General features: G+C 71.5%; 37 protein-coding genes and 1 pseudogene (1 of these 38 cut by a window edge). 15 read left to right on the top strand and 23 right to left on the bottom strand.

Going from position 1 to position 43,248, the window contains the following annotated elements; all coding sequences use genetic code 11:
* Positions 1 to 118: 118 nt before the first annotated feature.
* On the bottom strand, positions 119 to 781 hold the full coding sequence (nucS, locus tag AB0E05_RS30760; protein ID WP_361969594.1) for an endonuclease NucS: 663 nt from the start codon (positions 779 to 781) through the stop codon (positions 119 to 121).
* Between the two features lie 307 nt (positions 782 to 1,088).
* On the opposite strand from nucS, the gene AB0E05_RS30755 reads away from it, so the two are divergent.
* Positions 1,089 to 1,481, top strand: a complete 393-nt coding sequence (locus tag AB0E05_RS30755; RefSeq protein WP_361969591.1) for an SCO5389 family protein — start codon at positions 1,089 to 1,091, stop codon at positions 1,479 to 1,481.
* A 212-nt stretch (positions 1,482 to 1,693) separates the two neighbouring features.
* Here AB0E05_RS30755 and AB0E05_RS30750 read toward each other — a convergent pair whose 3' ends face one another.
* On the bottom strand, positions 1,694 to 2,734 hold the full coding sequence (locus AB0E05_RS30750) for an LLM class flavin-dependent oxidoreductase (protein ID WP_361969588.1): 1,041 nt from the start codon (positions 2,732 to 2,734) through the stop codon (positions 1,694 to 1,696).
* A gap of 218 nt (positions 2,735 to 2,952) precedes the next feature.
* On the opposite strand from AB0E05_RS30750, the gene AB0E05_RS30745 reads away from it, so the two are divergent.
* Entirely contained in the window at positions 2,953 to 3,282 is a 330-nt protein-coding gene (locus AB0E05_RS30745) for an ATP/GTP-binding protein (protein ID WP_361969585.1), read from the top strand.
* A gap of 39 nt (positions 3,283 to 3,321) precedes the next feature.
* Here the strand turns inward: AB0E05_RS30745 and AB0E05_RS30740 are convergent, their stop codons facing one another.
* The 7 genes from AB0E05_RS30740 to mce all read right to left on the bottom strand — a co-directional run bounded on the left by AB0E05_RS30740 (position 3,322) and on the right by mce (position 12,977).
* Positions 3,322 to 4,164 carry an ABC transporter permease subunit gene (locus tag AB0E05_RS30740; RefSeq protein WP_361969582.1) on the bottom strand — a complete coding sequence of 281 codons (843 nt, stop codon included), beginning with the start codon at positions 4,162 to 4,164 and terminating at the stop codon, positions 3,322 to 3,324.
* The gene (locus AB0E05_RS30735) at positions 4,161 to 5,300 is read right to left on the bottom strand and encodes an ABC transporter ATP-binding protein (protein ID WP_361969580.1); all 1,140 of its coding nucleotides are present in this window, start codon (positions 5,298 to 5,300) and stop codon (positions 4,161 to 4,163) included. The genes AB0E05_RS30740 and AB0E05_RS30735 overlap by 4 nt, the downstream gene beginning before the upstream one ends.
* Before the next feature lie 180 nt (positions 5,301 to 5,480).
* Positions 5,481 to 6,260 (bottom strand): ABC transporter permease subunit, encoded by a 780-nt coding sequence (locus AB0E05_RS30730; protein WP_361969577.1) that lies wholly within the window; start codon positions 6,258 to 6,260, stop codon positions 5,481 to 5,483.
* Positions 6,261 to 6,263: 3 nt separating this feature from the next.
* Positions 6,264 to 7,259, bottom strand: coding sequence for an ATP-binding cassette domain-containing protein (locus tag AB0E05_RS30725; RefSeq protein WP_361969575.1), 996 nt, complete (start codon positions 7,257 to 7,259; stop codon positions 6,264 to 6,266).
* Positions 7,260 to 7,366: 107 nt separating this feature from the next.
* On the bottom strand, positions 7,367 to 8,305 hold the full coding sequence (locus tag AB0E05_RS30720; protein WP_361969572.1) for a cellulose-binding protein: 939 nt from the start codon (positions 8,303 to 8,305) through the stop codon (positions 7,367 to 7,369).
* A gap of 224 nt (positions 8,306 to 8,529) precedes the next feature.
* On the bottom strand, positions 8,530 to 12,381 hold the full coding sequence (gene scy / locus AB0E05_RS30715; protein WP_361969569.1) for a polarized growth protein Scy: 3,852 nt from the start codon (positions 12,379 to 12,381) through the stop codon (positions 8,530 to 8,532).
* A 167-nt stretch (positions 12,382 to 12,548) separates the two neighbouring features.
* Positions 12,549 to 12,977, bottom strand: a complete 429-nt coding sequence (gene mce / locus AB0E05_RS30710) for a methylmalonyl-CoA epimerase (protein ID WP_361969566.1) — start codon at positions 12,975 to 12,977, stop codon at positions 12,549 to 12,551.
* Between the two features lie 165 nt (positions 12,978 to 13,142).
* On the opposite strand from mce, the gene AB0E05_RS30705 reads away from it, so the two are divergent.
* Positions 13,143 to 14,345 (top strand): acetyl-CoA C-acetyltransferase, encoded by a 1,203-nt coding sequence (locus tag AB0E05_RS30705; protein ID WP_361969563.1) that lies wholly within the window; start codon positions 13,143 to 13,145, stop codon positions 14,343 to 14,345.
* Between the two features lie 56 nt (positions 14,346 to 14,401).
* Positions 14,402 to 15,367: a methylmalonyl Co-A mutase-associated GTPase MeaB gene (gene meaB / locus AB0E05_RS30700; RefSeq protein WP_361969560.1), complete on the top strand. Its 966-nt coding sequence runs from the start codon at positions 14,402 to 14,404 to the stop codon at positions 15,365 to 15,367.
* A gap of 341 nt (positions 15,368 to 15,708) precedes the next feature.
* On the opposite strand, the gene AB0E05_RS30695 is transcribed toward meaB, so the two are convergent.
* The gene (locus tag AB0E05_RS30695; RefSeq protein ID WP_361969557.1) at positions 15,709 to 16,275 is read right to left on the bottom strand and encodes a PepSY domain-containing protein; all 567 of its coding nucleotides are present in this window, start codon (positions 16,273 to 16,275) and stop codon (positions 15,709 to 15,711) included.
* A gap of 126 nt (positions 16,276 to 16,401) precedes the next feature.
* Between AB0E05_RS30695 and AB0E05_RS30690 the strand changes: the two genes are divergently transcribed.
* Positions 16,402 to 17,097, top strand: a complete 696-nt coding sequence (locus AB0E05_RS30690; RefSeq protein WP_361969554.1) for a response regulator transcription factor — start codon at positions 16,402 to 16,404, stop codon at positions 17,095 to 17,097.
* The gene (locus AB0E05_RS30685; RefSeq protein ID WP_361969551.1) at positions 17,094 to 18,524 is read left to right on the top strand and encodes a HAMP domain-containing sensor histidine kinase; all 1,431 of its coding nucleotides are present in this window, start codon (positions 17,094 to 17,096) and stop codon (positions 18,522 to 18,524) included. Before AB0E05_RS30690 ends, AB0E05_RS30685 begins: the two co-directional genes overlap by 4 nt.
* Positions 18,525 to 18,539: 15 nt before the next feature.
* Here AB0E05_RS30685 and AB0E05_RS30680 read toward each other — a convergent pair whose 3' ends face one another.
* The 4 genes from AB0E05_RS30680 to AB0E05_RS30665 form a co-directional block, all read right to left on the bottom strand.
* Entirely contained in the window at positions 18,540 to 19,016 is a 477-nt protein-coding gene (locus AB0E05_RS30680; protein ID WP_361969548.1) for a MarR family transcriptional regulator, read from the bottom strand.
* 208 nt (positions 19,017 to 19,224) lie between these two features.
* The gene (locus tag AB0E05_RS30675) at positions 19,225 to 19,974 is read right to left on the bottom strand and encodes an AIM24 family protein (protein WP_361969545.1); all 750 of its coding nucleotides are present in this window, start codon (positions 19,972 to 19,974) and stop codon (positions 19,225 to 19,227) included.
* A gap of 32 nt (positions 19,975 to 20,006) precedes the next feature.
* Positions 20,007 to 20,657: an AIM24 family protein gene (locus AB0E05_RS30670; RefSeq protein WP_361969541.1), complete on the bottom strand. Its 651-nt coding sequence runs from the start codon at positions 20,655 to 20,657 to the stop codon at positions 20,007 to 20,009.
* Entirely contained in the window at positions 20,658 to 21,296 is a 639-nt protein-coding gene (locus AB0E05_RS30665; protein WP_361969538.1) for an AIM24 family protein, read from the bottom strand.
* Positions 21,297 to 21,460: 164 nt separating this feature from the next.
* On the opposite strand from AB0E05_RS30665, the gene AB0E05_RS30660 reads away from it, so the two are divergent.
* From AB0E05_RS30660 to AB0E05_RS30645, 4 genes are all read left to right on the top strand, one after another.
* Complete coding sequence (locus AB0E05_RS30660; RefSeq protein WP_361969535.1) at positions 21,461 to 21,808, top strand: DUF3817 domain-containing protein; 348 nt, start codon at positions 21,461 to 21,463, stop codon at positions 21,806 to 21,808.
* Positions 21,809 to 21,983: 175 nt separating this feature from the next.
* Positions 21,984 to 22,493, top strand: coding sequence for a MarR family transcriptional regulator (locus tag AB0E05_RS30655; protein WP_361969532.1), 510 nt, complete (start codon positions 21,984 to 21,986; stop codon positions 22,491 to 22,493).
* Between the two features lie 85 nt (positions 22,494 to 22,578).
* Positions 22,579 to 22,905: a DUF3817 domain-containing protein gene (locus AB0E05_RS30650; RefSeq protein ID WP_361969529.1), complete on the top strand. Its 327-nt coding sequence runs from the start codon at positions 22,579 to 22,581 to the stop codon at positions 22,903 to 22,905.
* A 266-nt stretch (positions 22,906 to 23,171) separates the two neighbouring features.
* Complete coding sequence (locus AB0E05_RS30645; RefSeq protein ID WP_361969526.1) at positions 23,172 to 24,872, top strand: methylmalonyl-CoA mutase family protein; 1,701 nt, start codon at positions 23,172 to 23,174, stop codon at positions 24,870 to 24,872.
* Between the two features lie 41 nt (positions 24,873 to 24,913).
* Here AB0E05_RS30645 and AB0E05_RS30640 read toward each other — a convergent pair whose 3' ends face one another.
* On the bottom strand, positions 24,914 to 25,519 hold the full coding sequence (locus AB0E05_RS30640; protein WP_361969523.1) for a TetR/AcrR family transcriptional regulator: 606 nt from the start codon (positions 25,517 to 25,519) through the stop codon (positions 24,914 to 24,916).
* A gap of 218 nt (positions 25,520 to 25,737) precedes the next feature.
* Here AB0E05_RS30640 and AB0E05_RS30635 point away from each other — a divergent pair, with 218 nt between their 5' ends.
* The 4 genes and pseudogenes from AB0E05_RS30635 (at position 25,738) to AB0E05_RS30620 (ending at position 30,039) form a co-directional block, all read left to right on the top strand.
* A complete protein-coding gene (locus AB0E05_RS30635) occupies positions 25,738 to 26,712 on the top strand; it encodes a tetratricopeptide repeat protein (protein WP_361969520.1) in 975 nt (324 codons plus the stop codon).
* A gap of 644 nt (positions 26,713 to 27,356) precedes the next feature.
* A complete protein-coding gene (locus tag AB0E05_RS30630; protein ID WP_361969517.1) occupies positions 27,357 to 28,010 on the top strand; it encodes a DUF6230 family protein in 654 nt (217 codons plus the stop codon).
* 94 nt (positions 28,011 to 28,104) lie between these two features.
* Complete coding sequence (locus AB0E05_RS30625) at positions 28,105 to 28,653, top strand: DUF6114 domain-containing protein (protein WP_361969514.1); 549 nt, start codon at positions 28,105 to 28,107, stop codon at positions 28,651 to 28,653.
* Between the two features lie 10 nt (positions 28,654 to 28,663).
* Positions 28,664 to 30,039: pseudogene (locus AB0E05_RS30620) on the top strand (hypothetical protein).
* A 71-nt stretch (positions 30,040 to 30,110) separates the two neighbouring features.
* On the opposite strand, the gene pyk reads toward AB0E05_RS30620, so the two are convergent.
* The 3 genes from pyk to pta form a co-directional block, all read right to left on the bottom strand.
* Positions 30,111 to 31,535 (bottom strand): pyruvate kinase, encoded by a 1,425-nt coding sequence (gene pyk, locus AB0E05_RS30615; RefSeq protein ID WP_361969511.1) that lies wholly within the window; start codon positions 31,533 to 31,535, stop codon positions 30,111 to 30,113.
* 88 nt (positions 31,536 to 31,623) lie between these two features.
* On the bottom strand, positions 31,624 to 32,850 hold the full coding sequence (locus AB0E05_RS30610; protein ID WP_361969508.1) for an acetate kinase: 1,227 nt from the start codon (positions 32,848 to 32,850) through the stop codon (positions 31,624 to 31,626).
* Between the two features lie 187 nt (positions 32,851 to 33,037).
* Positions 33,038 to 35,137, bottom strand: a complete 2,100-nt coding sequence (gene pta, locus AB0E05_RS30605; RefSeq protein ID WP_361969505.1) for a phosphate acetyltransferase — start codon at positions 35,135 to 35,137, stop codon at positions 33,038 to 33,040.
* 208 nt (positions 35,138 to 35,345) lie between these two features.
* Here pta and AB0E05_RS30600 point away from each other — a divergent pair, with 208 nt between their 5' ends.
* A complete protein-coding gene (locus tag AB0E05_RS30600; protein ID WP_361969502.1) occupies positions 35,346 to 36,371 on the top strand; it encodes a 6-phosphofructokinase in 1,026 nt (341 codons plus the stop codon).
* A gap of 104 nt (positions 36,372 to 36,475) precedes the next feature.
* Here AB0E05_RS30600 and AB0E05_RS30595 read toward each other — a convergent pair whose 3' ends face one another.
* The 5 genes from AB0E05_RS30595 to AB0E05_RS30575 form a co-directional block, all read right to left on the bottom strand.
* Positions 36,476 to 37,555 carry an NlpC/P60 family protein gene (locus AB0E05_RS30595; protein WP_361969499.1) on the bottom strand — a complete coding sequence of 360 codons (1,080 nt, stop codon included), beginning with the start codon at positions 37,553 to 37,555 and terminating at the stop codon, positions 36,476 to 36,478.
* Between the two features lie 23 nt (positions 37,556 to 37,578).
* Positions 37,579 to 38,061: a poly-gamma-glutamate biosynthesis protein PgsC/CapC gene (locus tag AB0E05_RS30590; RefSeq protein WP_361969496.1), complete on the bottom strand. Its 483-nt coding sequence runs from the start codon at positions 38,059 to 38,061 to the stop codon at positions 37,579 to 37,581.
* A gap of 73 nt (positions 38,062 to 38,134) precedes the next feature.
* Positions 38,135 to 39,679 (bottom strand): poly-gamma-glutamate synthase PgsB, encoded by a 1,545-nt coding sequence (gene pgsB / locus AB0E05_RS30585; protein WP_361969493.1) that lies wholly within the window; start codon positions 39,677 to 39,679, stop codon positions 38,135 to 38,137.
* 6 nt (positions 39,680 to 39,685) lie between these two features.
* Entirely contained in the window at positions 39,686 to 41,956 is a 2,271-nt protein-coding gene (locus AB0E05_RS30580) for a HAMP domain-containing protein (RefSeq protein ID WP_361969605.1), read from the bottom strand.
* Positions 41,957 to 42,220: 264 nt separating this feature from the next.
* On the bottom strand, positions 42,221 to 43,248 hold the 3' portion of the coding sequence (locus tag AB0E05_RS30575; RefSeq protein ID WP_361969490.1) for a CapA family protein. 97 nt of this gene lie beyond the right edge of the window; 1,028 of the gene's 1,125 nt are visible here — the last part of the coding sequence; the start codon falls outside the window, past its right edge; its stop codon occupies positions 42,221 to 42,223.

The raw sequence follows: 43,248 nt of genomic DNA, 5'->3' as shown, positions 1-43,248 counted from the left end.
CCCGGGCTGTCGCCCCCTCCGCCGCGTGGCCCCCCGCCCTCACGGGCTTGGGTGTGGGGGGGGGGGGCCGCCCCCCCCCCCCCCCGCCCGCTTCGTCGTACCGCCTTCAGCAGCCCGCTCAGAAGAGCCTGAGCTTGTCGTCCTCGACGCCGCGCAGCGCGTTGTAGTCCAGCACCACGCATCCGATGCCGCGGTCCGTCGCCAGCACCCGGGCCTGCGGCTTGATCTCCTGCGCGGCGAAGACGCCCCGCACGGGCGCAAGGTGCGGATCGCGGTTCAGCAGCTCCAGATAGCGCGTCAGCTGCTCCACGCCGTCGATCTCGCCGCGGCGCTTGATCTCCACCGCCACCGTGGCGCCGTCGGAGTCCCGGCACAGGATGTCCACGGGCCCGATCGCGGTGGGGTACTCACGGCGGACCAGGGTGTAGCCGTCGCCGAGTGTCTCGATCCGGTCGGCCAACAGCTCCTGGAGGTGCGCCTCCACGCCGTCCTTGATCAGACCTGGGTCGACGCCCAGCTCGTGGGAGGAGTCGTGCAGGACTTCCTCCATGGTGATGATCAATTTTTCGCCGGCTTTGTTGATGACCGTCCACACACTGTCGTCGCCCTCCTTGAGTGTGCAGGGCGGGGACATCCAGTTGAGCGGTTTGTACGCCCGGTCGTCCGCATGGATGGAGACGCTGCCGTCGGCCTTCACGAGGATCAGGCGGGGGGCGGAGGGAAGGTGGGCGGTGAGCCTGCCCACGTAGTCCACGGAGCAGCGAGCGATGACAAGGCGCATGGTCGGCAACGCTACTCGACGCCCGGGGTCGCGCGCGATTCCGTCTGCGCTCGGCCGTCCGCACCGGGTACTGAGCCTGGCTGAGGCGCTTCGGGTCGCCCCTCTTGTCCGTGTTCGTTTCTGGCCGGTTGTCTGCCCAATCTCCTGGTGCGCGCGGGACGGCGCACTTACCGTGGATGCAGGAGGTTGCCGGTCGCGCACTCTGCGTCGTCATGCGTCATGCGCATGTCGAGGCATTCCGGTGGTTTCCGGCGTTTCCTGCCCTGCCCGCAAGGCCCCGCGCCCCGGGGCCGCGAGAGGAGAACCCATGTCGCTCGACGTCTCACCGGCGCTGTTGGAACAGGCCGAGCGAGGCGAGGTCGACGAAGCCGCCTTCGTCGACTGCGTCCGGACCTCCCTGCCCTTCGCATGGGAGATGATCAGTTCTCTGGTGGCACAGCTGAAGGTCGACGGCGGCGACTTCGCCGACAACCAGACGCCTCCGCCGGACGAGCAGGCACGCGGCCAACTGCTGCGCGCACTCGCCAGCGATGCGATCCGCGGTGCGCTGGAGCGGCACTTCGGCGTGCGTCTGGCATTCCAGAACTGTCACCGCGTCGCGGTGTTCCCGTTGGACCCCTCGGTGGACGAGCGGCTCGCCCGCTTCACCTCCGCGCGGGCACAGTTGTTGAACCAGTCGCCCGAACTGCGCGACTGCTGAGGTCTTCTTGCGGTCGTCGGAGCGGCTTGGCATCGCGGGAGATGCGGGGGCGTTCGACCGCGCGGAGAGCGGGCTCTCCCACGAGCCCCCCGCGCGAGGGGCGGGTCCTCTCGGCGGGGGGCTCCGTGCGTCCGTGCCGCCCGCCGCGCCGTCTCGGCGGCACGGCGGGCGGGGGAGCGGGGACGCACCTGCGGTGTGCAGCGCACCAGGGGTCAGACCAGCAGGGGGAGCACTTCCTCGCCGAGGCGGCGGATGTTGGACTCGGTGCCCGCGAGGTCCCCGGAGCCCTCGGTCAGCAGCGCGAAGCGGCGGATGCCGGTGCGCTCCGCGGTCGCCGCGAGGCGGTCCGCGACGAGCCGGGGCGGCCCGACGGGGTGGATCGAGCAGAGCAGTTCCGTATAGCCCACGGGGTCGCGCATCACGCGATGGCTGCCGTCGACCGTGACGTGTGCGTCCAGGCCCTGCTTCAGCCAGCCGGGCATGGCCTTCACCAGGGTCTCGCGCGCCTCGTTGGCCCGGTCGGCGATCTGGGCCACGCCGGCGGAGACGTGCCCGGCCTCGGCGACGGCGTCGGGGCAGTGGCCGGCCTCCAGGGCGTGCCGCCGCCACAGGGCGACCATCTCCGCCTTCTCCTCGTCGCCGCAGTGCATGCCGAGGAGCATCGGGAGTCCGTGCTCGGCGGCGAGGCGGACGCTCGTCGGCGAGGTGCAGGCCACGATCACCTCGGGGCCCTGTCCGTCGGCCCGGTCGTCCGCCACCGACTCGTCGGGGCGGGGCACCACGGTCACTTCGCGGAACCGGTACCGATCGCCGCTCGCAGCCACCGAGGGCTCGCGCAGCCACCGCATCAACAGGTCCAACGACTCCGGGAACCCGCGCTCGTACGCCTCGATGCCGCCGCCGAACACCTCCAGGTCGACCCAGGGCCCGCCGCGGCCTACCCCGAGCGAGAACCGGCCGCCGCTGGTGAGGTGCAGCAGCGCGGTCTGCTCGCCGAGCGCCACCGGATGGGCGCTGGGCAGCACGGTCACCGCGGTGCCCACCCGGATGCGGCTGGTGCGGCCCAGCAGCAGCGCGGCGAGCGTCACCGCCGACGGGCAGACCCCGTACGGCACGAAGTGGTGCTCGGCCAGCCAGACGGCGTCCAGCCCGGACTCCTCCGCGACCTCGGCGGAGCGCACCGCCCGGTGCAGCGCCTCCCCCTGTCCCTGGCCCGGGAATTGAGCGGCCAGGACGAACGTACCCAGGCGCATCGCCTTCTGCCTCCTCGCGACCGACGCGTCACTCCCCCTGCCCGCATTAACGTCTGACACGTGCCAAAGGCACGGGCCACGGCGAAGTTCTTGCGATTGTCCGGTAACTGGACCCAAGGGGTGGCCCGGGATCACCCTCCCGTGTACGTGTGCCGCAGCCTCCGGCCCGTAGGCTGGACTCGACAGGAAACGTCCCCACTTGCCCCGCGAGGTGCCGCGTGTCCCCCCGCCGCAACCGCCCCAAGGGCGGCGACAACCCCACCGACCGCTCCGGCGACGCCGGCGACCGGTACGGCGGCTTCGGCCGCGCCGAGACCTGGCAGGGCGAGGAGTGGTCGGTCCGGCACGTCGCCGGTGCGAGCACCGCGGGCAAGACGTACCGCTGCCCCGGCTGCGACCAGGAGATCCCCTCCGGCGTGCCGCACGTGGTCGCCTGGCCCGAGCGCGGCGGGGTGGACGACCGCCGGCACTGGCACAAGGCGTGCTGGAACGCGAAGGACCGCCGCACCTCACGGGTGCAGCGGTCCAGGAACGCCCCCCGGTACTGAACGCACGGCGCGCGCCGGCCCGTTCGAGACCGAAAGGACCTAGACGTCCCGGCTGAACAGGGAGGCGTACGCACCGGCCAGCGCGCCCGCCGTCAGACCGGCCATGATCCACAGCGGGTCCCAGCCCTGCGGGCCGGACTCGATGAGGGCGTCGTCGTACAACACCCCGAGCTGGCTGGGGATGGAGTACTGCAACAGGAACTCCCCGGTGTCCTCCAGGGAGCTGCCCATCATGAACATCCCCACGACCAGCGGCAGCAGGACGACGCCGATCATGATCGTGATGGCGCCCGCGGAGTGGCGGATGACGGCGCCTACCGCCAGCGAGAGCAGTCCGAGCATGCCGAGGTAGAGGCTGACGCCGAGGGTCGCGCGGAACCACTGCTCGCCGTCGGGCTCGCCGCCGAGCATCCCGACCTGCATGGCGCCGACGAGCAGCGTCGTGACGACGGTGACGCCGAAGACGAGCAGGAAGTACACGATCGCCTTGGCGGTGAGCACCCGCGCCCGGTTCGGGCAGGCGGTCAGGGTGGTCCGGATCAGCCCGGTGCCGTACTCGGACGCGATCGTCAGCACCCCGAGGGTGATCACGCAGAGGCTGCCGAGGAGGGTGCCGAAGAAGCCGAGCGTCAGCACCTCGTCCCGGTCGTAGCCGTCGTCGGTGGTGCTGACCACCACGGCGATGAGGAGCGCGATGCCGACGAGCAGGGCGACCATCACGCCCAGCGTCCACATCGTGGAGCGCACGGAACGGATCTTGGTCCACTCGGAGGCCAGCGCGTCCCCGAGGGTGGCCTTGCGGATCGGGATCGGCGAGGTGTACTCGGCCGGCGCGGCGTACTCGGGGACGGGGGCGCCCGGCTGCTGGTAAGGGGGGGTCATCGGGCGTCCTCGGACGGGTCGGGGGAGGTCGGGGGCGCAGGAGCCGGCGGGGCGGCCGGCGGCGGTCCCGCGGGCGCGGGCGGCGGCGGCGCGGCGGCGTACGGGTTCTGCCCGGGCGCCGGCGGTGCGTACCAGCCGTGCTGCGGCCCCTGGGGCCCCGGCGCGGCCTGCGGCGGCGCCCCGTACGGCAGCTGCTCCATCAGCCCCGACTTCTGGTCGCTCGTGGAGCGGAAGTCGACCGCGGCCTGGGTCATCCGCATGTACGCCTCCTCCAGCGACGCCTGGTGCGGCGACAGCTCCCACAGCCGTACGTCCGCCTCGTGCGCGAGGTCGCTGATGCGCGGCAGCGGCAGCCCGGTCACCCGCAGGGCGCCGTCCGTCTCCGGCATCACCTGGCCGCCGGCCTCGGCGAGCGCGGTGGACAGCTTCTCCCGCAGCTCCGGCTCGTCCAGGGGGGTGCGCACCCGGGCGAAGCCCGCGGAGTTCGCCGAGATGAAGTCCCGCACGCTCATGTCGGCGAGGAGCTGGCCCCGGCCGATCACGATGAGGTGGTCGGCGGTGAGGGCCATTTCGCTCATCAGGTGCGAGGAGACGAAGACCGTACGGCCCTCGGCGGCGAGCTGCCTCATCAGGTTGCGCACCCACAGGATGCCCTCGGGGTCGAGACCGTTGACCGGCTCGTCGAAGAGCAGCACCCGGGGGTCGCCGAGCAGCGCCGCGGCGATGCCCAGGCGCTGCCCCATGCCGAGGGAGAAGCCCTTGGAGCGGCGCTTGGCCACGTCCTGGAGCCCCACCACGCCCAGCACCTCGTCGACCCGCCGCGCCGGGATCCCGGAGAGCTGGGCGAGCGACAGCAGGTGGTTGCGGGCGCTGCGTCCGCCGTGCACCGCTTTGGCGTCCAGCAGGGCGCCGACCTCGCGGGGCGCGTTCGGCGCGTGCCGGAAGGCCCGGCCGCCGACCGTCACCGTGCCCGACGTGGGATTGTCCAGCCCCAGGATCATGCGCATGGTGGTGGACTTGCCGGCACCGTTGGGGCCCAGGAATCCGGTCACGGCCCCGGGCCTGACCTGGAACGAAAGGTTGTACACGGCCGTTTGCGCGCCGTAGCGCTTCGTCAGGCCGACTGCCTCGATCATGCTCCTGCCCCATTGACTTCCGGTTGGTCCGGGGCCCGGCAACGCTGCCGTTCGCCCCCCGTAAGTCAATGAGCTTATCGGGCGGCGAACGGTTCCCACCGCGGCGTCACACTGGGCTCACAGTCGGGTGACGCTCCGTCCTCGGGGCTTCCGGGCATCCGGTCTCGGGTGCTCGCGCTCTCAGGCGTCCCGCTTCTTGAGCACCAGGTACGCGCCGACCATCGCCACGACCACCCACAGGCCCATGATGCCGAGGCCCTCCCAGGGGCCGTAGGGCGCCTTGTCGCTGCCCAGGGCGTCCGGGACCACCCGCATGATCTGCGAGCCGGCCTGGTCGGGGAAGTAGCGCGCGACCTCCTTCGCCTTGGGGACCACGGAGAGGATCCCGGAGACGAGGAAGAAGAACGGCATCAGGATGCCGAGCGCCAGCACCGTGCTGCGCAGCATCGTGGCGACGGCCATGGAGAAGAGGGCCATCAGCATCATGTAGATGCCGGCGCCGGTGACCGCGCGCAGGACGTTCTCGGCGCCGAGGTCGGTGCCGTGGTCGCCGAGCAGGGCCTGGCCGACGAAGAAGGTGGTGAAGCTGGTGACCATGCCGACGAGCAGGGCCAGCGCGGTGGCGACCGCCATCTTCCCGAAGAGGAAGGTGGCGCGCTGCGGGACGGCGGCCAGGGAGGTGCGGATCATGCCGGAGCTGTACTCCGTACCGATCACCAGGACGCCGAAGACCACCATCGCCAGCTGGCCGAGCGAGGTGCCGGAGAAGCTGACGAACGTCGGGTCGAAGGTCAGCCGCTCGCTGTCGGAGAGGTCGCTGAAGGTCGCGTTGAAGACCGCGCTGAGCGCCGCGCCGATCACGACCGTCGCCACGAAGGCGGCTACCAGGGTCCACATCGTGGATGACACCGTGCGGACCTTGGTCCACTCGGACTGGAGGACGGCGGGTACCGAGGCCATGCGTCAGGCTCCCTTGTTCTGGTCGTTGCTCTGGCCCCAGCCGGCGCCCCACGGGGGGCCGGGCTGTCCCTGCTGGAGCGCGGCGCCCGGGGTCGGGGTGCCGTGCGCGTGGTACTCCACCGCGCTCGCGGTCATCTGCATGAACGCTTCTTCCAGCGAAGCCTGCTGTGCGCTCAGCTCGTGCAGGACGATCTGGTGCTGGGCCGCGAGTTCGCCCAGGGACTCCGTCGTCGCGCCGTCGACCTCCAGGGCTCCGGCCGACTCCAGCACCGTGAGGCCCTTTGCGTGGATCAGGTCGCGCAACTGCTCCGGCTGCGGGGTCCGCAGTCGTACGTAACTGCGCGAGTTCTGCCGGATGAACTCCGCCATCGAGGTGTCCGCCAGCAGCTTTCCCTGACCGATCACGATCAAGTGCTCGGCGGTCAGGGCCATTTCGCTCATCAGGTGCGACGAGACGAAGATCGTGCGCCCTTCCGCGGCGAGCTGCTTCATCAGATTGCGGATCCAGTGGATGCCTTCGGGGTCGAGGCCGTTCACCGGCTCGTCGAAGAGCAACACCTGCGGATCTCCGAGCAGCGCCGAGGCAATGCCGAGGCGCTGACCCATACCGAGGGAAAATCCTTTCGATTTCTTGCGCGCCACCGGCGTCAGACCCACGACGTCCAGCACTTCGGAGACCCGCGACTGGGGGATCCGATTGGACTGGGCCAGACACAGCAGGTTGTTGTACGCGCTGCGCCCGCCGTGCATCGCCTTGGCGTCCAAGAGCGCGCCGATGTACTTCAGCGGCTCCTGGAGCTCGCGGTAGTGCTTCCCGTCGATCCGCACCGAACCCGACGTCGGGTTGTCGAGATCGAGCATCATTCGCATCGTCGTCGACTTGCCCGCACCGTTCGGGCCCAGAAAACCGGTGATCATCCCCGGTCGGACCTGGAACGAGAGGTTGTCGACGGCGAGCTTCGTACCGAAGCGCTTGGTGAGACCCTCTAGCTCGATCATGGCGCCCACGCTAACGGGCGCGACGAGCCCCCCGCCACTTGAGCGACGGGGGGCCCGACGGTTGGTTTGGAGCTGTGACCTGACGAGAGGTCGACTGCGGCTCCGGCTCAGCGGGACTGCTGGGCCGGGACGCCGCGGGAGATCGGCTCGTCGTCGGCGGGCGCGCCCGCCGCGGCCACCGCGGCACCGGTCAGCGTCGCCAGCATCTCACGGACGTTGGTGAGCTGCGCGTTGATCGAGTCGCGGCGGTTGGTGAGCGCCGCCAGCTCGCGCTCCGATTCGCTGCGGATCCGGTCGGCCTTGGCATTGGCGTCGGCCACGATGTCCTCGGCCTGGCGCTGCGCGGTCTCCACCGTCTGACGGGCCCGGCGCTCCGCGTCCGTCCGCAGCTTCTCCGCCTCCAGGCGCAGCTGCTCCGCCCGGTGCTCGATCTCCGCCAGCCGCTTCTCCGCCTTGGCCTGACGCGACGCCAGGTCGCGCTCGGACTGCTCGCGGCGCTTGGCCAGGTTCGTCTCGAAGTCGGCCGCGGCCTGGGCCGCCTTGGCGCGCGTCTCCTCGAAGAGCGCGTCGGCCTCCTCGCGCTTGGACTGCGCGTCCTTCTGCGCGTCGGCCCGCAGCTGGCTCGCGTCGCCCTTCGCCTTCTCGACGATGCGGACGCCCTCGTCCTCGGCCTTCTGCTTGCGGTCGGCGGCGAACTGCTCGGCGTCGCTGCGCACCTGCTGCGCGGCGGACTCGGCCAGCTCGCGGTGCTGCTCGGCGGCGCGACGCGCCTCCTCGCGCAGGTCCTTCGCCTCCTCCTCGGCGAGGCGGAGGATCTTCTCGACCCGAGCACCGAGGCCGGCGTACGACGGCTCGGCGTCGGTGACCTGCGCCTGGGCGTTCTGCGTTTCGAGGTGCAGCTCCTCAATCCGCTTTTCCAGAGAGGTGATTCGGGTCAGAGCACTGTCACGATCGGCGACGAGCTTGGTAATGCGGTCATCCACCTGACCGCGGTCGTAACCACGCCGCACGAGCTCGAAGCCGAAGGGGGAGGAAGTGTCGCTCATGGGGTTCCTGTCGAATGAGACCGGTGAGGTGATAGGGGGAATCCTAGGGGCCGAAGCGGTGTGTCATCGAGCGGATACGGGTTTGATCTGGAGAATGTGCAGCCTTTTGAGTGGCTGAGCCCTCGACTTGCGCCGTGGAACAGCCCCCGGAGCCCGTCGGGTGACCTCTGTTCGGGCGTGCCGGGGCGCGTCCGCTATCCGATCGAAGGTCACCCGGCAGGCTCTCAGCCACCCGAGGACTTGCCGCCTGAGCGGGTAACTCCCGCTGAGGCGCCCGCTTTGACGCTGCCTGAGGAGCCGCCCGACGACTTGCCGCCCGAGGGCGGACCCTCGAACGACTCCAGGGCCTCCAACACGTCCTGGACCCGGGAGATCTCCGCCTGGATGTCCTGACGCCGACGGGTGAGCACGTCCAACTCCCGCTTGCCGTCGCCGACGAGTCTGCGCGCCTCGACCTCCGCTTCGGCCTTGATCTGCTCGCCCTCGCGGGTCAGCTCGGCCTTCTTCTGCTCGGCCTCCTTGAGCAGGCCCTCGGCCTTCTTCACCGCGGCGATGCGCACCCGGCCCGCCTCCGACGAAGCCTCCGACAGCAGCTCCTTGGCCTTCTCGGCCGACTCGTTGCGCTGCTCGGTGGCCGCCTTCACCAGCTGGTCCACCCGTTCGCCGGCCACCTTCATCTGCTCCGCGGTCTCCCGGCGGGCCCGCTCGTGCAGCTCCTCGACCTCGCCCTCGACGCGCACCCGCAGCTCGTCCGCCCGCTCCCTTATCGCGGTGGAGTCCCGACGTGCGCCCACCAGCAGCTCGTCGGCGTCCGCACGGGCCCGCTCCACCAGGGAGTTGCCCTCCACAGTCGCCTCGGAGACCAACCGCTCCGCCTCCTTGCGGGCCGCACCCACCATCGTGTCGGCCTGCTTCTCCGCCTCCAAAGCCGCCCGCAGCGCCTCCTCCTGGGCCTTGCTGACCAGGTGGTCGGCCTGCTGGGCCGCGTCCCGGCGCCGCTTGGCCGCCGCGTCCCGCGCCTCGTCCACGATGCGGTCGGCCGCCGTACGCGCCTCGCCCCGCACCCGCTCCGCCGCCCGCTCGGCCTCCGTCTTGACCTGCTGAGCCTCGGCCCGCAACCGCTCCGCGACCTGCTGCGCCGCGGCCACGGCCTCCGCGGCCTCCGCCCGCAGTCGCTCCGCGTCCCCGCGCGCCTCGGAGACCAACTGGTCGGCCTGGGACGCCGCGTCCGCGCGCCGCTTGTCCGCGGACTGCCGCGCCTCGTCGAGGACTTCCTGCGCCTCGGCCCTGATGCGCTCGTTCTCGGCCGTCGCCTCCGAGACCAGCCGGTCCGCCTGGCCCGCCGCCTCCGAACGGATCCGGTTGGCGTCGTCCCGGGCCTCCGCCCGGGTCCTGGCGGCGTCCTGCTCGGCGGAGGCCACCGCGTCGGACGCCTCCGTACGCATCCGCTGGGCGTACTCCGCGGAGTCCGCCCGCAGCCGCTCCGACTCGGCGATCGCGTCGGTGACGGTCCGTTCGGCGAGCGCGGTCGCCGCTTCCGTCTCCTCCTGGGCGCGGGCCCGCAGCTGCGTCGCGTCGTCCGTCGCGCGCTCCAGTGCCGCGTGCGCGTCCGCGCGCACCCGGTCCGCCTCTTCCTGAGCCTCCGTACGGGTGCGGTCGGCCGCGTGCTCCGCGGCGGAGCGCAGGCCCGCGATCTCCTGCTCCGCCTGCTCGTGCAGCCCCGACACCGAGTCCCGCACCTGCTTCGCGGTCTGCTCGGCCGCGGCGATCGCCTCCGTGGCGCGCCGGTCGGCGTCCTCGGCCAGCCGCTGCGCTTCGGCCTGGGCCTCCTCGACCCGCTTGCGCGCGGAGCCGAGCAGTTCCTCGCTCTGCTCGCGCGCCCGGTCGCGCTCCTGGTCGGCGTCGTCCCGCGCCGCCTTCAGGATGTCCTCGGCCTCGCGCCTGCGCCGTACGGCCTCCTCCTGCGCAGCCGCCAGCGCCTCCTGCGCCTGGGCGCCGAGCCGGTCGGCCGCCGACGCTGCTTCGGCCCGCAGCCGGTCCGCGGTGTCCTGCGCCTCGTTCTTCAGCTGCTCGGCCTCGGCCGCGGCGTCGCCGCGCAGCCGCACCGCGACGTTCTCCGCCTCCGCGCGGGCCGTCGACGCGTCCGCGGCGGCCTCCGTGCGCAGCCGGTCGGCCTCCTGCCCGGCCTGCTCCTGGAGCGTACGGACGCGCTCGGCGGTCTCCGTGCGCAGCCGGTCGGCCTCCTCCGACGCCTCCCGTCGGATCCGCTCGCCCTCGGAGCGCGCCTCCTGAAGGCCCTGCTCCGCGGACTCCACCCGCGCCTCGGCCTCCGACTGGAGCCGGGCCAGCTCTTCCGCGGCCTCCTCCTGACGGGTCGCCAGCGTCTGCTGGGTCTCCTCGCGCAGGGCGTCCGCGGCCGACTCGGCGGCGGCCCGCATCGAGTCCGCCTGCTCCTCGGCCTCCACGCGCAGCCGCTCGGCCTCCGTGCGGGTGCGCTCCAGGGTCTCCTCGGCCTGCCGGCGCAGCGTCGTCGCCCGCTCGATGGCCTCCGTACGGATCCGCTCGCTGTCGCTGCTCGCGCCCGACCGCAGCTCGTCCGCGTCCGTACGCGCCTTGGTCAGCAGCTCCTCGACGGTGGACGCCGCCTCCTCGATCTGCTGCACCGCCTCGCGACGGGCCTCCGCGCGGATCCGCTCGCCCTCCGAGACCGCCTCGGAGCGCAGCTGCTCCGCCTCGCCGCGCAGCCGCCGCGCCTCCTCCTGGAGCTCGACGGTCCGGGCGCGGTACTCCTTGGTGTCGTCCTTCGCGGCGCCCTTGAGCTGGTCGGCCTGCTCGGCGGCCTCCTCGCGCAGCCGGTCGGCCTCCGCCTCCGCCTCGCGGCGCAGCCGCTCGGCCTCCTCGCCGGCCTTGCGGGTGGTCTCCTGGGCGTCCTCGGACGCCTTGTTCAGGACCTCCTCCGCGTCCCTGGCGGCCTTGGCGATCGCCGCGGCCGAATCCTCGGCCGCGATCTGGCGGGCCTTCTCCCCGGCCTCCGCAAGCTGCTTCTCCGACTGCGAGCGGGCGTCGGTGAGCACCTGCTCGGCCTCCGCCTTCACCGCCTCGGCCTCGGTGGTGGCCTCGGCGACCAGCCGGGCGATCTCGGCCTTGGCGGTGCGGTTGCGCTGCTCGGCCAGGGACTCGGCGCTCGCGACCTGTCGGCCCGCGGCCTCCTTCGCCTCGGCGACCAGCGACTCGGCCTCGGCGCGGGCCTCCCGCAGCCGGTCATCGGCCTCCTGGAGCCGCTGCTCGGCGCTCCGGCTCAGCTCGCTGGCCTGCTGGCGGGCCTGGTCGGACTCGGCGGTCGTGGTCGAGCGCAGCTGCTCGGCGTGGGCGGTGGCCTCCTGGGCCTGGGCCGACGCCGCGTTCAGCATCCGCTCGGCGTCCCGGCGGGCCCGGTGCAGCACGGCCTCCGCCTCGCTGCGGGCGGCGTCCGTCTCCGAGCCGACCCGCGCACGGGTCTCGTCCAGCAGCCGCTTCGAGTCGGCGCGGGCCTGGCCCAGCGCCTGCTCGGCCTCCGCGCGGGACTCGTCGAGCAGCCGTCGGGCCTGCGATTCGGTACGGGCCCGCAGCTGCTCGGCCCAGGCGACGTTCTCGTTGACGTGCGCTTCGACGGTGCGGCGGCGCTCGGCCAGCTCCTGGTCGAGCCGCTGGCGGCGCTGGTTGGCCTCGGTGTGCAGCTCCGCCTGGAGGCGGGCCTGCTGCTCGGCGTGCTCCTGGAGCAGCCGCTGCGCCTGGGCGCGGACCTCGCGCAGCTCGCGTTCGGCGTCCGAACGCATCTGGTCGACCTGGACCTGCGCGTTCCGCAGCATCTGCTCGGCCTGATAGCCGAGGTCCTGGCCGTCGTAGGCGGGGCGGGACGCTAGTGCGCGGCGCGCCTCGTGGAGCTTGGCGCGCAACACCTCGACCTGGTAGCCGAGGTCCTCGGCGTGCTGGACGGCCTTCTCCCGGTCGGTCTTCAGCCGCTTCATCTCGGCTTCGAACCGCGAGAGGTGGTCGTCCTCAGCCCGGTGACTCTCCTGGCGTTCGTAGCCCCGCACTACGCGGTCCCATCCGTCCCCTGGTCGCAACTGATCCCGCACAAGCGCCGTCCGCTCGCGGACGGCCCCCCGGGGAATGGTGACAGAACAATATGAGAGGACGCGTCGCGGCCCCGACCCGGCCCCGGCCCGGAATCGCCCACTCTACCGGGCCGGGTAACCGGAGGTCAGTGCTCCGTTGCAGAGGTGACGAGTTCGGTCAGCACGCCGTGGCAGTCCTTGGGGTGCAGGAAGGTGATCCGGGAGTCCATCGAGCCCCGGCGCGGCTTCTCGTCCAGGACCCGGATCCCCTTCTGCCGGATCGCCTCCGCGTCGCCGTCGACGTCGGCCGTGCCGAAGGCGATGTGGTGGACCCCCTCACCGTTCTTGGCCAGCCACTTCCCCACGGGGGAGTCCTCGCGGATCGGCTCCAGGAGCTGGAGGTAGGAGGCCCCGCCGTCGGAAGTCTCGTTGATCTTGAGCATGGCCTCGCGCACGCCCTGTTCCTCGTTGACCTCCGTGTGGAAGACCTCGAAGCCGTACGTGGCACGGTAGAACTCGACGGTCTCGTCGAGGTCGAAGCAGGCGATCCCGATGTGGTCGATACGCGTCAACATGGGACCAGTGGAACGGCACCGCGCCGGTTACGCAAGGTGCGCGCCATCACACCGGGCGCACGGTGACCCCGGGCCGTACCGCTCAGTACATTGAGGTGAACCATCGTTCACTCCTCGGCGTCAGAGCTCGCAGGCTTTCTCAGGCTTTCTAAGGGGATCGCTCACATGGCAGGAAACACCGACACCACCACGGTGATCGTCTCGGGCGCCCGGACGCCCATGGGCCGGCTCCTCGGCTCGCTGCGGTCCTTCTCCGGCGCGGACCTCGGTTCCTTCGCGATCAAGGCGGCCCTGGACCGGGCCGGCATCGGCCCCGACCAGGTGCAGTACGTGATCATGGGCCAGGTGCTCCAGGCCGGCACGGGGCAGATCCCGGCGCGCCAGGCCGCCGTCAAGGCGGGCATCCCGATGAGCGTGCCCGCGCTCACCATCAACAAGGTCTGCCTCTCCGGCCTCGACGCGATCGCACTGGCGGACCAGCTGATCAGGGCCGGCGAGTTCGACATCGTGGTCGCCGGCGGCCAGGAGTCCATGACGAACGCGCCGCACCTGCTGCCCAAGTCCCGCGAGGGCTTCAAGTACGGCGCCGTGGAGATGCTGGACGCCATGGCGCACGACGGCCTCACCGACGCCTTCGAGGGCATCGCGATGGGCGAGTCCACCGAGAAGCACAACACCCGGCTCGGCATCGAGCGCCCGGCGCAGGACGCCTTCGCCGCCGCGTCCCACCAGCGGGCCGCCGCGGCGCGGAAGAACGGCCTCTTCGACGCCGAGATCACCCCCGTCGAGATCCCGCAGCGCAAGGGCGAGCCCGTCGTCTTCGCCCAGGACGAGGGCATCCGCCCGGAGACCACCGTGGAGGGCCTGGGCCGGCTGCGGCCCGCGTTCGCCGCGGACGGCACCATCACCGCCGGCACCTCCTCGCAGATCTCCGACGGCGCCGCCGCGGTGGTCGTGATGAGCCGCGCCAAGGCGGAGGAGCTGGGCCTGGAGTGGATCGCCGAGATCGGCGCCCACGGCAACGTCGCCGGCCCGGACAACTCCCTCCAGTCCCAGCCGTCCAACGCGATCCTGCACGCCGTGGGCAAGGAGGGCATCGGCGTCGAGGACCTCGACCTCATCGAGATCAACGAGGCGTTCGCCGCGGTCGCCGTGCAGTCAATGAAGGACCTGGGGGTCTCCCCGGAAAGGGTGAACGTCAACGGCGGGGCCATCGCGCTGGGCCACCCCATCGGCATGTCCGGCGCCCGGATCGTGCTGCACCTCGCACTGGAGCTGCGGCGCCGTGGCGGCGGCGTGGGCGCGGCGGCGCTCTGCGGCGGCGGGGGCCAGGGCGACGCGCTGATCGTCCGCGTCCCCGCGAAGTAGGTCGCGAGCGGCATTCCGTACGCATGCGCACGCATACCGAGCCGAGGAGCTGAGCCATGGTGGACGTCGCGGAGCTGGTCGCCCGGGCGAGGGAGGGCCGGCCGCGTGCCGTGGCCCGACTGATCTCGCTGGTGGAGGGGGCGTCGCCGCAACTGCGCGAGGTGATGGCCGCGTTGGCGCCGCTGACCGGCGGGGCGTACGTGGTGGGGCTGACGGGCTCGCCCGGCGTCGGCAAGTCCACCACCACGTCGGCGCTGGTCACCGCGTACCGCAGAACGGGCAAGCGGGTCGGCGTGCTCGCCGTCGACCCCTCGTCGCCCTTCTCCGGCGGGGCGCTCCTCGGCGACCGCGTACGGATGTCGGAACACGCGTCCGACGACGGCGTCTACATCCGCTCGATGGCCACCCGCGGCCACCTCGGCGGCCTGGCCTGGGCCGCACCGCAGGCGGTGCGCGTCCTCGACGCCGCCGGCTGCGACGTGGTCCTCGTCGAAACCGTCGGCGTCGGCCAGTCCGAGGTCGAGATCGCCGCACAGGCCGACACCTCCGTGGTGCTGCTCGCCCCCGGCATGGGCGACGGCATCCAGGCCGCGAAGGCGGGCATCTTGGAGATCGGCGACGTGTACGTGGTGAACAAGGCGGACCGCGACGGCGCGGACGCGACGGCGCGGGAGCTGAACCACATGCTGGGCCTCGGGGAGGCGCGCGGCCCCGGGGACTGGCGGCCCCCCATCGTGAAGACGGTCGCCGCTCGGGCGGAGGGCGTGGACGAGGTCGTCGAGGCGCTGGAGAAGCACCGGGCGTGGATGGAGGAGCGGGGGGTGCTGGCGGAGCGCCGCCTGCGGAGGGCGGCGGGCGAGGTCGAGACGATCGCGGTCACCGCGCTGCGGAGCCGCATCGCGGACCTGGCGGACCTCCACGGCGACCGCCGCCTGGACGCGCTGGCGGCGCGCATCGTCGCGGGCGAGCTGGACCCGTACGGCGCGGCGGACGAACTGGTGGCGGGCGTCACGAGCACGTAGCCCACGGCGCCGGCGGGGCGGTGTGACCCGTCGCCACCCGACTGCGTCCCGTCTGCGGTTGCTCGCGCCCTGACGGCCTCGCCACATCGCTGCGGGCACGTTGGTCGCTACAACCCGGCGGGGGCTGGTCGCGCAGTTCCCCGCGCCCCTGCTTTCCTCCGCTCGCCCTTCGACCACAGGCTGTCCGTGGTGGACGCAGGGGCGAGCAACCATTCACGGCCCGCAGACGACCGACGGTTTGGGGGCGCGGGGAACTGCGCGAGCAACCACCCACCGGTCCGCAGAGACGAACGCACCCGCGGTGCCCCGGCGCGCACGTCCCCCCGCCCCGCAGCCGCAGGTCAGTCGTCGTCGCGGTCCGGCGTCGCCTTCGCCGTGGTCGCGTTGACCTTGACGTCGTGCTCCTTGCCGTCCTTGCCGCGCACCTCGACCTCCCAGGCGTCGTCGTCGAAGTCGACGTCGGTGACCGTGCCCGGCTGGAGGGCGACCGCGGCGTCCGCGGCCTGCTGGGCCGTCACCTTGACGCCCTTGGGCGCGTCGTCGCGGTCGTCGTCCCGGTCGTCGTCCCGGTCGTCGTCGCCGCCGTCGTCGTCGCGGTCATCGCGCTCCGTGACGCTCACCTTCCCCGACTCCGCGTCCACCCGCACCTCGCTCTCCTTGCCGTCCTCGCCGCGGATCTCGACCTCCCAGTCGCCCCCGTCCGCGCCCTTGTCGTCGTCGTCATCGCGGTCCACGGACTCCACGGTGCCCGGGACCTCCGCCAAGGCCGCCTTCGTCGCTTCCTCGACGCTGACCTTCGCGGGGACCTTCGCCGTCGCGGGGTCGTCGGTCGCGGCCACCGCCGTGTAGGCGCCACCGGTCAAAAGTGCCGCGGCCACGGCCGTGGCGATCACGATCTTGCGCTTCATGGAGGGGTCCTCCCCATCGAGGTGGTGCGTCGTTGACTGGACGACCACCAATCTGGCGGAGGGACCCTGAACGCAGCCTGAAGCCACCTGAAGGGATCTTCAGCTTCGGTTTGGGACCCTTGGTCCATGCGTTTGCTGATCGTGGAGGACGAGAAGCGGCTGGCCCTCTCCCTCGCCAGGGGCCTGACCGCCGAGGGGTACGCCGTGGACGTGGTCCACGACGGCCTGGAGGGGCTGCACCGGGCCGCCGAGGGCGCGTACGACCTGGTGGTCCTCGACATCATGCTGCCCGGCATGAACGGCTACCGCGTCTGCGCCGCCCTGCGCGCCGCCGGCAACGAGGTGCCGATCCTGATGCTGACCGCCAAGGACGGCGAGTACGACGAGGCCGAGGGCCTGGACACCGGCGCGGACGACTACCTGACCAAGCCGTTCTCGTACGTCGTCCTCGTCGCCCGGGTCAAGGCGCTGCTGCGCCGTCGCGGTCGCGGCGGCGCGTCGCCGGTGCTGCTCGTCGGCGACCTGCGGGTGGAGACCGCGGCCCGTCGGGTGTTCCGCGGCGAGAGCGAGGTCTCGCTGACCGCCAAGGAGTTCGCGGTCCTGGAGCAGCTCGCGGTGCGCGCCGGGGAGGTCGTCAGCAAGGCGCAGATCCTGGAGCACGTGTGGGACTTCGCGTACGACGGCGACCCGAACATCATCGAGGTGTACATCAGCGCGCTGCGCCGCAAGGTGGGCGCCCCGCGCATCCAGACCGTGCGGGGCGCGGGCTACCGCCTGGTGGCGCCGCCCGGCGCGGGCCCGGACGCCGGGGCGGGGCGATGAGGTCCGTACGGGCCAAGGCCGCGCTCGGCGCCACCGCGGTCGTCGCCGTCGCCCTGGTCGTCGCGGGCACCGCGGTGCTGATGGTGCTGCGGGCGTACCTCTCCGACCAGGCGGAACTCCAGGCCGAGGTCACCGCCCGGGAGGTCGCCGCGCAGGTCGCGCGGGAGGGCGACACGGAGCGCGGACCGCTCACGATCCCGTCCACGGACGACCGGCCCGTGCAGGTCGTCGACGAGGACGGCCGGGTGGTCGCGGTCAGCGACGAGCTGGAGCGGATCTCCGGCACCGGGACGGCGGGCGTGAAGCCGCAGCCGCTGCCGACGGGTGAGGACGAGGGCGACGCCGACGGCGACCGAGACGACCAGGACGAAGACGACCCCGAGCGGAGCGAGGTCTCCGGCAAGGAGCCGCGCTTCGTCAAGGGCGGGGCGACCGTGGACGGGGAGTCCGCCGGTTACGTCTTCGCCGCCGTGGAGGCGACCACGGGCGACGGTCGCACCGTCACGGTCTACGCGGGCGCACCGCTGTCCGTGGAGCAGGACGCCGTGGGCTCGGTGCGCGAGGCGATGCTCATCGGCCTGCCGCCGCTGCTCGTCGTCGTCGCCTCGGTGACCTGGCTGGTGACCCGGCGCGCGCTGAAGCCGGTGGAGGACATCCGCGCCGAGATGGCCGCGATCACCGCTTCGGAGGACCTGTCGCGACGGGTGCCGGAGCCCGCCACCCGGGACGAGGTGGCCCGGCTCGCGCACACCACGAACGAGACGCTGGCGGCGCTGGAGGCGTCCGTGGAGCGGCAGCGGCGGTTCGTCGCGGACGCCTCGCACGAGTTGCGCAGCCCGATCGCCTCGCTGCGTACCCAACTGGAGGTCGGGGAGGCGCATCCGGAGCTGCTGGACGTGCCGGGCGCGGTGGCGGACACCGTACGGCTCCAACAGCTCGCCGCGGACCTGCTGTTGCTGGCCCGGCTGGACGCGGGGGAGCGGCCGGGGCGGACCCGGCTGGACCTGTCGGCGCTGGTGCGCGAGGAGGTGTCGCAGCGCGCCGGGGACCGGGTGACGACGGCCGTGGACGTGGCGGACGGCGTCGAGGTCGCCGGCTCGCACGGACAGCTCGCCCGGGTCCTCGGCAACCTCCTCGACAACGCCCAGCGGCACGCCGCCGCGTCGGTCGAGGTCTCCGTGCGGCGCGAGGGCGGCTCTGCGGTGCTGTCCGTCGGGGACGACGGGGCGGGCGTGCCGGACGCCGAGCGGGAGCGGATCTTCGAGCGGTTCGTACGGCTCGACGACGCCCGCTCGCGCGACGAGGGAGGCGCGGGTCTCGGCCTCGCCATCGCGCGGGACGTCGCCCGGCGGCACGGCGGGACGCTCACGGTGGGGCGGTCCCGGGCGGGCGGCGCGCAGTTCGTGCTGCGGCTGCCCGCGCCGTGAGGCGACGGCGGAGCGTCAGAGCTTGCCGCGCTGCCCGCGCAGGTGGTCCACCACGGGGAGCAGTGAATCCCGCAGGTCCGCGAGGGCCTCGGGGGACATCAGGTCGATGAAGTGCCGGCGCACGGAGGCGACGTGGTGGGGCGCCACCCGGCGCATGGTCGCCATGCCGTGCTCGGTGAGCACCGCGAACAGGCCGCGGCGGTCCGACTCGCAGTTCTCCCGGCGCACCAGGCCCGCGTTCTCCATGCGGGTGATCTGGTGGGAGAGGCGGCTCTTGGACTGGAGCGTCGCCGCGGCCAGGTCGCTCATCCGCATCCGCAGGTCGTCGGACTCCGAGAGGTTGACCAGGATCTCGTAGTCGTTGAGGGTCAGGCCGAACGGCTGGAGGTCCCTTTCGAGCTGGTGCATCAACAACCTGTTGACGTCCAGGTGTGCACGCCAGGTGATCTGCTCGTCATCGGTGAGCCAGCGGGTGGCCGTCTCGGTCTCCATATGTGGATTCTACCTAAAGAAGTTGAAAGACGGACTATTTTTGGGTCGGGAAATCGGGTCGGAAATCGTCGGTCCGGAGGATCCGGAGGGTTCGGTCCACGGGGCCTGCGGAGCGCGCGGAGGCGCGGCACGCCCGACGTGTGAATGCGCAGTGTACGCAGCGCGCGAGGGGGGGTCGGCTACGGAGTCACGCTCCGCAGGGCCCCGTTCACAGCCCGAAGCGGCGCTGGAGGTCACCCAGTTGACCCGGCAGGCGCGGTGCGGAGCCGTGCTGCCCCTGCCCCCCGCCGTGCCCGGACACCACCCCCGCCTGCGCCGGAGGCTCCCCCGTCGCCACTTCGGGCATCAGCGCCTCGGAGGACTGCAACAGCACCGTCCCGGCGCCCACGAAGTCGAACTGGTGCTCCTCGCCGGAGGCCCCGCCGATGCCCGTCATTGCACGCACCCCGCCCATCACCCCCGTCATGTACCCGTGGTCGTAGTGGTGACAGGGCGAGGGGCAGTCCGCCCACCCCACCAGCGCCTGCGGATCCACCCGGATCGGGGGCTCCATGAAGACCACCGGGCCGTTCGACGCGGCGACGAACTTCCCCGTCCCGATCAACGTCAGGAAGCCCGGCACGATCGACTGCTTCAGCGCCAGCGACGGCTGGTACGCCAGCAGGTTCCCCGCGCGGATCGTCAGATTGCCGTCGTCCAGGTCGAAGGAGTTCACGTCGAACGCCCGGTCCGCGAGCAGCATCTTGCCGCTGCCCTCCGCCACCACCCAGTCGCCCGCGTGCAGCGGGGAGTGGAACGAGGTGCGCAGCAGCCGGTCGAGTCGACCGTGCCCGATGCCGTTGAACTCGATCTGCCCGTAATAGGCGATCATCTTGCCCTTCTGGAGGAACCACTGGCTCCCCTTCAGCTCCACACAGAAGGTGTACGGGTTGACGTTGTCGTCGCTCGGCAACGTCATCGGGTCTAGGGCCACGGGGCCGCCCGGACCGGTCACAGCTTCTCCTCCGACGCCTGGACGAACACCGCACCACTGCCGCTGAGCTCCAACTGGAACGCCTCGCCCGAGCCGCGCCCCACCATGTCGCGCCAGCCGAGCGCGGTGGACAGCTTGTTCCGCACGTCGCCGTGGTGCGCCACGTACGCCTGCGGGTCCACGTGCACCGGGCGCCCGGGGACGATCGGCAGTTCCACCACGCCGCCGTGCGCCATCACCGCCACCGCGCCGTGGCCGCGCAGCGTGGTGGTGAACAGGCCCTGGCCGCTGACCTGGCCGCGCACCATGCCCATGACCCCGCCCTGCGAGCCCATGAACATCGTGCCCTGCTCCAGGGTCCCCTCGAAGGCGAGCAGCCGGTCCGCCTCCACGTACAGCGTGTCGCCGGTGAGGCGGACGACCTGGACGTGGTGGCCGCCGTGCCCGAACATCACCGTGCCGCTGCCCTCCACCGTCATCAGCGGGGTGGCCTCGCCGGCGACCCGGCGGCCGATCATCGAGGCGACGCCGCCCCGGCCGCCGGCCGTGTTCGGGGTGAAGCTGACGTCGCCGCGGTACGCGATCATCGCTCCGCGCTGGCTGAACAGCCGCTGACCGGGGACGACCGTCACCTCGATCAGCCTGGAGTTGATCTCCCGGAAGGACATCTAGACGTCGCCCCCGATCGTGTTGCGCTCGCTCGGCTGCACGTACACCAGCCCGTCGCCCTCGAAGCGGATCTGGAACGCCTCGCCGCCGCCCTCGCCCAGGAAGGTGCGGAAGGTCACCCCGGACTGGAAGTTCTGGCGCAGCGAGCCCTGGTGGGCCACGTACGCGCCGGGGTCGACGGAGAGGGGGTACTGCGGGGTCACGCGCAGCACCACGGCCGGGCCGTCCGAGGTGATCGCGACCTGTCCGCTGCCCTCGACGGTGGTGGTGAACAGGCCGTTGCCGCTCGCCCCGCCGCGCAGGCCGGTGAAGGTGGTGCCGGTGCGCAGCCCGCCGTCCGTCGCCAGCAGGTTGCTGGACTCGACGTACAGCTTGTCGCCGTGCAGCGCGACGAGGTTGATCTCCGACGCGCGGTCGGCGAAGAAGCAGGTGCCCTGGCCCTTGACCTCCATCAGCGTCATCTGTTCGCCGGTGAGCCGACGGGTCACCATGCCGCGGATGCCCTCGCCGCCGCCGGTGAGCTTCTTGAAGGCCATCTGGCCGTCGTACGCGACCATCGACCCGTTCTTCGCCTTGACGGCGTCGCCGGTCATGTCGACCGCGAGCACCTTGCTCCCCTGGAGTCGAAACGTTGCCACGGAGCGACCGTATCCGGCGCAACCCGGTACGAACAGGCACTCAAGGAGGATCACGGCGCCGTTGTGCCCACCCCGGACAAAGGCTTGGCAAAGGAGGCTGGCAGAATGGGCCCGCGCTTGTGAGCGCGTTCACAAGATCGTCTCCCACCGAAGGTGCATCCGCCGTGGACATCAAGACCGCCTCGTCCCTCCACCGTCTCCGCCTCGTCTCGGCGCCGGAGGCCGTCTCCTTCATCCTGTTGATGGTCGCGTCGGTGCTGAAGCGCACCACGGACTTCAACGCGGTGCCCGCGCTCGGCATGATCCACGGCGTCCTCTTCATCATCTACGTCCTGTTCTGGCTGGACGCGTGGAACCGCACCAAGTGGGACCTGAAGACCGCGGCGCTGTACTTCGTGCTCTCGGTGCTGCCGTTCGGCGGCTTCGTGGCGGAGCGCAAGCTGAAGCGGGCCGCCGAGGACGAGGTCATCGCCTCGCGTGCGCGCCGCGAGGGCACGGTGAACCCCGCGTAGCCCTGGCCGCCCGCGGTGCATCCGCGCCGCACCCGCGACTTCCGACCGGCACCCCCCGACCGCCGGTCGGCGACCCCGCCGAGCACACCGCTCGGCGGGGTCTTCTCCGTCTCGGGGCGGACCGAAGGGCGAGACGGGACTGAGCGCCGGAGGGTGACTGGGTAGGGTCGGGCGCGTGTCCAAGCCGCTCAGCCTCTCCTTCGATCCGATCGCCCGAGCCGACGAGCTGTGGCGCCAGCGCTGGGGGCCCGTGCCCTCGATGGCCGCGATCACCTCGATCATGCGGGCCCACCAGATCCTGCTCGCCGAGGTCGACGCCGTCGTCAAGCCGTACGGGCTGACCTTCGCCCGGTACGAGGCGCTGGTGCTGCTGACCTTCTCCAAGGCGGGCGAACTGCCGATGTCGAAGATCGGCGAGCGGCTGATGGTCCACCCCACGTCCGTGACGAACACCGTGGACCGGCTGGTCAGGTCCGGCCTCGTCGACAAGCGGCCCAACCCGAACGACGGCCGCGGCACCCTCGCCTCCATCACCGAGAAGGGCCGCGAGGTGGTGGAGGCGGCCACCCGGGACCTGATGGCGATGGACTTCGGACTCGGGGCGTACGACGCGGAGGAGTGCGGGGAGATCTTCGCGATGCTGCGACCGCTGCGGGTGGCCGCGCGGGACTTCGACGAGGCGTGAGCGGCGGGCCCGGCAAGGGTCGGGCGACCCGCGGGCTGGACACCCCGGGCGCGGGGTGATATCCGAGCCCCGTTAGGCTCGGCGCATGAAACAAACCGTGCTGACCCGCTATCGCGTGATGGCCTACATCACCGCCGTCTGGCTGCTGGTGTTCACCGGGGCCATCGTGCTGAAGTACGGCTTCAGCACGGGCGACACCATGGTGATCTCGCAGATCCACGGCGTCCTCTTCATCATCTACGTGATCTTCGCCTTCGACCTGGGTTCCAAGGCGAAGTGGCCCTTCGGCAAGCTGCTGTGGGTGCTGGCGGCGGGCTGCATCCCGGTGGCCTCCTTCTTCGTCGAGCCCAAGATCACCCGTGAGGCGCAAGCACTCATCACCGGCGGCACGCCCGAGCCCGCGAAGGCGTAGGCCGGTCGAAGGCCGGCGTTTCGGGGGCGGAACTGCGCCCCCGCGCCGTGGCTGGTTGCACGATCCTCACGCCTGCGGTCCGGTGGGGGGCGGAACTGCGCGACAAGCCCACCGCCGGGCCGCACAGACCTACGCTCCCGCGGGGGGCGGTGCGTACGTCCCAGGGTCGCTCCGGGGCAAGCTCGCCCCATGTCCGCACGCAAGCGCAGCACACTCGCAGCGCATCCGCATCGACAGATAGTTGGACGTCCTAGTAAATTGGCTTCATGGACGCCCACGCCATTGAAGAGGGCCGCCTCCGCTGGCAGGCCCGATACGACAAGGCCCGCAAGCGGGACGCGGACTTCAGCACGCTCTCCGGGGATCCCGTGGAGCCGGTCTACGGGCCGCGTCCCGGCGATGCGTACGAGGGGTTCGAGCGCATCGGCTGGCCGGGTGAGTACCCCTTCACCCGCGGCCTGCACCCGACCGGCTACCGCGGTCGGACCTGGACGATCCGCCAGTTCGCCGGCTTCGGCAACGCCGAGCAGACGAACGAGCGCTACAAGATGATCCTGGCCGCCGGCGGCGGCGGGCTCTCCGTCGCGTTCGACATGCCCACGCTGATGGGGCGGGACTCCGACGACCCCCGCTCGCTCGGCGAGGTCGGCCACTGCGGGGTGGCGATCGACTCCGCCGCCGACATGGAGGTCCTCTTCCGGGACATCCCGCTCGGCGACGTCACGACCTCCATGACGATCAGCGGGCCCGCCGTGCCGGTCTTCTGCATGTACCTGGTCGCCGCCGAGCGCCAGGGCGTCGATCCCGCCGTGCTCAACGGCACGCTCCAGACGGACATCTTCAAGGAGTACATCGCCCAGAAGGAGTGGCTGTTCCAGCCCGAGCCGCACCTGCGGCTGATCGGCGACCTGATGGAGCACTGCGCCGCCGGCATCCCCGCGTACAAGCCGCTGTCCGTCTCCGGCTATCACATCCGCGAGGCCGGGGCGACCGCCGCGCAGGAGCTGGCGTACACCCTCGCCGACGGTTTCGGCTACGTCGAGCTGGGGCTCAGCCGCGGCCTGGACGTGGATGTCTTCGCGCCCGGGCTCTCCTTCTTCTTCGACGCCCACCTCGACTTCTTCGAGGAGATCGCCAAGTTCCGGGCCGCCCGGCGGATCTGGGCGCGCTGGATGCGCGACGTGTACGGCGCCAAGAGCGACAAGGCGCAGTGGCTGCGCTTCCACACCCAGACCGCGGGCGTCTCGCTCACCGCCCAGCAGCCGTACAACAACGTCGTGCGCACCGCCGTGGAGGCGCTGTCCGCGGTCCTCGGCGGCACCAACTCGCTGCACACCAACGCCCTGGACGAGACCCTCGCGCTCCCCAGCCAGCAGGCCGCGGAGATCGCGCTGCGCACCCAGCAGGTGCTGATGGAGGAGACCGGCGTCGCCAACGTCGCCGACCCGCTCGGCGGTTCCTGGTACGTCGAGCAGCTCACCGACCGCATCGAGGCCGACGCCGAGAAGGTCTTCGACCAGATCAAGGAGCGCGGACGCCGGGCCCACCCCGACGGACAGCACCCGATCGGGCCGATGACCTCCGGCATCCTGCGCGGCATCGAGGACGGCTGGTTCACCGGCGAGATCGCGGAGTCCGCCTTCCGCTACCAGCAGGCGCTGGAGAAGGGCGACAAGAAGGTCGTCGGCGTCAACGTGCACGAGGGTTCGGTCACCGGTGACCTGGAGATCCTGCGGGTCAGCCACGAGGTCGAGCGCGAACAGGTGCGCATCCTGGCCGAGCGGCGCGACCGGCGCGACGACGCCCGGGTGCGCGGCGCGCTCACGGCCATGCTGGAGGCTGCGCGGGACGGGTCGAACATGATCGGGCCGATGCTCGACGCCGTACGCGCGGAGGCCACGCTGGGCGAGATCTGCGACGCGCTGCGCGACGAGTGGGGCACGTACACGGAGCCCCCCGGCTTCTGAGGCCCCCTGTCCGGCAGCGTCGGTGCCGCTGCGGCAAGCCGCTACGGCACCGACGGAGTCAGGCCCGACAGCAGCAGGGCCGTGAAGTCGCGCGCCCACGCCTCGTCCACCGGCTCCGCGCTCACCAGCGCGCGGTGGACGACGGCGCCGGCGATCACGTCGAAGATCAGGTCCGCCCGGTCCGCCGCCCGTGCCGGGTCGTCCTCGTACGGCAGCTCCCCGCGGGCCTGCGCCCGCGCCCGTCCCTCCAGCACCAGGCGCTTCTGCCGGTCCACGATCGCCGAGCGGATGCGCCGGCGCAGCGCCTCGTCGCGGGTGGCCTCCGCCACCACGGCCATCAGCGCCGTCCTGGCCTCCGGGCGCTCCAGCAGCGCCGCGAACTGGAGGACCACGGCCTGCACGTCGGCGGTGAGGCTCCCGAGATCGGGCAGGCGCAGCTCGTCGAAGATGACGGCCACCGCGTCCACCACGAGTTCGTTCTTGTTGGACCAGCGCCGGTAGAGCGTCGTCTTGGCGACGCCGGCGCGGATCGCCACGTCCCCCATGGTCAGCTTCGACCAGCCGAGGTCCACCAGCGCGGCCCGTGTGGCGTCGAGGATCGCGGTGTCGGTCCCCGCGCTCCGGGGACGGCCCGTACGGCTCTGCATGCCCGCGACCATACCGGCGGGTAGGAGGATTGCTGTGAGGCAGTTCACGGGAGGAATCTCACACGGCGCCGTGCCGTCGCAGTTACGCTACGAGCCGTAGCGAAAGCCGTGATCGGCTCCAGCGACGACCACCGGCGCAGGGTGGGGACCGTGCGCCAGCTCCACGAGCTTTTCGGGGTGCTTTTCACTTGCGGGCGCGAAGGGGGGAGGATGTACTCATGCAGCCTAGGAACATGTCCATGAGCGGCGTCGTCGACCTCGCCGCGGTGAAGGCGGCCAACGAGGCCAAGGCCAAGGCGGAGCAGGCGCGGGCCGAGGCCGCTCGCCAGGGCGGCGGCGGTGCCGTGGCCCCCTCCGGCCTGGTGATCGACGTCGACGAGGCCGGCTTCGAGCGCGACGTGTTGCAGCGCTCCACCGAGGTGCCGGTCGTCATCGACTTCTGGGCCGAGTGGTGCGAGCCCTGCAAGCAGCTCGGGCCCCTCCTGGAGCGGCTGGCGACGGAGTACAACGGTCGTTTCCTGCTCGCCAAGATCGACGTCGACGCCAACCAGCTGCTGATGCAGCAGTTCGGCGTGCAGGGCATTCCCGCGGTGTTCGCGGTGGTCGCCGGGCAGGCGCTGCCGCTCTTCCAGGGCGCGGCCCCCGAGCGGCAGATCCGGGAGACCCTGGACCAGCTGATCCAAGTCGCCGAGCAGCGCTTCGGGCTGACCGGCATCGCGGTCGCCCCGGAGGGCGAGGCCGGCGAGCCCGCCGCCGAGGCCCCGGAGCCGGTCGGACCGTACGACGCCGCGCTCGGCGCGGCCGTGCAGGCGCTGGACGCGGGCGACTTCGCCGGCGCGGTGCAGGCGTACAGGAACGTGCTGTCGGAGGACCCCCAGAACACCGAGGCGAAACTGGGGCTCGCCCAGGCCGAACTGCTCGACCGGGTCAAGGACCTGGACCCGAACAAGGCGCGGCAGGACGCGGCGGCCCGTCCGGACGACGTGGCGGCTCAGATCGCGGCGGCCGATCTGGACCTGGTCGGCGGGCACGTGGAGGACGCCTTCGGGCGACTGGTCGAGGCCGTACGGCGGACCCGCGGCGAGGAGCGGGACGCCGCGCGCGTACGGCTGTTGGCGCTCTTCGAGGTGGTCGGGACCGACGACCCCCGGGTGGCCGCAGCCCGTTCGGCGCTGGCCCGCGCCCTGTACTGAGCGCCGCCGGGCGGCGCCCGCGCACCGTTCGTCCCCCGGTGAGTGACGGGGATCGACGGGCCGGAGAGCGCCCGTTGCATTTGGCGACACAGTGACAAAGCACCGCTCCTCTTTGCCAAATCTTGGCAAAGAGGAGCGGTGTTACTCGCAGTAAATCAACATGCTTGCCCTGTCCGGCTTTTGGTGGTCTTGCCCTGCTATGCCGTGGAGAGCTGGTGCACCCTGTGTGCCCGTGCGGGCAACGCGTGGCCGGTGTGTGGTCATCAGGTCGTTACTAGCCAGTAACGATCCCCCTTGTGTCAAGGCCGTGAATGGACCACGATCGGCGACGCTCGGTCCAATACCGCACCGGCCCGGCTCCCCGGCCGTGCCCGCGGTTTCCTGGGTCCCCACCGAGCCGGCCGGCGCACCGCCGGACGCGGACAGGGGGGTTCCTGCCGAACGGCAGGGCCTGTCCGACCCGAGGTTGCGCATGACGCGTCAGGCGCGATCAGTGGTTGTCGCTCGGGGGTGATCGCCGGTGTTTCGGTCGCGGTACGCGCCTGGAGTCGCGGGCGCTCTTCTTCCCGGGGACGTAGCGCTTCTCCCACCTCGTGACGGACGGGTCCGTCAGCCGGGGTGTACGTCCGAGAAGGAGGAAAGTCATGGAGTCGATGACTCGTGGCGGAACCAGATGGAAGCGGTTCGCCCTAGTCATGGTGCCGAGCGTGGCGGCCACCGCCGCCATCGGCATCGGGCTGGCACAGGGGGCGCTCGCCGCGTCCTTCGCGGTGTCCGGCCAGGAGTTCAAGGTCACGGCAGGCAAGCTCGACGGCACCGGGTTCGCGCAGTACGGCGGCGTGGACATGGGCTACAAGACGATGGACGGCGACGACAAGACCAAGCACCCGGTCGCCATTTCGACCTTCCGGTCGGCGACCATCAAGAACATGTGTCAGTCGGTCGTCACCGACGTGCCGTTGCTGGGGAAGATCACGCTGGAGCTCCGGGCCGGTGAGGGCAGCAAGTCGGTCGAGGCGGAGAACCTCTACCTCGACATCACCGAGCTGGACGGCGACGCGAAGTTCACCAACATCGACATCGGTGTCGCGGCGAAGGACACGGACTCGCGGCGGGGCGGCAAGGGCCCGGTCGTGAAGGACGAGGTCCTCCCCAACGGCTTCGCCCAGCAGGCGGACCGGGCCGTGCTGACCGGCGTCAAGCAGAAGGCGTGGGCGACCACCGCCGGCACCTTCAAGTTGGGCGGTCTCAAGATGCGACTGCACAAGGGCGACGGCCCGAAGGTCGAGTGCTACTGACGGTCGACCGTCCGGGCGGGCGGTGACGCCGCAGCGGCGCCGGCCGCCCGCCCACTCTCCACCCAGCAACACCAGTTCCAGGGAGCTGTTTTCCATGAGCGCCGACTCCATGGCCACCGGGCGGAACGAGCACCCCACCCGGACCCTCTGGCGAAGGTTCCGTGACTGGCGGGGGCAACGGCCTTTCTGGGCCGGGCTGTTCACCCTCATCGGCGGCATCCCGATCGCCTACTTCCCCTATGCCAGCCTGAAGCTGGGGCATCTGACGCTCTCCATGTCGACGACCGCGGGCGCGGGTTCACTGATCATCGGCGTGCTGTTGGTCACGCTGGGGCTCACCATGTGGTTCCACCACATCGTGCGGGTGTTCGCCGGGGTGGCCGCGATCCTGCTCGCCCTGATCTCGATCCCCGTCGCCAATCTGGGCGGCTTCGTGATCGGCTTCCTCTTCGCCCTGCTCGGCGGTGCGCTCTCCGTTTCCTGGGCGCCCGGGAAGCCGATCGTGCACGAGCCGGAGCCCTTGGCGACCCCGGGGGAGGTCACGGCGCCCACGGCAGCGCCGGCCCCGATGCAGGCCGAGCCGGCCGACCCGTACGAGAAGACGACCATCGACCCCCACGGTGGGAGGAACAGTGCAGGGTGACGTCACACCGCTGACCGGGGCCGGGACGGGTGCCGACGGCGATGGGGCGCGGGCCGGGAAGGGCCCTCGGCACGCCGCCCCGAAGAAGTCGCTGTTGAGCAAGCTCCAGCGGCCGGCCGGGAAGGCGATAGCCCTGGCGGCCATGCCGACCGCCGTCTTCGTCGGAATGGGTCTCACCCCCAAGGCGGCCCTCGCCGACAACAAGGACATCCCCTTCGCCCCGGGGCCGTGCGTGACCCGGTCGGACGAGCCGCAGGAATCCTCGAAGCCCGAGAAGCCCGAGAAGTCAGGGCAGGCCGAGACCCCTGAGCGGGCCGGGAAGCCTGAATCCCCGAAGCCGTCCCAGAGCGCGAAACCCTCGGACGAACCGTCGGGCGAGGAGGAAGCGGAGCCGGGTGCGGACCCGCCCGAGCGCAACGGCCAGGACGACGCGGAGCCGGGTCGGTCGCCCGTGGCGGCGTCCGCCGAGCAGGACGGGAAGGGCCAGACGGCGGCCGGCGCCAGCCCCTCGCCCTCGCCGAGCGCGACCAGGACCCGCGACCCCTGGGACCCGTTGGGGGTGGGGGACGCGCTGCGGGACCTGTTCGGCTTGGGGGACAAGGGCAAGCCGCCGCCCCCGACCCCGCCCGCGACGCCTCCGCCGAAGGCGACCCCGCCCGTGGCGGCGGACCCGAAGCCGTCCACCGAGCCCCCGAAGAAGCCGGACGCGGCCCGGCCCGGCGAGCACGACGCCGCACGGGAGCCGGCCAACGACGACGGCGGGACCGAGGAGGCCATCCGCCGGGCCGCCGATCGGGCGGGAGCCGAGGTCGAGGAACTGGCCGAGGACGCCAAGGGCCTCGAACCGAAGAAGGACGAGGACATACCCGACGGGGCCAAACCCCGCTTCCCGTGCCCCACCCCGGACCCCGAGGCGCTGGCCGAAGCCGAGTTGGAGCCGGGCATCCCCGACCTCCCCGACAAGCCGTGGATCCTCAAGAGCACCAAGCTCACCCTGGCGGGCCTGGACTACCAGGGCATCGTCGAGGTGCGGACCGGCAGCGGGGCGGTCAAACCGGTGCTGAAGTTCACCGCGAGCAGCGTCGACATCAAGGACCTGCACCAGCTGGTGGACGGCCCCGCAAGACGACGATGCACGTGGAGGCGGACAAGGGCTCCACCTCCACCATCCGCAACGGCACCGTGACGATGTACACCGAGGAGCTGAAGGGCAACCTCTTCGGGATCATCCCGGTCACCTTCAGCCCCGAGAAGCCGCCGCCGCTGAACGTACCGCTGGCGATCTTCACCGACGTGACGGTCCGCCAGGCGGGCCAGTTCGGCGGGACGCTGACGGTCCCGGGCCTGCACAACTATTTCACACCCGGCGACTACGAGGCCACGTAGCCGTATGAACGCGGCGGTGCCCCGGTCCGCATCGGACCGGGGCACCGCCGTGCGTCACGTCGGGCCAGGGCTCAGGCCTTGGAGCCCAGGTGGTGCACCCGCACCATGTTCGTGGTGCCGGGGACGCCGGGCGGCGAGCCGGCCGTGATGACCATGGTGTCGCCCTCGTTGTAGCGCTGGAGCTTCGACAGCTCCGCGTCCACCAGGTCGACCATCGCGTCGGTGTTGTCGACGTGCGGCACGACGAAGGACTCCACGCCCCAGCTCAGCGTGAGCTGGTTGCGGGTGGACTCCTCGGTGGTGAAGGCCAGGATCGGCTGGCAGACGCGGTAGCGGGACAGCCGCCGCGCCGTGTCGCCGGACTGGGTGAAGGCGATCAGCGCCTTGCCGTCCAGGAAGTCCGCGATCTCGCAGGCCGCGCGGGCCACCGAACCGCCCTGGGTGCGCGGCTTCTTGCCCGGCACCAGCGGCTGGAGGCCCTTGGAGAGCAGCTCGCCCTCCGCCGCCGTGACGATCTTCGACATCGTCTTGACGGTCTCCAGCGGGTAGGCGCCCACGGAGGACTCGGCGGAGAGCATGACCGCGTCCGCGCCGTCCAGGATGGCGTTGGCGACGTCGGACGCCTCGGCGCGCGTCGGCCGCGAGTTGGTGATCATCGACTCCATCATCTGGGTCGCCACGATCACCGGCTTGGCATTGCGGCGGCACAGCTCGATGAGGCGCTTCTGCACCATCGGGACCTTTTCGAGCGGGTACTCGACGGCGAGGTCACCGCGGGCCACCATGACGCCGTCGAACGCCATCACGACGTCCTGCATGTTCTCCACGGCCTGCGGCTTCTCGACCTTGGCGATCACCGGGACGCGCCGGCCGACCTCGTCCATCACCTTGTGGACGTCGCGGACGTCGCCCGCGTCCCGGACGAAGGAGAGCGCGACCAGGTCGCAGCCCATCTCCAGGCCGAAGCGCAGGTCCTCCACGTCCTTGTCGGAGAGCGCGGGCACGTTGACCGCGGCGCCGGGGAGGTTGATGCCCTTGTGGTCGGAGATCACTCCGCCCTCGACGACGATGGTCTTCACCCGCTGGCCGTCGACCTCCACGACCCGCAGTTCGACGTTGCCGTCGTTGATGAGGACCTGGTCGCCCTTGGCGACGTCCCCGGGCAGGCCCTTGTAGGTGGTGCCGCAGATGGTGCGGTCGCCGGGCACGTCCTCGGTGGTGATGGTGAACTCGTCACCGCGCACCAGCTCGACGGGGCCGTCGGCAAAGGTCTCCAGACGGATCTTGGGGCCCTGGAGGTCGATGAGCACGCCGATCGCCCGGCCGGTGTCCGCGGAAGCCCGCCGCAGGCGCTCGTAGCGGCCCTGGTGGTCGGCGTGGTTGCCGTGGCTCATGTTGAAGCGGGCCACGTTCATCCCGGCCTCGATGAGAGCTTTCAGCTGCTCGTACGAGTCGACGGCGGGGCCCAGTGTGCAGACGATTTTGGAACGGCGCATAAGGCGGATCCTATCGGTTTGTTTCGACTCGGAATATTCCGTCTGGTGGAAGATACAAATGGGCGGACATTCGCTCAGGCGAGTGAACTCAGGTGAGTGAATTGGCGGACACCAAGTCGAATGTCTGACGTGCGATCTCCAACTCCTCGTCCGTGGGGACGACCGCCACCGCGACCCGGGCGTACACCGGCGAGACGATCCGCGCCCGCGGCGACCGCTCGGCGTTCAGCTCCGCGTCGATCGCCAGCCCCAGCTCTTCGAGGCCCGCGACCGCAGCCTCCCGCACGAAGGCCGCGTTCTCGCCGACGCCGGCCGTGAAGGCGATCGCGTCCACCCGGCCGAGTACCGCGTAGTACGCCCCGATGTACTTCTTCAGCCGGTGCACGTAGATCTCGAACGCCAGCCGCGCCTGCTCGTCGCCCTCGTCGATGCGCCGGCGGATCTCCCGCATGTCGTTGTCGCCGCAGAGCCCCACCAGCCCGCTCTTCTTGTTCAGCAGGGTGTCGATCTCGTCCGTCGACATGCCCGCCACCCGCTTGAGGTGGAAGGTGACCGCCGGGTCCACGTCGCCCGAACGGGTGCCCATCACCAGGCCCTCCAGTGGCGTGAGCCCCATCGAGGTGTCCACGCACCGGCCGCCGGCGACCGCGGAGGCGGACGCGCCGTTGCCCAGGTGCAGCACGATCACGTTCACCTCCGCCGGCTCCTTGCCCAGCAGCTTCGCCGTCTCGCGCGAGACGTACGCGTGCGAGGTGCCGTGGAAGCCGTAGCGGCGGATCCGGTGCGCGTCCGCGGTCTCCACGTCGATGGCGTACCGGGCCGCCGACTCCGGCATGGTGGTGTGGAAGGCGGTGTCGAAGACCGCGACCTGCGGCAGGTCGGGGCGGAGCGCCCGGGCCGTGCGGATGCCGACGATGTTCGCCGGGTTGTGCAGCGGGGCCACCGGGACCAGCCGCTCGATCTCCGCCAGCACCTCGTCGTCGACGACGGTCGGCGCGCTGAACTTCAGCCCGCCGTGGACCACCCGGTGGCCGATCGCCGCCAGCTCGGGCGAGTCCAGCCCGAGCCCGTCCGCCGACAGTTCCTGTGCGACCGCCTTCAGCGCGGCCTCGTGGTCGGCGATCGGGGCGGTGCGCTCGCGCGGCTCGCCGCCGTCGCCCGGGGTGTGCACGAGTCGGGACGTCCGCTCGCCGATCCGCTCCACGAGCCCGACCGCGAGCCGGGCGCCGTCTCCCATGTCGAGCAGCTGGTACTTGACCGAGGAGGAGCCGGAGTTCAGGACGAGGACGCGGGAGGGAGCGGGCTTCGTGGTCACGTGCGTGGGGCCTTCTGTCGGGTGCGGTTCGCGGGTCTTCGAGGGGCGGGGTTCGGGGGCGTACGGAGTGCGCTACGCCGGCGCCGCGGCCGACCGGGCCGGTCGCGCGGGCTGCTCGGGAGTGTCTTCAAAGTAGCGTCGTCCGCCTTTGGGGCACGCCAGGCAGACGGGACTTTGAAGACACGACCTAGGCCCCCGGGTCCGGCTGGGCCTGGATCGCGGTGATCGCGACCGTGTTCACGATGTCGCCGACCAGGGCGCCGCGCGACAGGTCGTTCACCGGCTTGCGCAGGCCCTGGAGCACGGGGCCGACCGCCACCGCGCCCGCCGAGCGCTGCACGGCCTTGTACGTGTTGTTGCCGGTGTTCAGGTCGGGGAAGATCAGCACCGTCGCGCGGCCGGCGACCTCGGAGTCCGGCAGCTTGGTCGCGGCGACGGACGGCTCCACGGCCGCGTCGTACTGGATCGGCCCCTCGATCCGCAGGTCCGGGCGGGCCCGGCGGACCAGCTCGGTGGCCTCCCGCACCTTGTCGACGTCCGCTCCGGAGCCGGAGGTGCCGGTGGAGTACGAGAGCATCGCGATCCGCGGCTCCACCCCGAAGCGGGCGGCGGTCGCGGCGGACTGGACGGCGATGTCCGCGAGCTGCTCGGCGTTCGGGTCCGGGTTGACCGCGCAGTCGCCGTACACCAGCACCTCGTCCGCCAGGCACATGAAGAACACGGAGGAGACGATCGAGGCGCCGCCGCCGGAGCCGTCGGCCGCCTTGCGCGTCTTGATGATCTCGAACGCCGGGCGGATGGTGGCCGCGGTCGAGTGGACCGAGCCGGAGACCATGCCGTCGGCGAGGCCCTCCTCCACCATCAGGGTGCCGAAGTAGTTCACGTCGGCGACCACGTCGTACGCCAGCTCCACCGAGACGCCCTTGTGGGCGCGCAGCTCGGCGTACCGCTCGGCGAAGGGCTGGCGCAGCTCCGAGGTGTGCGGGTCGACGAGCTGGACGGCGGACAGGTCGATGCCGAGGTCGGCGGCCTTCTTGCGGATCACGTCCGGGTCGCCGAGCAGGGTCAGGTCGCAGACGTCGCGGCGGACCAGCACGTCGGCGGCGCGCAGCACCCGCTCCTCGGTGCCCTCCGGCAGCACGACGCGGCGCCGGTCGGAACGGGCCTGCTCCAGCAGCTCGTGCTCGAACATCATCGGGGTGACCCGGCCGCTGCGGGCCACCGCCAGCCGGTCCAGCAGCTCGGCGGAGTCGACGTGCCGCTCGAAGAGGCCGAGCGCGGTCTCCGCCTTGCGCGGGGTGGCGGCGCTCAGCTTGCCCTCCAGACCGAACAGTTCGGTGGCGGTGGGGAAGCTGGTGGCGGCGACGGAGACCACCGGGGTGCCGGGGGCCAGCCGGGACGCCAGGGTCAGCACCTCGTCGCTGGGCCGCTCGTCGAGGGTGAGCAGCACGCCGGCGATGGGCGGGGTGCCGGCGGAGTGCGCGGCGAGGGCGCCGACGACCAGATCGGCCCGGTCGCCGGGGGTCACGACCATGCAGCCGGGGGTCAGGGCGGTGAGGAAGTTCGGCAGGGTCGCGCCGCCGAAGACGAAGTCGAGGGCGTCGCGGGCGAGGCCGGAGTCGTCGCCGAGCAGCACCGTGCCGTTCAGGGCGTGGGCGATCTGGGAGACGGTGGGCGCGGCGAGCGCGGGCTCGTCGGGCAGGACGTAGCAGGGGACGGGGAGGCGGGCCGCCAGCCGCTCGGCTATCTCCGCGCGGTCGGCGGGCGCCACGCGGTTCACCGTCATGGCGAGGATGTCGCAGCCGAGCGCCTCGTACGCGCGAAAGGCGTTGCGGGCCTCGGCGCGCACCGACTCCGCGGTCTGGCCCCGGCCGCCGACCACGGGGATCACGGAGGCGCCGAACTCGTTGGCGAGCCGGGCGTTGAGCGCCAGCTCGTCGGGGAGCTGGGTGGCGGCGAAGTCGGTGCCGAGGACGAGGACGACCTCGTAGGCGCGGGCGACCCGGTGGAAGCGGTCCACCAGGTGGGAGACCAGCTCGTCGGTGCCCTGCTCGGCCTGGAGCGCGGACGCCTCGTGGTAGTCCATGCCGTACACGGACGCGGGGTCCTGGGCGAGCCGGTAGCGGGCCCGCAGCAGCTCGAACAGCCGGTCCGGCCCGTCGTGCACCAGGGGCCGGAAGACCCCCACCCGGTCCACCTGGCGGGTCAGCAGCTCCATGACCCCCAGCTCGACGACCTGGCGGCCGTCCCCGCGGTCGATCCCGGTCACGTACACGCTGCGCGTCACGTGCGCCCTCCGTCCGCCCGTCGTCACTCGACGTTGCAGTCACTCGTTCTGGCAAAAACCGAAGAAAAACCGCTGGTGCGCGGCTTTCCCCCTTGACAATACCTCTCCAAGTGGACTAGATGCCTGGCGGGTGGCGCGGCGTTAATGCGGGCGTGGAACAATTGTTTCTCGGCTCAGACGCCCCACTACGAGCAGGAGACACAGCGCTATGCGTATCGGAGTGCTGACCGCCGGAGGCGACTGCCCCGGTCTCAACGCCGTGATCCGCTCGGTCGTGCACCGGGCCATCACCGGGCACGGCGACGAGGTCATCGGTTTCGAGGACGGCTTCAAGGGCCTCCTCGACGGCCACCACCGCCCCCTCGACCTCAACGCCGTCAGCGGCATCCTGGCCCGCGGCGGCACGATCCTCGGCTCCGCGCGCCTGGAGCGCAGCAGGCTGCGGGAGGCCGCGGAGAACTGCGGCGAGATCCAGCGGCAGTACGGCATCGACGTGCTGATCCCCATCGGCGGCGAGGGCACGCTCACCGCGTCCCGGATGCTCGCGGACGCCGGCATGCCCGTCGTCGGCGTCCCGAAGACCATCGACAACGACATCTCCGCCACCGACCGCACCTTCGGCTTCGACACCGCCGTGACGGTCGCCACCGAGGCCATCGACCGGCTGAAGACCACCGCGGAGTCGCACCAGCGCGTGATGGTCGTCGAGGTGATGGGGCGGCACGCGGGGTGGATCGCCCTGGAGTCCGGCATGGCGGGCGGTGCGCACGGCATCTGTCTGCCCGAGCGACCGTTCGAGGTCCAGGACCTGGTCAAGATGGTCGAGGAGCGGTTCGCCCGCGGCAAGAAGTTCGCCGTCATCTGCGTCGCGGAGGGCGCGCACCCCGCCGAGGGATCGATGGAGTACCGCAAGGGCGAGATCGACCAGTTCGGCCACGAGCGCTTCCAGGGCATCGGCAACCGCCTCGCGGTCGAGCTGGAGCACCGCCTGGGCAAGGAGGCCAAGCCGGTCATCCTCGGCCACGTCCAGCGCGGCGGCGTCCCCACCGCGTACGACCGGGTCCTCGCCACCCGCTTCGGCTGGCACGCCGTGGAGGCCGCGCACCGCGGCGACTTCGGCAAGATGACCTCGCTGCGCGGCACGGAGGTCGTGATGGCCCCGCTCGCGGACGCCGTGACGCAGCTGAAGATGGTCCCGGAGAACCGGATGAACGAGGCGGAGTCCGTCTTCTGAGCCGCAGCGCACGCGCCGCGTGGCACTGCTGCCACGCATGGGGGCGGGGCCACCCTTGTGGGTGACCCCGCCCCTTGCGTGCGCCCGCGCGACGGGCGCGACAGCTACAGCCGCTTCGCGCTGCGCAGCGTCTTCGCGTAGTAGCCGTTGCCGTCCAGTCGGGAGACCCCGCCGATGTCGCCGATGGTGGGTCCGTTGACCTCCTCGCGGCTGGAGACGAAGATCAGATGGCCCTCGGTGTCGTGGCCGAGGACGATGCCGACGTGGTCCAGCCGCTCCTTGGTGCGGGCGTCCAGCTTGAAGAACACCAGGTCACCCGGTTGCAGTTGGTCGATCGCGGTCGGGCGGTCCGCAGGCGTGATGCCCTTCAGCGGCAGCACGTCCACGCCCTCCTTCGAGCGCGCCATCCCGTTCGCGGTGCGCGGCAGGCCGTCGCCCGAACGGTCCGACGACATCAGCGGATAGCGCCCGCGGAAGCCCACCACCATCCGGATGTAGCCCGAGCAGTCCAGGGAGCGGGCGCGCATGGCTTCCGGGGTGCCGGTCTTGCCGTCCCGGAAGGGGTAGGGCTTGCCGAGGTAGTCGTAGAAGTCGGACTGCTCAAGGCGCAGGTCGCCGTCCTCCGCGCCGGTGGTGTTCAGCGGGCCGAAGTTCGCGTCACCCGCGACGAGGCGACCCTGCTCGTCCTTCTTGTCCTGGACGCCCTGCACGTACTGGAAGGCGGACGCGAAGATGTCGTCCTCCTTGCTGTCCGCGTACTCCCCGTACCACTCCTTGAACCACTTCTCCTTCTCCGCGCCCTCGGACCACGCCTTGGGCATCAGCCGCACCCAGTCCGTGGTGGAGACCTTGGAGCCCGTCGACGCCGGCTCGGCGAAGGTGCGCGCCGGGCCGGTCAGCTTCGCGGTCTGCGCGCCGTCGGTCAGCACCGCCTTCACCCGGCCGTCGCCGCCGCGCAGCACGCTGCGCGCGGGGTTCTCCAGTCGGGTCCAGCCCTCCTCGCCCTTGTCGGTGGAGGCGCCGGTGGTCCCCTTTATCCCGTTCAGGACGCCGACGTTGCGGATCTCGGTGATTCCGTCGTCCTCCTGCTGGCGCAACTCCAGCGTGAGGTACCCGGACGTCGCGACGAGCCCGAGGACCGCGAGGACCGGCAGGATCCGGCGCGAGTTCTTCTTCAGTGCCATCGAAATTCCTCGATTCTTCGGACTCAGGCGGCGGGCATGACGCCGAGCAGCAGGCCGGCGGCGACGACGATGTACGCCATCATCGAGACGGAGGCCGTCGCGAGCAGCGTCGGCACCTTGGGCTGGCGCACCAACTGGTAGGCGATCAGGCCCGGGACGATGAAGCCGAGCGTCTCGTTCCCGTACAGCAGCGGGAACTCGATGGACAGCACGATCATCACGGTCGACTGGAGCAGCACCCCGAGCAGGACCACCGCGGCGAACAGCCGCTTCCCGTACAGGATCATGACCCGCTGCATCAGCTTGGTGCCGGCGTAGGTCAGCGCGGTGACCCCGACGACCATGGCCGCGCGCTGGAGGTCCTCGATGAGGGTCAGCGCGACCCACCCCGGCGTGATCATGCCGCCGGGGGAGAGGTTGGTGGTCAGGTAGCACAGCAGGGAGAAGAACAGACCTATGGCGATGCCCAGGGCAGCCATCTCGGGGGTCAGGGCGGCAGTGGTCAACTGGGGACTCCGGGCGGGTGTTGCGAGGCAGGGCGGACGGGACGTGCGACGGCGGCCGGCGGCCGTCCGCTGGTCAGGTGCGGTGGTGCGGAGGCCGTTGATCGCCCTCGTGGATGTCGTGGGGCGGGTGCTGCCGGTGGCCGAAGGGGTCGAACGGCTCCTCGGCCCGCGCCTCGGGGCGCCCGTCGGCCGCGGGCCACGCCCGGCCGTCCCACGAGCCCGCGGTGGCGGGCGGCGGCACCGGCTCCAGCCGGTGCTCGTCGGTGGGCTGGGTCGGGATCCGCACCACCGGGATCTCCTGGGTCTGGGACGCCTGGTAGCGCTCCTCGTACGCCACCGGGTACGGGGCGTACGGGTCCAGGCGCGCGGGCTGGGCGACGACGGGAGCGGCCTGGTGCTGCTCCTGCTCCGGCTCCGCTCCGCGCGTCGCGCCGCTCTCGTCGGCGGGGAGTTCGGCGAGGTACTCCAGCAGTTCCTCGCCCTGGCCGTGGATGTTGCCGATCGCGACGAGGGAGGAGCCGTCGGGCATCGTGCCGAGCATGGACGTCATGAAGTCCTCGGCCGGGCGGCGCTCGCCGCCGAGGTCGACCGCGCGGTCCCGCCACTCGGCGGGGACGGCGTCGATCGCGCTCTTGGCCGGGTGGCCGATGACGAAGACGTGGTCCGGCTTGAGGTCCGGGATCAGCTCGCCCATCTGCCCGTTGCGCTCCACGCGGTCGGGCCGGCAGTTGATCACGACGTTCAGCGGCCGGTTGATCGCGCCGAGGTCCAGCAGCTGGTTGACGTTCATCAGCGTCGACTCGGGGTCGTTGGCCGCGAAGACGTTGGCGAACGCCAGCCGCTTGCCCTCGGGGGTGACGTAGCGCTCCACGGACAGCACGCCCGGGTCCGGCGGGGCGTCGTACATGCCCTGGAGGGCCACCTGGCGCTCCACGCCGAGCAGTTCCGCGACGGTGAGCGCGATCGCCACGTTCTCCTTGAACGTGAACCAGCTGAAGCCGCGCAGCTCCTCGTCGGTGACGGTGTCCGGGTCGGCGTAGACCAGCTGGCAGTTACGGGCGTCCGCCTCCTCCTGGAGGATGTGGAAGCGGTCCTTCTCGGCCGTGACGCAGATGCCGTCCTGCGGCATCGAGCGGCACAGCGAGCGGGCGACGTCGTCCAGGGTGGGGCCCATCTCGGCGAGGTGGTCCTCGCGCACGTTGCACAGCACGCCGATCGTGGAGCGGATCAGCTTGCTCTGGTTGACCTCCTGGAGCGCCGGCATGACGGCCATGCACTCGATCACCAGGGCGTGCGGCCGGTACGTGGCGGCCCGGCGCACGATGCCGATCTGCTCCACCACGTTGGCGATGCCGAACTTGCGGTAGACCGGCTCCTCGGTGGCGTCGGGGTGGATGAAGCGCGCGGCCGTCCCCGTCGTCTTCGCGACGGTGACCAGGTCACCGCCGCGCAGCGCCCCCGCGCACAGCCGGGTGATGGACGACTTGCCGCGGATGCCGTTGACCAGCACCCGGCTGGGGATGGAGTGCAGGGCGGCGTAGTGCCTGCGCTGTTCCACGATCCCCGCTATCAGCAGGAACACCCCGCCGGTCAGCAGGACGAAGTAGAGGTAGAGCACGGCCGGTCACCTTCCGCCGACGCCGGGCTGGACCTCCGCGGTCCGGCGCGCCTGGTTGTGTCTGTGGGCCTGCGCCTGCTGACGCAGTAGTTCGAGGCTGCGGACGACCGCACCCACCTCGTCCGCGTAGCGCGGGTAGAGCACGGTCTTCAGGTCGCCGTCGGCGAGCTTCTCCGCGCTGGTGGCCAGGGCCCGCAGCGGTCGGACGACCACCAGGTAGATCCAGCCGAGGGAGAAGATGATCGCGGCCAGGCCCAGCATGCCGGCGAGCACGCTGCGGTCCTCGCGCTCGTACGGGGCGATCTGGAAGCGCTCGGCGTTCTGCCAGCTGACGACGGTCCAGCCGATGTCGGCCGTGATGCCGCCGCCGGAGAACGGGGCGGCCGCGGCCACCGTGACCTTGCTGCCGTCGCGCAGCAGCAGACCGGTCTCGACCGGGTCCGCGCCCACCCGGACGCCGGCCGCCCGCACGATGTCGGTCAGCGAGCTGCGGGGCAGCTTCTCGAACGCCAGGAAGCCGTCGCTGCCGGCGATGGTCAGGCCCTCGTCGTCCACCACCCGGACCTCGCCGAGCCCGGGCCGGGCCAGCAGGGAGTTGAGGAACTCCACCCGGATCTCGCCGACCAGGGTGGCGCCCTTGCGCTCCTGCACCGGGGCCGCGGCCTGGACCACGGGCTCCTTGCCGCCCTTGCCGGAGACCCGGACCAGCGGCTCGTCCTTGTCGGTGCTCCAGTCGGCCGGGTCGGCGCCCGCCTTGGAGATCACCTTGCCGTCGGCGTCGACGACGTACAGGGCCCGGTAGCGGGTGTGCTTGTCCAGGGCCTTTTGGAGGGTGCGGCCGGTGGCGGACGCGTCGTCCGCGCCGATCAGATGAGAGGTCGACACGAGGTCGGCCTGTGCTTCGTTGAGCGCCCTGCGGACCCGGTCGGCGATCAGGTCCGTACGGTCGCGCTGGTCGTTCACCATCGTCATCGGCACGCTGACCGAGCCGTCGGTGCGGTTGAGCAGCAGCCCGACGGGCACGCACCACACGAGCAGCAGGGCCAGCGTCAGGGCGAGCGGGCCGCGGCTGCCGATGCGGATCTTCTTGCGGCGCGGCGCGGCGTCGGCGCCCGCGGAGCCGCCGGGGGTCGCGTCGTCGGCTTCGGTGTCGAGCTGTTGGCGCAGGCGCTCCAGGGCGGCGCCGATCCGGGCGGCCTCGCCCCAGCGGGGCACCGTGACCGGTCGGGTCCGATCGCCGCGGGCGATCCGGCGCGACTCCAGGAACAGCCGCAGCAGGGGCCGTTGGACGGTCGTCCACAGCACGGCCGCGGCGAGCAGTCCGAGCGCGACGAGGACGCCGGCGGCGACCAGTCCGTACAACTCGCGGTCGGACTCCCCGGTCTCCTCCTGCACCACGGGCAGCAGGGACACCACGGTCAGTCCGAGGCCGGCGGCGACGCTCTTCTTCTCCTCGGGGTTGGCGGAGGCGAGGGAGGCGTAGCCGGCGAGGGCGACGCGTCCGTTGTACTCCTTGCCGACGAGCGTCCCGCTGACGCCGGGGTAGCCGCCCGACCCGGGTTCCTTGGCCCGTACGGGGTGTTGCTCGGCCCGGACCGCCGCCTGGTCGGAGAGCTGGCTCATCTGCTTCTGGAGGAACGCGAGCTCCTTGCGCTCCTGGTCCGAGTTGAGCGCTTCGGCCCGCTCGAAGCCCGCGGTGGCCAGCACCTCGCCGTCCTTGGCCACGACCGCCATGGTGCGGAACTGGCCCAGGTTGATGGCCGGCACGGACAGACTGCTGGAGGCCAGCAGCAACTGCTGCGGCCGGTCCTTCCAGTCCAGCACCGCCATGATCATCAGGCGTACGTCACCGGTCTCCAGGCGCACCATCCGCGGGGTCAGGGCGCCCTTCCCGGTGAGGACGTCCTTGTCCAGCCAGGCGAGCGGGATCGTTTCCCCGCGCGCGGCGAGGACTTCGCCGCTCTCCACGTCCAGCACCGTGGTGCCGGTCCACTTCTGGTACGTACGGCCCAGGTCCGACAGGATGCGCTCGGGCTTCACGGGCTCGCCCGCGCTCAGCGCCTTCGCGGTGCGGTCCAGGTCGGCGACCCGCTCGTCGACCGAGGCGCGCATCGCGATGGCGCCGTCCTCCGCGAAGTGCTTCTGCGAGGTGAGCACCGCCTTCGGCGCGACCGCGTCCTTGCTGGGGCCGAGCACCTTCGCCGTCAGGGCGGCGAGGGCCAGGATCAGTACGCACAGCACCGCGATCGGCGGACGGATGCCGCCGAGGAGGGGCATGTCCGCGCGCTTGCGGCTGCGGCGCCGGCCTCCGCGCACGGAGTACGCGGCATTGCTCGGTTTCACTGGTGCTCTTTCCTGGTTCCTACGGGCTGCGGCTCGGGTGCCTGCGGGCGGTGGCCCCGGTGTCCTGCGGGCCGGGGCGCGGGGCGGGGCCCCGCCGTGCTCCTGCGGCGCCGCCGAGGGCCGTGTTCGGGATCGGGACCGCTTGGGGGGCGGATTCCGCGGGGCGGGGGCGCACGTCCGTTCCGCCCGTCCTACGCGTCAGTCCTTCAAGGAGAGTTCGGCGAGGCCGTCGCCGCCCGGCGCTCCCCGGTTGAAGAGGAAGCCGCGGGTGCGGTCGATGGCGAGGCGGTAGCGGGCGAGCCGGGCTTCGTTCAGCTCGCCCGGGTCGTCGAGGACCCCCCTGACGTCGACGAGCCGATGGGCGTCGACAGACCCTTCGGGGGCCTTCTCGCCCGCTTCCACCTCCGGCGGGATGTCCACCAGCGTGGTGCGGTAGCGGGCGGCGACGTCCCATCCGGAGGTCGTCTCGCGGAACTCGAACCAGCCGATCGCGCCTTCCTCGGTGAGGCCGGTGGGGGAGGAGTGCCGGGCGATCTGGTTGCCGAGGCTGTAGGCGACCCAGGTGCCGTTCACCTTCTGTATCGGCTGCACCACGTGCGCGTGGTGCCCGATGACCAGGTCGATCCCGGTCTCCGTGGTGATGCGCTCGGCTAGCTCCAACTGCGGGACGCTCGGTTCGTTGTAGTGCTCAAGCCCCCAGTGCACCGACAGCAGCACGACTTCGGCGCCCTGCTTGCGGGCCCGCTCCTCGGCCTGCTTGATCTCCTTGGTGCTGATCCGGTTGAAGGCCCAGCGCTCCTTCTCGGGGGTCGGATTGAGGAAGGACTCCCACGAGTAGGAGAGGTGCGCCACCTTGACGCCCTTCACCGTCCGGATGTTTATCTTCTCGGACTCTTCACGAGTGCGGGACGACCCGGCGTAGCCGAGGCCGACCTCGTCCATCGTGTCCAGGGTGCGGCGGATGGCCTTCAGGCCGTGGTCGTACGTGTGGTTCGAGGCGGTCGAGCAGGTGTCGTAGCCGACGTCCTTGAGCGCAGTGAGGATCTGCGGCGGCACCAGGAACTCCGGGTACCCCTCGAAGGGGCCCTCGGGCTTGGCGACGGGCGTCTCCATGTGGCAGATGCCGAGGTCGGCCTTGCTGATGACGGGCTCCACGCCGGCGAGCATGGGGCGGAAGTCCAGCCCGGCCTCGCCCTTCCCGGTCTTCTTCGCATCCGTGGCCGCCT

It is taken from the genome of Streptomyces sp. NPDC048057 (assembly GCF_040653095.1).
In the GTDB taxonomy this organism is placed as follows: Bacteria; Actinomycetota; Actinomycetes; order Streptomycetales; family Streptomycetaceae; genus Streptomyces.
Note: the sequence above shows the minus strand (reverse complement) of the source record. Positions and strands in the feature narration are given on the sequence as shown.

Coding starts and splice junctions, on each gene's coding strand:
- AB0E05_RS30630 (WP_361969517.1), top strand. CDS start 27,357: ATGGAGTCGATGACTCGTGGCGGAACCAGATGGAAGCGGTTCGCCCTA.
- AB0E05_RS30650 (WP_361969529.1), top strand. CDS start 22,579: ATGAAACAAACCGTGCTGACCCGCTATCGCGTGATGGCCTACATCACC.
- nucS (WP_361969594.1), bottom strand. CDS start 781: ATGCGCCTTGTCATCGCTCGCTGCTCCGTGGACTACGTGGGCAGGCTC.
- AB0E05_RS30645 (WP_361969526.1), top strand. CDS start 23,172: ATGGACGCCCACGCCATTGAAGAGGGCCGCCTCCGCTGGCAGGCCCGA.
- AB0E05_RS30705 (WP_361969563.1), top strand. CDS start 13,143: ATGGCAGGAAACACCGACACCACCACGGTGATCGTCTCGGGCGCCCGG.
- AB0E05_RS30625 (WP_361969514.1), top strand. CDS start 28,105: ATGAGCGCCGACTCCATGGCCACCGGGCGGAACGAGCACCCCACCCGG.
- AB0E05_RS30725 (WP_361969575.1), bottom strand. CDS start 7,259: ATGATCGAGCTAGAGGGTCTCACCAAGCGCTTCGGTACGAAGCTCGCC.
- AB0E05_RS30690 (WP_361969554.1), top strand. CDS start 16,402: ATGCGTTTGCTGATCGTGGAGGACGAGAAGCGGCTGGCCCTCTCCCTC.
- AB0E05_RS30735 (WP_361969580.1), bottom strand. CDS start 5,300: ATGATCGAGGCAGTCGGCCTGACGAAGCGCTACGGCGCGCAAACGGCC.
- pyk (WP_361969511.1), bottom strand. CDS start 31,535: ATGCGCCGTTCCAAAATCGTCTGCACACTGGGCCCCGCCGTCGACTCG.
- AB0E05_RS30755 (WP_361969591.1), top strand. CDS start 1,089: ATGTCGCTCGACGTCTCACCGGCGCTGTTGGAACAGGCCGAGCGAGGC.
- mce (WP_361969566.1), bottom strand. CDS start 12,977: ATGTTGACGCGTATCGACCACATCGGGATCGCCTGCTTCGACCTCGAC.
- AB0E05_RS30685 (WP_361969551.1), top strand. CDS start 17,094: ATGAGGTCCGTACGGGCCAAGGCCGCGCTCGGCGCCACCGCGGTCGTC.
- AB0E05_RS30740 (WP_361969582.1), bottom strand. CDS start 4,164: ATGACCCCCCCTTACCAGCAGCCGGGCGCCCCCGTCCCCGAGTACGCC.
- AB0E05_RS30750 (WP_361969588.1), bottom strand. CDS start 2,734: ATGCGCCTGGGTACGTTCGTCCTGGCCGCTCAATTCCCGGGCCAGGGA.
- AB0E05_RS30670 (WP_361969541.1), bottom strand. CDS start 20,657: ATGTCCTTCCGGGAGATCAACTCCAGGCTGATCGAGGTGACGGTCGTC.
- AB0E05_RS30580 (WP_361969605.1), bottom strand. CDS start 41,956: ATGCCCCTCCTCGGCGGCATCCGTCCGCCGATCGCGGTGCTGTGCGTA.
- AB0E05_RS30720 (WP_361969572.1), bottom strand. CDS start 8,305: ATGAGCGACACTTCCTCCCCCTTCGGCTTCGAGCTCGTGCGGCGTGGT.
- AB0E05_RS30695 (WP_361969557.1), bottom strand. CDS start 16,275: ATGAAGCGCAAGATCGTGATCGCCACGGCCGTGGCCGCGGCACTTTTG.
- AB0E05_RS30675 (WP_361969545.1), bottom strand. CDS start 19,974: ATGACGTTGCCGAGCGACGACAACGTCAACCCGTACACCTTCTGTGTG.
- AB0E05_RS30600 (WP_361969502.1), top strand. CDS start 35,346: ATGCGTATCGGAGTGCTGACCGCCGGAGGCGACTGCCCCGGTCTCAAC.
- AB0E05_RS30635 (WP_361969520.1), top strand. CDS start 25,738: ATGCAGCCTAGGAACATGTCCATGAGCGGCGTCGTCGACCTCGCCGCG.
- AB0E05_RS30730 (WP_361969577.1), bottom strand. CDS start 6,260: ATGGCCTCGGTACCCGCCGTCCTCCAGTCCGAGTGGACCAAGGTCCGC.
- AB0E05_RS30680 (WP_361969548.1), bottom strand. CDS start 19,016: ATGGAGACCGAGACGGCCACCCGCTGGCTCACCGATGACGAGCAGATC.
- meaB (WP_361969560.1), top strand. CDS start 14,402: ATGGTGGACGTCGCGGAGCTGGTCGCCCGGGCGAGGGAGGGCCGGCCG.
- AB0E05_RS30640 (WP_361969523.1), bottom strand. CDS start 25,519: ATGCAGAGCCGTACGGGCCGTCCCCGGAGCGCGGGGACCGACACCGCG.
- AB0E05_RS30595 (WP_361969499.1), bottom strand. CDS start 37,555: ATGGCACTGAAGAAGAACTCGCGCCGGATCCTGCCGGTCCTCGCGGTC.